Consider the following 57,671-nt stretch of genomic DNA (forward strand, 5'->3'; position numbering starts at 1 on the left):
TGATATAATAGGATATATGTGTGAGTACTCACTCATTTAAAATGAAGAGGTGAAAATAACAGGAGTTTTTGGCAGGAACATCAGCCGGAAAGCAGGAACATCTGCGCGAAAGCAGGAACATCAGCCGGAAAGCAAGAACATCAACCGGAGAGCAAGAACATCAGCGCGAAAGCAAGAACATCAGCCGGAGAGCGAGAACATCGTCCCGAAAGCAGGCACATCAGCCGAAAAGCGGGAACATCAGCGCGAAAGCAGGAACATCAACCGTAGAGCGAGAACATCAGCGCGAAAGCAGGACATCAACCGTAGAGCGAGAACATCAGCCGGAAAGCGAGAAACATCGCCCGGGAAGCGAAGCCAACACATCAATCGAGCCGCGGAAATATCAACGCAAAACGGGGCGCCTGCCGTTAGGGTTGTATCTAAAAACAGAAGAGGGAGGTAACGCACTATGTCATCTTTTATCAATTTAAAAGGCATCCAGCAAAGCTTTGATGATGAGACGGTCTTGGAAAATATCGATCTTACCATACCAGAGGGGCAGCTTTTTGGATTGCTTGGGCCATCGGGATCGGGGAAGACAACACTCGTTAAAATTATGATTGGACTTTTGAACCCAACAAGCGGGGCTGTTCTGATTGATGGTAAGCAGATGCCGTCATTAAAAGCAATGCAGCATATTGGTTATATGGCTCAATCAGATGCTTTGTACGATGAATTAACCGCAAAGCAAAACCTTGACTTTTTTGCGTGTATTTACGGGGTTCCAAAAAAGAAACGAAAGGAACAGATCAGTCAAGTTGCAAAGGTTGTCAATCTGACCGAGCATCTTGATAAAAGGCTGGAGCATTACTCGGGAGGGATGAAGCGACGGATGTCATTAGCCGTAGCACTTTTGCATGAACCAAAACTATTGATTCTGGATGAGCCTACTGTCGGGATTGATCCAGTCCTTCGTGCCTCCATCTGGCGGGATTTGAAGGAGCTGCAAAAGCAGGGCACAACGATTATTGTGACGACACATGTGATGGATGAAGCCGAAAAGTGTGACAGTCTGGCATTGCTTCGAGATGGTTATATCATCGCACATGGAAGTCCAGATGAATTAAAAGAAAAAAGTGAAACAGAAACATTAGAAGCGGCATTTTTGTATTTTGGAGAAGGCAAACAGGTGGAGGTGTAACACATGCGGATTCTTGCGATTGTCAAACGGATATTTCTACAGTTTAAAATGGATAAGCGCAGTCTGGCACTATTATTCATTGCCCCATTATTTGTCCTGACGCTGCTGTGGGTTGTGCTGGATATGAAGCAATACGAACCAACGATTGCCGTAACGGATATACCAGAAAAATTCCAGACGATTCTGGACGATGAGGATGTAACCGTCAAAGAAATGAATGATGTAGAGGCAAAAGAGGCATTACAGGAAAATACGATCGATGCGCATTTGACTTGGGATGGGAAACAGCCACAGTTAATAATGGAAGGAAGCGATCCGACAGCAACAAGGGTTGTCCAGCAAGTATTAAATCAGGCTGCCAAACAAATGAATCCGAATACGCTGGATATGGACGTTGATTTCCTGCATGGATCAACTGATTTAGAACTTTTCGATAATATTGGACCTGTTTTAATCGGTCTGTTCGTTTTCTTTTTTGTCTTCCTATTGAGTGGGGTCTCCTTTTTACGCGAGCGTACACAAGGAACGCTGGAGCGGCTTTTGGCAACGCCGTTAAAACGCTGGGAAATTGTCGCGGGCTATCTGGGTGGATTTGGTATCTTTATTATTCTGCAGTCAATTATCATCGTCCTCTATTCTGTTTATGCATTGGGTATGTATATGGATGGTTCCATTTTTGCCGTATTGTGCATCACTTTCTTACTGGCGATTGCCGCCGAAAGCTTGGGGACATTACTTTCGGCATATGCCAAGAATGAATTCCAAATGATCCAGTTCGTCCCAATTGCAATCGTTCCGCAAGTATTTTTTTCCGGGATTTTTCATACGGAGCAGGTCGAGTGGATTGATGCAATCGGTAAAGTTATGCCACTGACGTATGGCGGTAATGCACTTAAGGAAATTATGATCCGCGGTCAGGGGCTCACGTCCGTTATGGGAGACATTTGGGTATTAATCGGCTTTTCACTGGTGTTTATTTTGCTGAATGTAGTAGCATTAAGAAAACACCGCAAGTTATAATAAATGCTAGGAGAAGATAACATGTCAGATAATCCATCAGCATCCCGTTCTATGACGGAGGTGCTTCGGCAAACAGAAAAAATGACATCAAAGCAGATCAAGATTCTGGAAGCAGCCATTGAACTTATTGCGGAAAAAGGGTATTCCGCTACATCAACAAGTGAAATTGCCAAACGTGCTGGTGTAGCAGAGGGTACGATATTTCGCCATTACCGGACCAAAAAGGATCTGCTTTTATCCATTGTCAATCCGGTAATCATCAATTTTATGGCACCGGTTTTTGCCGAGAAATTTGTTGACCAAGTATTCCATGAATCCCATACAAGTTTCGAGGATTTCTTGTATCTGTTTATTAAAAATCGTTTTGAGTTTGTCCAGTCCAATGTTCCACTCATAAAAATAGTGATACAGGAATTAGCGTTTCATCCGGAAATCCAGGCTGCTTTTAAAAAAGCGTCGCTTGAAAAAGTATTTCCGGCCATTGACCAGACGCTAAATGTATACAAAGAAAAAAATCAGCTGAAAAACATACCGAATGACAGTATCATGCGGATGATCGCCCCAACGGTCATTGGGTTCCTGCTTACACGTTTCATTATACAACCGGATAAGGACTGGGATGATGATGCAGAAATCAGGCGGACCGTTGAGTATATTTTGCATGGTGTTGGGAAGTAGACTTTTTTACGGGGGTATAAACAAAACACATGTACAGGAGATTAATGCATGTAATGGCGATCGCCCCCTAAAGTCTAATCAGTTCTGGTTTTCCTAAATGATGGTTTCCCCTGTAATGAAAACTACTCCATTGAAATACTATCCTCCATTTGCGAACGTCCGACATTTTTCGATATAATCAAATTCAAGACATGACTAGATGATGGCATAATAGCAACACTCGAATACATACATTCAGGAGATTTTTATGTTTAATTATATCGATCTTTCCATTGCATTTTTAATCGCACTAATAGCAACCTTTCTTTTAACCTATCCAATTAAGAAGCTGGCGATAAGAATTGGCATTGTGGATTTGCCGAATGCGCGAAAAATCCACAAGTATGTTACACCTCGATTAGGTGGTTTGGCGATCTTTCTTGGCGCGCTTTTCGGAGCGCTTTATTTGCAGCCGCATCATCCACATTTACCTGAAATTTTACTTGGCGCGATCGTTATTATTATCACCGGTATGCTCGATGATAAATACCAGATTCGGCCGGTCGTAAAGCTGACAGGTCAGCTGATTGCCGCTTCCTTTTTAATTTCATCGGGATTAATCATTGAACGGATTACCATTCCGGTTTTTGGCCTAATTGACCTAGGCCTTTTTTATATGTAAAGAAAGTATAAAATTTGAGGCGCTATTATGCGTACAGCAGAGCAGGCCACGTCCGGCTCCAGCGCCCAGCGGCTAGTATGCTTCCTTCACCTCCGTACGATAAGTCAACATCGACTCCCTCTGGTCGTCGTGTTTCCTTTATCTCCTACGGCTCAGTCCAGCATATACGCCACTAAACGGGCGCTTGCGCCTTTGTTCGTGTGCTCGTGACCGTTTTGTGGGTTGTCGGGATTACCAACGCAATTAATCTGATTGACGGTCTCGATGGTCTCGCAACAGGAGTAACAACGATTGCCCTCACGAGTATGTTTATTATGGCAATCATCGATGTCCAGGTCATAGCGGCTTATTTGTGTATTGTGCTTATTGGTGCCAATCTCGGGTTTTTATACCACAATTTTTACCCAGCAAAAATATACATGGGGGATACGGGCTCCAATTTTCTTGGCTACATGATCGCAGTTGTCTCCATGCTCGGTTTGTTTAAAAATATTGCTTTATTTGGTTTCATTATCCCGATTATCATCCTCGCTGTACCGATATTTGACACGCTTTTTGCTATTGTCCGGCGGGCATTTAATGGGGAAAATATTATGATGCCTGACAATAAACATATTCATTATCAGCTCCTGAAAAAGGGCTTCAGCCACAGGCAGGCGGTGTTGATTATCTATGGCTTTAGTGCGTTATTTGGTGCAATTGCGATTTTGCTTTCCAATGCCACCATTACAACAGCACTGGTTGTTATCGTTCTTGTGCTCGTTTTGTTCCACATTCTCGCGGAACTTGGTGGGTTGGTAATGAACGGGAAGCGGCCTGTGATTGATTTGGTTGGGAAGGTGTTTAGGAGGAGGAGAAGGGATTGAATGTATCTCCTTATAAATTAGTGCCTATACGCTTGTGTATAGGCACTAATTTACTTATGAAATCGTTACTTCACTAGTAGCAGCATTTTCATCAATTAAAACAATTTTTAGGCCCAATGCTTTTGCTAACTTTTCAAGTGCATCCAGATGTGGGATGACAGCCTCGTTTTCAAGACGAGCGATTGCCGGTTGTTTAATTAAACCTTGTTTGTCCTCCTTCCTAAGTTTTTAAGTGACAATATATAGGATGTGACGCTATTTCAATGGGAGTGTGGAAGTGCAACCCCCAATTTAAGTAGAACAATTACGAAATTTATGGCAGTCAAGAGTTTATTAAGCTGAATAAACCAGCTATAACATACGTTCTATTATTAATTGAGGGGTCAAGAACAAGGGGACATGTAATAAGTGGAACGTAATGATACGCTTGATTTTATTAAATTCTTTGCAATCTTTTTCGTTGTAGCCATTCATTCAGGGACATTTAAAGGCGTTGAATTAGGAGCCGTACAAGGCGATGATGTTGACTTTGCAATTGATACATTTGCACGTTTCGCAGTTCCGTTTTTCTTTGTCGCTTCGGGATATTTGTTTATGCAAAAAATGAAGGACATACAGGAAAAAAACAAAAGGTCTGCTTCAAAAAAACAGCTTACTTATTTAAAAAAATATTTGATAAAATTAGTAAAGCTCTATTTTGCATGGGTTATATTTTACTTTATGTTCGCTCTGGCAATCAATGTTATCGAAACAGAAAAAACAAGAGAAGCAATGATCCCCATGTTAATTGACTTTATTGCAAGCTTTAAATTGGAGTCCATACTTTATTATGGCTTAGATTGGCCGCAGTATCATTTATGGTTCTTGCTAGCATTAATATGGGCCATTCTAATTCTATTTGTTTTTTCTAAAGCTAGATTACTCAAGGTGTTATTGATCGTAAGTTTGGGATTAAATATTTACGGCCTATTCGGCCAATCATACTCCTTTCTTTACGAGGCACCCCATAAAACGAGAGATGCATTGTTTTTTGCGTTATTTTATGTAACACTTGGTGCAATAATGGCAAGGTATTATCCAACTGTTAAATCAATAGCAGATAAAATTCCAACGAAAGAGTATGTGTTGGGGGTTGCCTGCTTATCCGCCCTTCAGGTTGTTGAGGGGTTCATAACATTGCAAATATATGATGGTAAATCGGAAAACTACTATATCACGACTATACCATTATTAATTGTATTGTTCTTATTTGTTATTAAACATAGCCGCATTGGCAAAAACTCACTTTTTTCTAAAATCGGAGCTAATGCAGTAGGAATCTATGTGTCACATGTGTTTATCATGGAGTCGATTCGTATTTTCATGCAGCGATTGGGATTGACGGCTTTTGAGGATACGGTTTTATGGAAATTGGTCTTTACACCAATGGTCTTTATTATGGCCTATTTCTTTTATAGCGGGCTGCAAAACGGTAAAAAAATTGTACAATCTGCAGGAAAAGAAAAGACTTCGACCACAATAAGAAATCGGGAACTGGAATATCAACAAAGGGGAGGGTAGCATCTGCCGCGCTGCAGGGATCTGCCTTCTTAAAATTTTTTCTTTTATGTACCACCATTGTCTAGTGCAAACCTGATTTCCTGCCTTCAACCGTCATATCCCGACAAAAAATTCCCCTCTATTAAACAAAATAATCATACGCGCCAATTTTTCTTATCCTTTCGCCATTATCCTGCAAACAATGCAAATTGCACTCCTGTCCACACTTTGATATAAAGGGATAATAGAAAAAATCTCACAAACGAGGAGTTCAATCATGGAAGAACGACAGAAATTAAAGAAGTCATTGAAACCGCATTGGGTCTGGGCGATTGCGTTAGGTTCATCAATTGGCTGGGGTGCGTTCGTACAGCCAACCGTCTGGATGAAGGACGGGGGTCCACTTGGGGTTGTAATCGGGTTTTTAATCGGGGCAGCGTTGATGATGCTGATCGCTGTCAGTTATGGATTTTTGATCAAAAGTTTTCCTGTATCAGGCGGAGAATTTGCCTATGCCTTCGTTAGTTTAGGCCGTACACACGCATTTATATGTGGCTGGTTTTTAACACTCGGATACATTTGTATCGTTGCCCTCAACGCATCTGCATTTGCATTAATGTTCAAATTTATTTTCCCGAAACTTATTAAAAATCTGCATCTGTATCAAGTTGCTGGGTGGGATGTATATGGAATGGAAGTGATCATCGCCTCATTAGTGTTGATCGTATTCGGCTATCTCAACATTCGTGGGACAGGCCTGACCGGTCGCATGCAGTTTATTTTTTGCGTGATTATGCTTGCCGGGGTACTGGCAATCACACTTCTAATCGGTGGAAACCCGGGGACGTCACTCGCTGATATCAAGCCATACTTTCCGTCAAACACATCAACGTTTGCAGCGATCATTTCCATTGTTGCAATTGCGCCATGGGCATATGTTGGTTTCGACAATGTGCCACAGGCGGCAGAAGAATTTAATTTTTCTTCTAAAAAAGCGTTTAGCTTGATCATCCTGGCGATTCTTTTTTCAGGGCTGCTATACAGTTTTATGATCATCGCTACGGCAATGGCGCGACCATGGGAGGCGCTTGTTGCTGAAAATAATCTCTGGGGTGCAGCGGTAGCAGTCACAGATGTTCTCGGCACGTTGGGCTTAGTAATCCTGGTTGTTGCGCTTAGCATGGGGATATTTACTGGCTTAAACGGATTTATTATTTCATCCAGCCGTTTGCTTTTCGCGATGTCCCGTGCCAAAATTTTGCCTGAAGCATTTTCCAAGGTTCATCCTAAATACAAGACACCGTACGTCGGTATCATTTTTACCGTCATTGTTGCCATGCTCGCACCTTGGTTTGGTCGTGAAGCACTATTATGGGTAGTTGACATGTCATCGATTGGTGTTTCGATTGCTTATTTCTATACGTGTTATACCGCGTTCAGTATATTCAAGTGGTCGATGGACAAAGAATATAACCCGGCAAAACATGTTATTGCGCCAGGGAAAAAATTTATCGCGCTTATCGGGATGCTGGCGAGCGTCACGTTCATTGCACTTTTGCTTATCCCGGGTTCACCTGCATTTCTTGGAATTGAATCAAGAATCGCCTTGATTGCCTGGATTGTGCTTGGGGTTGTATTCTATCTGGCAAAACGGACGGAATTTAACAAGATACCGAAAGAAGAGTTGAATTATTTGATTTTGGGGAACAAGAAGATTGAAGTTGAGAATGAATAGGATCTGAGGAAAAGCCTCTGTTTGCATGGACAAACGGAGGTTTTTTTGATCGGAAAAAGTGGAGCGCCCCCCGGTAATAAGGATGGTAATCAGGGAAAAAATGGGGCGACCTCCGGTAATAATGAAAAAACTTTGGGTAATACTCATGATTTTCCACGTGAAAGGGAAGATTTATTGGAAATTGCACGACCAGCCAGGGAAAAGTCCAGGCTTAGTCCAGAGGAATTAAGAAGGTTGATTTTGATATTGTGTACGGATCGATTTTTGACATTACATGAACTTTCCCAATTATTAAAGAGGGATTCTAATGGACTTAGAAAGAATCATATTAAAAAATTGGTAGAAATGAAAAAGCTAAGACTACGTTATCCAGACGTACCAAGTCATCGAAATCAGGCGTACAAAACAGTTCAGTGATCTTCAGCTACTATTGGTGGACAATTCCCACTAGACTAATGCTTTATCGGTATAACGGAAGACCTTGGTAGCTATGGTTAGTGGAAATTATCACAACAACAAGGAAAAACCATAATTCAAAATTGCGGAATTGAATAAGCCAGGAGAGCACTGCCCAGCCATAAACCGGTCAAATAAAACGGTGCGGCTTAGCATGGTGAGGGTTACCGTTTTTACACCATTCCTTGAAGACATTAGTGTAAACGGTAACCCGCTATTTGGTTATTATTCTGCAAAAAGCAAAATACGAGCCGGTGCTGCGTCCGTACCCTGGATTTTCAATGGGGAAGCAACCATGAAATACCTTCCCTCAGTCACCGCTTCCAAGCGAAGCCCTTCGATAATAATTACGTTATGACTAAAAAGTGTGCGATGGGTTGGATGTTCCGGCTGGCTTCGTTCAATCCCGAGCCCGTCTATCCCGACACCTTTAACTCCAAGTCCAGCCAGGTGGACAGCCGCATCCTCCGCAACAAAAATAAAGTTGAAATCAAATTCATCCTGTAGTGAGTTTTTCGTTTTAAACAGGACAAAATCATCCTTTTCAATCGTAAATGATTCGATATCCTTTTTGCTAATGTGATCCTCGACATTGGTTAGATCAAATAACTTTACATGTCCAACCAAATCATGAATATCAATGGTTTCCATCGTGTTGCCATTATTAATCATGTGCAATGGGGAGTCAACATGTGTGCCAGTGTGGAGATCCATAGCAATGCGGGATTCCGTTACATGTCCATTTGTTTCTGTCGTGATTTTTGGCTGTTTTGCTTCTTTATTTTTGTACACGGGCATTCCTTCGTAAATAGGTGCTGTTACATCATATAATTTCATCATCGTACGCTCCTTCTTTTCTTTTTTAATCCTCGACTATTGGCCACCAGTGGAATCCATCCTTTTCAAGCAGTTTGTCCGCTTCCAATGGTCCCATTGAACCTGCTGCATAGTTGGGAAAATCCGGTTGATCCGATTCCCATAATTTCAGAATCGGATCAACAAACGACCAGGACTGGGCAACTTCATTCCAATGTGTAAAATTGGTCATATCACCAATCATGCAGTCGTAAATCAGCTTTTCATATGCCTCAGGTGTATTGATCCCGTTAATCCCATTATTATTATAAGCAAGTTTTATCGGTTTTACATCAGTACCTGCACCTGCTTTTTTTGCGTTAAGATAAAGGGTGATTCCTTCGTTCGGCTGAATATTGATGACAAGTAAATTCGGATGTTTTTCCTGTTTGTTTTTATAGTATAAATTCATCGGGATATCTTTGAATTCGACAACAATTTTTATTGATTTCTTGGCCATGCGTTTGCCAGTTCGAATATAAAAGGGAACCCCGGCCCAGCGGTAATTGTCGATCATAATTTTTCCTGCGACAAATGTTTCAGTTTTGGATGCTGACAATTGAGGTGCTTCCTTACGATACCCGATGCCAGTTTCGCCATCCCCATATTGGCCGCGGACAAAATAGTCATCCACACCGTTTACTTCCATCTGTCGGAGAGCGCGAAGTACTTTGACCTTTTCGGAACGAATTTCTTCGGTTGTCAAGTTGATTGGTGGCTCCATGGCAAGTAATGCAACCATTTGCAGCATGTGGTTTTGCACCATGTCACGAACGGCACCTGAGTTGTCATAATAACGTGATCGGTCTTCAACGCCAAGTGATTCACTTGAGGTAATTTGCACGTTGGAAATGAACCGATTATTCCAAAGATGTTCAAAAATTCCATTGGCGAATCGGATCACCTCAATGTTTTGCACCATTTCTTTCCCTAAGTAATGATCAATCCGGTAAATTTGCTCTTCATCAAACACCGCACGTATTTCCTTATTCAATGCCTTGGCAGACGGCAAGTCGTTGCCGAATGGTTTTTCAATGACAAGGCGTGTCCACCCAGCAGCATCTTTTAAACCGCTTGCCTTTAAATTGTTGGCAATAATTCCGAAAAAATCAGGTGCCATCGCCAAATAGAATATTCGATTGCCCCCTGTTTTATAGTAGCCCTCCAGTTCATGCAACAAAGCCTCTAGCCCCAGATAAGAAGAAGGTTCTGATACATCAAGAGGATGATAGAAAAAATGGGATGTAAATGTATCCAGATCCGCATGGGAGGAAATATTGCTCCCAAGTGATTTTTTCACGTTTTCACGGAAGACATCATTTGTCCATTGTCTTCGCCCTGTACCAACAACGGCAAAATCTTCACCAATTTTGCCGTTTTGAACGAGACGATAGATTGACGGGAACAATTTGCGTTTCGCCAGATCACCTGTTGCTCCAAAAATAACGATAACCGCCTTTGGTCTCTGCTGTTTACTCATGTACTAACGCCTCACTTTACAAAAAATCCTATCTTTTTTATCCTAATCGTATTGAAATGGTAAATCAACTTTGAGGATTCAGTAAGGTTGAAGTTGTAATATCTGTCGAAAAATGTCTTCCTTTAAACCTGTTTCGGGGATATCCGGTAGCGGGATAGAGCGAATGATGGGGGCGGGAAAAGAAAAAAGCTGGCAAAAAATTTTACTTTGTCAGCTTTAGTGGGGATGACACGCCACTTACCTCTATTAATTATCAGAAAGCCCCTCATCGGCGCAATCACAGTCCCGAGTGGGAACATCATTATTCGGATTCGGCACGACAATCATCGTGGTCAGACCGATAATGGCTAATGTATAAACGAACAGCGCAATACCTATAATAATCTTTTTTGATTTGTCCATCACAATCCTCCCCCTGTATTTGGTACACTTTTATCCCAATTTTAACGTTATCACATCGGTCTTACAGGGGCAAGGGGAGGGGGCCGAACCGAGACTAATTCACTTGTATAGTAAATTGATTAGTTTTTCACTGGAAGTACCTGTTGAGTATTGGTTCCATTGGTCAGCAAAATCTCTAATGCGCTGGATATCATAATTGCCTTCCTTCATAACACGAATTAATCCTTCTGTGTCTGTCACAACCGGCCCCGGAACTAACTCATCATAATCGGTCCAAAAGCCCCTAGTCTGGCGATATTCAGCTAAATCGTAAGCAAAGAATATCATCGGGCGCCCCAGTAAGGAAAATTCAAACGGAATCGACGAGTAATCCGTTATCAAAATATCGGTAATCACAAGCAATTCATTAACATTGGTAACATCCGAGACATCATACACAATACCAGGATATCTATTATGATAATCGTGTGTAATTGCGGGATGCAGCCGCAAAAATAAAACATATTCGTCACAAAACACGTCACAAAATTTTTCCACATCAAACGGAATCGTGGAATCGGCTGTTTCATTGTCACGAAATGTTGGGGCATATAGAACAATTTTTTTCTTGCTTGTTACCGGAAATTTCTTCCGTAAAATCAATTCGACACTTTTCATTTCAACTGGACGAAAGAAAAAATCGGTCCGAGGCACACCACATCGTAAAATAGCCTTATCCGGGATGTCGAAGCTTTTCCCAAAAATAGTGGCCATTTTATCTGAACCAACCGTAACATGTGTAAATCGCCGATAAACCATCTTCATACGTTTTTGGGCATGTGTTGAGCGTGTTTTAAAAGAGGGATCTTCAAGTCCAAAGCGTTTAATTGCACCGGCTGCATGCCATAATTGGATACATCGTACGTTCGGTCTTAGATTCATTTTTGCCAATATGCCAAAATAATTGTCGACAAAGATAATCCGTGACGTAGCCAGGTGATAGACAGCCTGAATCCAGTGAGTCGGTTTTTTTAAGTCTAATACCTTGCCGGAAGAAACACGGGAAAAATGAATACTGCATTTTGGAGTTTTAATAATGACAAAGGGCTCATCCGTCTGTTTTTCCAGTTCATGCACGGTATATAAAATGTTATCCCCAAATGAGGCGATAAAGGCTGTTTTCCTTTTCATGGGGCATAGCCTAAAGACCTGATAAAAGCTTTGAAAAACAGCCAGGTATACGGTGATGATCCATTCTCTAAACATTGTTCCGATTGAAGTCATTTTTAATTTTGGTTGTCGAGATACCAACTGTACGCGGTAAATAAACAACTTGACAATAATCATTCAGAAAATCGAATTTACCTTTCCAGTCATCACCCATCACAAAAACATCAATATGGTACTTCAGAACGTCATCAACTTTTTGCTCCCACGTGTTTTCCGGAATAACTTTATCAACATAGCGAATCGCTTCCAGAATAGCCTTTCGCTGCTCGAAGCTATAGTAGGCCTTTTTATTTTTAAGCACGTTGAATTCGTCCGTAGAAATGGCAACGATTAAATAATCTCCGTATTCCTTGGCGCGCCGTAATAAGTTAATGTGCCCGGTGTGGAGTAAGTCGAACGTTCCGTAAGTGATTACTTTTTTCATGGGAAGACCTCCGATATTAAGTACAGTATCTTATTAGCATTATCTTATATTATGAAGATTATCATGTCTATATTTACCTGATAAAAAAAGATGCTGATTTGTATTACGTCTTGTGGTTAATTTTACTTACTGTATTCATATATGGGGTTGTTTATTCCTATTTCCCATTGTAAAACTACCGCTTAATTATAAAGGCAACCAGATGATTCGAAATTCTAGTGACTAGCCATGAAGTCGCTGATCGAAAGCAAAAAGACCGCCGATCGAAATCGAAAAAGCGCTGATCGAAAGCGAAAATCCACCGATCGAAAACATACTACTAGACTATATAAGTAATATTTACCAAAAGGGGCAATTTACAGTGCCCATCGATTAATTATTGAGGAGAAAGAGGTTTGAGAAAATTTTAGGGGGGCATATGGTGTGGGTTATGTGCGCATGCGCGCCATTTAGATCCAGCCGGAGACTTTGGCCGAACCAAACGGCAGCGACAGGTTATTGCGGCTATTATCGATAAAGGTACGAGTGTCGCGTCTGTTCCCAAATTAAATAACATGATAGATGTACTTGGAAATAATATGGAAACAAACATGGATTTTGATGATATGAAGAATTTGCTACTGAATTATAAAGGCGTTCGGAACAATACTGTTAGTTATATGATGAAAGGGAATGGAACGAAAATTGGCGGTGTTTATTATTTGATTGTGCCAGATGAGGAAGTTGCGAAGGTGCATGAGACGATTGCGGATTTGTTTTGATGGGATGACCGTCAAATAAATCATACCTATTAAATGCAGGCGAGATTTATTTGACGTTTACTCAATCCAAGCATTGTAGGATTCGATGTAAAACAAAGTCTGGGCATATGCCAGTGTCGGTTTTCGATCCTCCACGCACCCATACAGGATGCGACAGTCTATGACGATCGCACTAATGAAACGCTTTTCGAGCGATCCTCCCATACAGGATGCGACTAATACATAAGTAATACACATCGATAAACCAAACTTTTCGAGCGATCCTCCCATACAGGATGCGACTACGAAAAAGATGTAAAATCGACAAAAACACTAGTATTTCACGTACTTTTCACAGGGCAAGTATGTAAAATACATAACTACCCCTCTATTTTATTCAAATTTTGGTAAATATACAAAGAAAATGTGGTGCGAATCCCTCTGAATTTTTATGTACACTATAGGTTCGCACCCGGGACTTTTAATGTATTACTTAAAATGCAGTGAACGGTCTTTACACGGAGAGATGGTTATTGTAGGCGTTCTTGCCAAGCAAGCCCATAGCTGCCTTTTTTGTCTAAATCCATAACCACCGAGGCTCCGTATCAAGACCCCATACGCAAATAAGCAAATTCAATACGATGGTAATAAAGACCTGATTTATTGGGCGAATTTGGTTTATGGACTAAATGAAAGAGTGGATCTAAAACATGGCAAAGGTTGATCCCATGGATGGCAATATTCAAGCGGGACGAAATTAAAATATAATTGGGAGGGAAATTTCAGCTCCTTGTAAGTCAATTTGTAGAAGGCGAGGTGGCTCATCATAATAACTAAAAATACAATCCACTATTTATTATTAAATGTAAATAATTGGGGATTATGGATAGGATCTATCCTTCATATCTCCTTTGACTTTTTTTATAAAATACCAAAAAATTATACAGAATATTCATCGCCACCATTTGATGGTGATTAAAAGCTATTTGACAAAGTAAAAAAAGTCTTATGCAATACTACTGATAATCAGTACAAGAAATATTTGAAAACTTGCAGGATTATTATACTATTGTGTCGAAGTAAGGGTTTCAATAGGATATTTTATTTTAAATATTGGGGGTATGAAATTGAAATTACATTCACTACGAATTCAAGGGTTTAGAAGACACATTGATACTAAAATAGTGTTTTCTAATGCTACCTTTTTAATTGGTGAAAATAACATCGGAAAGAGCTCTGTCCTAAAAGCACTTGAATATTTACTTACTGATACTAAAAAAATACCAGCTGATGAATTTTTCAGTACCTATTCAGAGGATACAGGCGATCACACTTACTTAACAGATGAAATTATTTTAACAGCTGAATTTAGAAATTTGCCTTCTAACGCTAAAGATTGGCGTGGATTCAAGGGAAGATTATTAAAGTATGATATTACTGATACGCCAGATGAAACAGGTTATATGGTGGTCTACAAAAAAATATTTAAACCAAATAAAGATTATGTTGTTGAAATGAGGGAGTACGAAAAAAGTTTAAAGGAAGAATTTAAAGATTGTAAAACACTCCAGGACTTTATAGACAGTGGATTAAGTGCTAATATTATTAATGAGCTTTTTCCAACTGAAGATGTAAATAAAACACTGACAAAAAGCTCAAAGGTGTATAAATCAGTAATTACTATTGATGATTTATATAATATTGATGAGTCTATAGAAAAATGGGTTGAGAATCCTGGGGGGATACCAGGAAACGTACTAGTTAAATTGCCAAAGTTTTTATTAATTCCTGCCCAAGATAAAATTGATGAAATCTCAGGAAGTAGTGGTGCCCTTAAGAAAACATTAAATAGTTTATTTGAAGATGTTAGGGATGCATCCGACCATTTTAGCAAAGTCCAGCATTATTTAAGCCTACTTCAACAGGAGCTAAATCCTGAAGATGGAGATACTGAGTTTGGAAAAATGATGATAGAATTAAATAGGATATTGAGTGATGTGTTTCCGAGTACAAAACTATTAGCTGCAACAAATTTATCTGATGCTGAAGTGATTAAACCGAAATTTGATATAGAAATGAGCAGTAACACTAAGACCCCTATTCAAAATCAAGGTACAGGGGTAATTCGTTCTGCAGTTTTTGCTATGTTGAGATATAGAAGTCTTAGGGAGAATACAGATTCACGCCCATTGTTGATAGGTTTTGAGGAACCCGAAATATATTTACATCCAAATGCGGCAAATCAGATGAGAGATACAATTTATGAATTGGCTTCTTCAGGAAATAATCAAATTGTTTGTACCACGCATTCAACGTTTATGATTGATTTAGGTCGTAAACCTTCTCAAATCTTAAATAGTTTGAGTGAGAAAGAAATTATGTTCGAAAAAGAAAATGATCGATATTCTGTTTCAAAAGTAGTTTCAAATCCTTTTAATATCTCGCAAGCCTTCAAAAAATTACAGGGGGATGAAAGGTCTTATATGAAAATGCTTGTAAAGATGGATGATAATATGTCAAAAGTCTTTTTTGCTAAAAATGTATTAATAGTTGAAGGTGATACAGAAGAAATTGTTTTTAAAGAAACTATTACAAGGATGCCCCCAGAAATTAAAAAATACATGCAACATAATTGGGAAATTGTAAAAGCGAGAGGCAAAGCAACAATAATATCTTTGGTTAAGTATTTACATTCTCTAGGTATTCAACCATATGTTATTCATGATGCAGATGAGGAAAAAGACGGTGCAAGAAAATTTAATGACCATATTGTATCTGCATTAGGAGACAATGGTAGACAATTTATGGTTAGGAATTGCATTGAAGATGTATTAGGATATACTGCTTCATCGAGCGATAAACCATTCAAGGCTTATGAATTTATAAGTCGTGAGTGGGGTGAAGATTGGAATAGTATACCTACAAATTGGACTGAAATAGTGCAGCAGATATTTAGCCTTTCAATTGTGAACGGGAAGGTCGAGATTGAAGATAGGAGAGTTAATGAAGAAGTTGAGGTAAAGTCTTAAGTTTACCTTACTTTTGGCACGGTACGTCACTGCTGAAGTAGCTCTTTGATAAAGTGGGACAGACCCCACTGCGATAATGCATTAAAGTGATGAAGTATATTTAATTAGTAATATGTGAGGAAAGCCGTGTGATCCATTGCATTTTAAGTGGACCAATGGCTTTTTTGATGGGGATAAAATAATTATAAAAATGGATTTTGATCCTTTTTTTAAGCGGAAAATAACATTTTGATAATTTATGGTGCTTGAGAATTAAAATTTCCCATTTTTGCACGTTACAAAATCCATTTTTGATGGATTAAATAGTGAACTTATGTTTTTGACTAATTGTCTTCTATCACTAGCGTTGCATTAATTATAACTAATAATAAAAAATGTTGGTAATGTTCAATTTTTAACTGTCTAGACAACAAAAAATCCTTTATAATGAATAGGTCAGGTGGTTTCCTGTCCAAATCCAATATAAAGGACCATATCATGGACAAGAATACACTAAAATCAGCATTTGGTAAATGGATTGCACCTATAAATTCTAAAAAGCTTTTTGACCAAGTTAAAAATCTAAAACAAGATAGCTATACCAAAAAACTTACGACTGAAGCCTATATTAAACTGATGCTTTATGCACAAGTACATGAAACGGAAGGGCTTCAAGCACTAAGTGATGCTTTATTGGATGCGGACTTTCAGAGAGCTGTTGGTTTTGAATCGATTAGCGCATCTCAGCTCTCACGCAAGAATAGAGAAATAGATCCATCCATATTAGCAACCCTATTTTTAGATCTTGTTTACCAGATACGCGGATATCACAATAAAGCCTACAAGCATATGCCGTTAAAAATCATTGATTCGAGTACATTGCCTCTTAATTTAACCAATTATAAGTGGGCGAAATTCCGCAAAACAAAGGCTGGTGTCAAGTTACATTTGCGCCTTGTTTTCATGGATAAAGAAACGGTTTATCCTGAAAAGGCTGTCATTACAGTAGCGAAAGAACATGATCGTAATCAACTTGAAGTCCTTGTTGATGACAAGGAAGCCATGTATGTCTTTGATCGCGGCTATATGGACTACGAACGTTTTGATCGGATGACGGATGATGGATACTTCTTCGTATCCAGACTAAAGAAAAATGCCGTCATTCGTGAAGTATGTTCATTCTCGGTTCCAGCTGAATCAATGGTTTTAACCGATAGAATGGTTTACATAGGCTCCACACAAAAACGTTGTGAAAACGTTTTTCGTCTTCTCGAAGTGATGGATACGAAAGGAAATATCCTTCGATTGATTACCAATCGATTTGACTTGGAACCACAAGAAATTAGTGATATTTATCGATCACGCTGGGCAATTGAACTGTTTTTCAAATGGTTAAAGCAGCACGTGGAAATCAAACATTTTTACGGAATGAGTGAAACAGCTTTACAAAATCAAATCTATATAGCACTCATCACCTATTGTTTACATGTGCTTATCCAACTGGAAACGAAAAGCAAGAAATCGTTGCTTCGAATTACCCGTTGGTTAAAGGCTGCACTATGGAAGCCAGCTTACATTTGGCTTCACAGATTTGAAAACAAAACAGTTCCGTAATAAGTAACAGTGTTGTAGGTCGTATCAATTCGTATTAATTGTATAATTTTACCAAATGGACGGTGCCACCTTTGATTGGACTTTGACTTTTTGGCAAAAATTACGGGAATAGTAGTTACTGAACATTTTGACTATATTTATGCAATGCTAGTGGTCTTCTATAGATTATCTTTTACATATCATGTTAAAAGAAAGGTGTCATAGCAATGAAAACAGTAGTATCTATTTTGTGTATTTGGCAAGTGAAAAATGGGATATCTTTTTTGTAGCTATATAAGTTGACTTAAAGTTTCCATATTCATCCATTCGGGTATAGAAATACAAATACCTGAACGGAAGGGTGATAGCCGTGAATACTCAAAGTAAGATTGAGGAACTCAAAAAGCCGAGGATCCCCGTCATTTCGAACGTTATCAAGCAGTCTATCTTTATTTAAGTGGTTATACCATGAAAGAAATTGGTAAAATAATTAATCGCCACCATGAAATTGTCGGCATATATATTAAATCATACAAAGAAGGTTCCCTTGAAGGTCTAGCTCTTGGACATTCAACGGGTAAACCTTCCAAATTATCGGAAGAACAAAAGGCTGAGCTTTTAGAAACCGTGTCAACCAAAGTTCCAGCAGATGTTGGCTTTAAAGCCCGATTTAACTGGACTCTCGCCCTTATTACCGAATTCGTAAAAAGAGAATGGAACATCGATTATAGTTTACGCGGGATGTCACGTGTTTTGCATTCACTTGGGCTTAGCTATACCCGTCCTACTTATACGTTGGAAAAGGCAGATCCTGAAAAACAAAAAGAATTTATCGAAGTGACCTTTCCAGCTCTAAAAAAAACTTTTAAATGAAGAAATAGACCACATCCTTTTCGAGGACGAGTCGATGATACGTGATTATCAGGCCATTCAACGAACTTGGTTCCTAAAGGGACAACAACGAATTATCCCGACGTATGGACAGCATCGCGGTGTAAAACTCATCGGTACATTGAATTATGAAACGGGAGAAGTTTTCTGCACCGAAGAAGAAAAATATGACGCTGTCGCTTTTCTCAACTTTTTAAAAGACATTCTCAAACATTACCCTTCCGGAAAAATTGTTATGATTTTAGACAATGCACGTATTCATCATGCCAAACTTCTTCGTCCATTTCTGGAAGAAAATAAAGATCGTCTGGAACTCGTTTATTTACCTCCCTACAGTCCACAACTTAACCTAGTTGAAGGTTTATGGAAGTGGTTAAAGAGTCAGTAATTAATAATGTCTTTTTTCCTAACGTTCAAAAAATCACTCTGAAAGTCAGAGAATTTATAAGCGGTGTGAATCAACGTCCAAGCGAGGTTATCGATCGGTTATGCGTGCGATTATAATTTAGAATCTTTTGTTCAACTTATATACTTGCCAACTTCAACTTTATCTACCCTGCGATGAATTACACTGATTCTTTCAAACGATGGCTTTCTACTTTGAACAGAGCTAAGTGTGAATGGTCACTCAACCTGTCCACGACAGCTTCCGTCAATATTGGGTCTCCAAATACATGGTTCCATTGACCAAACTGAAGGTTCGTGGTGATGATTAAGCTACTCTTTTCATAACACAACGAAATGGCTTAAAAAAGCTTATTCCCCTGTTTGTGTAACAGAATATACCCTAGTTCGTCCAAAATAAGAAGATCTAGCTTTTCGTGTTTATGGCAATATAAAAATCTGGATTTCAGCATCTCTTTTGGAAATGATAAAACATTTACCGGACGGCTGGCGAGGTATAACAACTAAGTTTTATTGGAGAAAAATATATGTCTTATTTAAACTTGTACGGAGACTAGCTTTGGAATATACGTTCTGTTATGATAATAATATGCTATACTTTTTAAGTTGAAGATATTAAAATAAAGTTGTAAAATGATTTCAAGAAGCATGAGTTGGGGGGGCAAAAGTTTGAAAAAGTCCGTATTTCTTTTTGTCGGATGGTTAATTGTCATTTGTTTGATTATAATGGTTTGGTTCAATTCTGTGTCCTTTTTTGTTAATGGTACAATAATTTTAGGTTGGTTTCTTTTCATGCTTCAACTAACGTGGAATCAATCTGAATTTTTTTACATGTATATAAAAAAGATTTGGTTCATGATTAAAAATCCCGATTGTGTTTGGAATATGCACGTTGAATTTAATGGCGGTTTTGATGAAAATACTTTCACAAAAATAGATGAAGTGTTTAATGACCAAATCGGTGATATGAAACAAATAAAATTGAGCAATCAAAGGAAATTATATCGCTTAGGTACCTTGAATTTTGAGATCAATATAGATGAAAGTAACAATAAAATTATTCTATCGCTAAACGATTTAGAAGTGTCGTTTAGAAGGTCACGAAAAATAATTGACCAAGAGCTAGGATGTTTATTAGAAACATTATCTAAAACGCTTAAGGATGATCGAAGTGAATATTTTTTTAACATAAATTTTAAGGATTTTAATCCCTATTTTGGCTTTTTTATAAGAAGACTAAATGCAAAGGAAATTAACACGTTTAATGTTAAATTTAATGTTCAAAACGATAGAGTTACAATAAATAAAAAATCAATTCAGGTTTATACCACTAGCCTTCAGAAGCTTAATTCTTTTTCAAAAGAATATCTCACTTTATCCCCACGCTAACTATAGGTGGGGCTTAATAAATTGTTCATATACTTCATACACTATATCGATTTCATCTTCAATAGTGGGAAAAGTATCATATAAAATAATTGATCCTTTCTTGGAAATAGCAATATAATGTTCTTTACCACTTTTAAGGCTAATATATTTCATTTGAATTGATGAAACATTTCCTTCTGCTGCGGATTCCTTATATTCTTCACTTCTATGTACATTGTGACCAAAATATCCAGCCGTTTTTAAGTGGGCCCTTTTTAAATCAGCTATCCAAGCTCCCGCAACTTCTGTGATAAGTGGAATCATACTTTTAAAGTCGATCTTCACTGTTTCTAAATTATATTCTTTTGTTCTACTTAATTTCGATATAAAGTCTAATGCTGCGTCGGTTTTTGTTTGGATAAATAGCAGATTTTCATCCTCTTTATAATAGGAATAAAAAGAGAGTGGCTCAAGATAATAATTAAAATCCTTATTAAACACCCTCCCCCGGGTATTATGTATATAATCATTATGGCATATATATTGGTCAAATTTTAAATGGAAATTAGTATAATTTAAATCTATTGATACAACAGATTCACCCTCGTTTTCTAGTAATTCTTGCTGAATTGGGATTAAAAAATTATCTTTTTTAAACTTTTTAGAGTTACATATCAGAAAAGCTTTAGGCAAAATCTATCCCCCCAATATTTTTCTCAAAAAATCACTTGTGCATTTGATTTTTATTTGTTCTTAGTTTTTGTTCTTTCCTTCAAAGTAATTCTCTAACTCTTTGATTTCTCCTGGCCCCGATGTGTCCATTTTAGATCCTAAAATATCCATAGTATTTACTACCGTTAATTTTCTTTCAATTCTTTTAAATCCATTGTACCAAATTCATCCATATATAGACAAACAAAATTTGATCAAAAGTCCATCTAGCTCTACTAGTGTTACAAAACAACTCGCCAGACTTTGTTAAACACTACCAAATTCCCATATTGGGTATATGTAATATTTGGTTTAATTGTTTTATTCCATCTTCAGCAAAAGTCGTTTTTCCTTATAGGCAGGGACAAATTCAAAACAAGCGGAGTATGATTTTAAGAAGCCAAAAAGGGGAAAAAAGTACAATATTAAGGATTACTTCGAAAAGGAAATAGAACAGTATACGATTCAAACTGGAAAAGGTAGATGAACATCCAAGGGAAACAAGTTTAGATAAATTAGGTAAGTTAAAAACAGTTTTTAAAGTAAGTGGTACCGTTACAGTGGGGAATGCAGCATTAAAACGCGGATATAAACCCAAGGCGCAAATCATAGCTTAGGCAGAGGTTGTTCACCTCGATTAATGGTTATGGGAGCGGTTCAGCTACATTAAAGCCACCAAAACAAACGGATTTATCACTTAAGTTTCACACCTTGAAAATCCAATAAAAAACCCTTTTTTAAAATAGAAAAAGGATATAGAAAATCCGCATGAACACTGGGTTTTTGGTATAATTAAGGTACTAATCCAAATTAACCAAAAAGGACGTGTTATCATGCGGAAAAAAGTTAAAGAAATCGAAAATGTATTTCAATCTCATGGATTTTCGATTGACTCCATTATACAAAAGGTAATGGAGAAATTCAAATTTCGTTCGCTATGGTATGTGTCAAGTTTTTCTCGACGTTGCTTTCATACCAATATTTCAGGCGCTCCCATTTTGTACACCTTGTTCGGCTACCGCGCTGTCGCTTGCTGGCCTCATTTTTGACAGAACGGTCTTAAAAACCAAAGACCGTTCCATCAAAAACGAGGTTTATTGTAATATTTTAAATAAGTTACCTATGGCTGTTGAATGAGCCGCATATAAAGCGACAGAACCTTGTTTTACACCAATAGATGGTTGTGTTGGCTGACGTAATAATTGGGCCACTCTGACAGCTTTTTTTACATCCCGTTGTTTCCTGGTACTCCGTTCATTGCATTTCAGATAAGCGTTACGCAATGTATTATTCAACATGCCTTGTTTGATTTTCACCATTGCCTCCGCACCATCATTACTCCAATGCATTCCACGCTTTTTCATACGAAAAGACACATGCCGCTGGTTGGATTCCATAGCACCGAGTTTCCTGGCATCTCTAGGGCTGTCTGTTACAATATCCCGCCAGTCGTAAATGCGTTCCCAATTGTTGAGAATGTAACTGCGAAAGACGTTGATTTTCTCCATCTGCTTATCGTCTTCCAATGTGCTTTCGTATGTATCTAATTGAAGCTTGAATGCTTCTAAATCATGTTCCTTCAGTGCCTTTCTTCCTGCATCTTTATAGGCATTTCCTGCACTGCCAAATGCACGGTTAAATCCTTGTGAGATATGATAGTCATCCAGTTGGTTTAAAATCGGTTTATTCGATTGGGAAAAAGCAGCTTGAAACCTTTCAACTGTATAACCCGGGCCACCGTCACTGTTAGTAACAACCTGTGCGTCTTCCAGTGTATATCGGCTGGATGCCATCGCCTGCGTTTCATCCCAAAATGCATCTGTAGATTGCGTTGTCATAATTACTGTCGGTTCCTTAAGGGATACACGTTTCCCGTTTTTCTCCCATCCTTCATACATGATCGCATGGTGCACTTCCATACTCTGTTTTTTTTGGAGTCCGCGGACAAAAACACCATCTGCCTCGGCATAAAAGAAATCAACCTTTTTTCCTTCTGGCAGGGACGCTGCTTCATCCAACTCTTTCACCATCTCTTGATCCATCTCTGCCTGGGCTTTACCCACAGTCTTTACCATATTTCCTACTGTTTGGTGACTTAAACTTACAGGTGTCCATTCCTTGAGAGTACGGGCCACTTGCCGGTATGTACTTTCACTCGCCATTTCAGCTACTTTCAGTTCCACCAATGGACTGTATCGCTGCCTATCCCGCAGACCAATCCACTCATCCAATGGATAGACTGCTTTTCCCTTTTTATCCCACATCAACGTATGATCAAAGGTAACCGTCCCAAACATAAATTGTACACTTCTTGAATCTGTGGTTTCCACTTTCCAGTCATCTGCACGTCTTTGTGCCACAATGACTTGATTTAATTCACTGAACATACGCCCCACCAAAGAGGAAAAGAAGTTATACATTAAAATTTGAGCTCTCTCTTCAAACTCCACCAGATTCGCTATGTGTAAAATATTTCTCGAGGGTATTTGAGCTATATTCTAGCAAAAAAAGAAAAGGCACTCTATCATAAAATGTATGCTTTGACCAGGCAAATACATTTCAGAGAGAGGCCTTTCCATGGGGAATATTATATCAAATATCAATGAACTAATAAAGAATACCGGTAATTTAATTGAATTAGAGGAAAGCATTCGGTTGTTCATGTATGAAGTATTTGCTTCAGTATTGGGGGAAGTATTTACACGATTAAATCAGGTCATAAACGAAAATAACAGGCCATGGGTTGGACAGTGAAGCGAGAAGATTGGAAAACCGTCCAGTTTACCTTTGGGGCTGTACGTTTTCGTCACACGCTTATGGCTGATGAAAATGGAGATTCGCATTACCCTTTCGATGAATGGTTGGGGCTAAGAAAGAGCCAACGACATAGCCCATTGGTGGAAGTAAAAGTGGCAGAGTTGGCTAGTGAAAGTACCTATCGTGAAACGGCACGTGTATTAAAGGAATGGACGGCAGTTAATCTTAGTCATACAACGGTTGGAAGCATTGTAAGGCGCGTTGGAAAAGCACAAGCACAGGCGGATGAGGAAATGGTGACGGAATTGGATGAGGCGGCTTCCTTACCAGAGGGGAAAAAGGTGGAGTATCTTTATGCGGAGGCAGACGGTGTCTTTGTGCGTGGTACAGAGAAGAAAAAAAGCCTAGAAGTGCGTCATGCCGTTGTCCATGAAGGTTGGGAGAGGAATGGGAAACGAGTAGCTTTACGGGAACCAAAAGTAATTATGACAACACAATCAACGCCAGATTTTTGGAAGGAAGTGCAAGCTCTTACAGCTCACTGCTATTCACTTGAGGATACACAGGTTGTCACAAATAGCGATGGTGGTTTGGGATATACAGCCGAGAAGTTTCAAGAAGCCTTTTCCCAATCCAATTTACCAGTTTTGAATCAACTAGATCATTACCATGTTTCACAGGCGTTAAATCGCGCTTTAGGTGGCGGCCAGAGCGAGTATAAGGATGGCATCAAAAAGGCACTGAAAGATCATAACCTGGATGATTTTATGTTATGGCTAGATACGTATGGAGAGCACCTTAGACGATGCAAAAAGAATAGAAAAGGTAAAAGCATTTCGCACGTATATTACAAACAACTGGGAGCGAATTTTCGACTGGCGAGAAGTAGTAGAAAATCCACCGAAGGGCGCAAGAAGCCTGGGAGCGATGGAATCCAATCAAAGGCACATTTCTTTCCGCATGAAAAAGAGAGGCATGCATTGGAGTTCAGAAGGCGGAGAAGCCATGGTTAAAGTGAAACAAGGGATCCTAAACCAAACATTGCGGAACGTGTATGTAAAACACCAACACAGAAGTGCTAGAAAGCAACGAGAAGTGAAAAGGATTGTAAGAATGTCGGAGATTTTACGTAATCCAACCCGTCCATCAGTGGGGGTTAAACAGGGCGCTATAGGCTTATATACGGCTCATTCTACAGCCATGGGTCATTTAGTTAAAAGCTTTAAATAAATAATACCCTGATGTTGGGGTTACGTTCTTGGGTTGTAGAACGTTACCACAACATCAGGGCCAGCAAGCGACAGCGCGGTAGCCGAACAAAGTGTACAAAATGATGATGCCTGGAATATTGGTATGAAAGCAACGTCGAGAAAAACTTGACACATACCCAGATTCGTGGTATTCTTTATTAATTCATACAGCTTTGATATAATATGATCCATGAGAAGGCTTCTTTCTAAAATGTATTATGCCGTGCAAAGCATACATTTTAATGATAGAGCGCCTTCTCTTTTTTGGCTATCAAAAAGTACCGCAATTACTACCGAGTATAATTTTACACATACTCGCTATGTCACCAGGCCGGATTTAAAAAGCAAGGGTTTTCCATCATCGATATTTTGTCGTTAATGCTTTTTTAATGTTATAACCTCATTAATATCCTCAATCTCCAACGCATTAGCAATCTTCTCAATATGCTTCAACTGAATTCTTTGCCGCTTCCCATTAGCCAATTCACTAAGTGTAGCCCGGCGAATTCCGGTTAACAAATGCAACTGGTTTATGCTCAAATCGTATCGACTAAGTAACTCATTCAAGACAATCTCTACCTTAACCAATCTCTTTCCTCATTTCCATACTAAAGGTTGACTGTACTTATAAGCGTACTATATAATATAACCAATAGTTGTACGCATATAAGTACAGATTTAAAAATATGGGAGGGATCGGTAAATGGAAAAGCTGGAGGTAACCCAACATAACCTACTAAACGAACTACACACAAAATGGACCCTAACCGACATGAAAAGCAGGATCATTCAAACCATATGCAGCTTGATAGACGACCAAGTATATACAAAGAACGATGCTGTCTATTCTTTGCTGGAGGTAGTGGCGTTGATTGAATTAGAAGAGAAAAAGGTTAAGCCAGTTGAGGCTAAACAATGTTTAGGGAATGGAAAATAGAATGGTGAGTTTATGGAATTGTTGCAGCTGTTGCAATTTCTCCGAATTGGATCGTTTCTCAGCCTTGTTTGTATCCAAGCTACAACAATTTCAACTTAATTTTTTATTCTCTTTGTGGCAAAGGATTTATAATTGCTGCTGTGTGATGTTATTTCTCTGTACAGCCCCATTTCACGATATCTTATGCTCAAACAAACATGTAGCCGTTCGCTCCATCTGCTTCTCCCATACAAAATGCGAAACGTCAATTGGTAATAGCTGTCCATTTTTAAACGTAATAATGGATTTTACTTCTGGGTATTTGCGTGATTGGTATGCCCTTATTTCCAGGATATGATGATAGAAGATCCAGTTACATTGGAAATCTGTTTGGGGGGGTGGTTGGGAAGGTGGATATGCCTTTGTACGGATCAATTGGAATGGGGACCTTCCGTTTGAATCCGGCTTGATGCATGACGACAGCTTTTCTCCGCCGCTCATATGAAGCGTAATTGTCTAAGCAGGAAGCAGGCTATATGAATAAGCTGGATGGGAGTTTTGCGAACGAATACCTGTATCTCCCGTTAAAGCACAATTGTATCATAGCCCAATTGTGCTGCAGGCAGGAGTGCCATCGTATGCTCATTTATCTTGTAATGATTTAGAATTTCCTTTCACAACATATAGCACCTTTTTAAAAAGCCGTATTTGTTATGATGCAAGGTAAGGTACAAATCAAGGAATCTTCACTTCTATTTTTCAACTCTTTTTTAACATCTCAATCAACGGATCCACCTTGATGTCCAGAGCTTCACAGATCCTCACAGCTGTATAGAGCAGCATTTGCTTTTTTCTCCGCGCTCCAGCCGACCCGTATGTTTATCGTTCAATCCTGCATCACCTGCCAGCTCTCTTGGGACAAGTGTAAACGTTAAAATATAATTAACAGTTTTCCACAAATAAGGTTAAACAGAATTCAGCAAATACGGATTAACCCCCGAATTTTGGACAATAACACTCTTAAACTAGCTTTTCCTTAAAATTACGTTATTTTCTCCAGTTTATCTTCTTCTTTTGTCCGCCTGAGATTATAGCCAATGCTTCCATTCCATCAAGGGTAAAGGCTTTGCCCTCGCTACGCTTCGCCCTTGATTCCATTCCAGGATTGGCTGGTTTCAAGGCGTGGACAAAAGGAAGAAAAATGGAAGGGGGATTAAACCCGTATTTCCTTTATGTCTGCCTTCTTGCCTTTTTGTAACTTGTAGAACTCATTAGGTGCTAAGTCACGAATACTAGAATGAATGCGCCGATTGTTGTAAAAGTCCATGAAATTTGTAATTGCTTCATACGCCTCTCCATAGGTTTCAAATTCAAATCGGGACATACAATCGTCCTCCATGATGCGATGGAATGATTCAATATGGGCATTCATATTTGGCGTCTTAGGCGGTATACGCTCATGTTCCACATTTAGACCCTCACAATGATCTTCAAATGTATTTGAAATGAATTGTGGTCCGTTATCTGTACGTACGACAGGCTTTTCTTGCGCTTCAAATAACTGTCGTTTCAATAAGGCCCGATTTAATATCTGCACAGTATCAACTGCAGTACAATGCAGTCCTATATGATAATTGATGATAGATCTGTCACATACATCGATAATGGAAAAAACAAAGAGAAATCGGTCTTCACCGTGGACATAGCCGTATTTAATATCTGCCTCCCAGAGCTGATTAGATTCAGTAATAACGCGATTTCTTGCCAGTTTCCTAGGATGCGAGATTTTTTTCCTTCTTTGTGGTTTTAAAATATCTAGCTCCTTACAAAGGCGGTATACCTTCTTTTTATTGATTTTTAGTTTATATTGATCGCGGCGTAGGGCCAGGGTTAATTTGCGATAACCATAACCATTACACTCGCCAGATATAAGTTCTAACAAGAATTCTTTGATTTGTTCGTCGGATACTTTCTTTCCGTCCTCATTGATGGAGTAGCCTGGTGCTGGACGGCCCTCACTCACTTGCCTCTCTTCCACACGGTAATTCTTTTGGTAATAGTATGTGGAACGAGGAACATTTACGATTTTCAATACCAATTTGATGGCATATCCTTTTTGGATCCATTTATCGGCTACTTTAATTTTTTCAGCAAGTGAGGGTCCTGCTTTTTTACAAGATCCCGTAAAACGGCGATTTCGAGATCCTTTTCACCCAATATTTTTTTCAAATGGTCATTCTCATTGGCAAGCTGCTTGGAATCAAGATCTGGAATAGTTGTCACATCAACATCTCCGTACTTGCCGTCCTTGTACTCTCGCACCCACCGTGTCACCATGTTGGCATTTAAATCATAACGGCGTGCAACAACAGATGTTTTTCCTGTTTCCATTGCTTCTTTGATAACCTGTATTTTAAATTCTTTTGAATGTCTTGTGCGTTTCATGTTGTAAGCCTCCCTAACACATTAAGTAGTATAATACATTCCACTCTTAGTGTCCAAGTTCATTTAGGGGCTTATGAGAATAAGACTCAACAGTTTATCTTAAATAACACACTTTCTATATACTTTAAGTAGTCTATGGAAAGTGAGGAACAGGAAGTGGAAAAGTTGACACCGGTTCGAAACCCTTACGATCAGTGTTGCTTACAGCGCGATAACGGTTGGGCCATATACGGCACAAATGATTGCTGGTGTGATTGCAGACTGAAGTCTTGCGCTGTTTCAAAGTGCTGTTGGTTCCCAAGAAAAGACAGCTGTTCTTGCTAACAAAAACCCCCTAAGCGGGGGTTTTTAATATATATATATTTCTGCTATTCATTAATTATCTCAAGAGCTGACTTAAATTCTTTCCCTTCTGTCGTACTAACGGTTAAAGGTTCTTTGATCTCATCGAGTCCTATATAAATAAACGGGGACTTGTTAGGGTTGTTTTCATCCTCAACCACATTCAAAACAACTTCTGTGCTTTCGTTTTGATTAATTTCCTCAACTTCAATTTTCTTACCGATATATTCTTCGCCAAGTTTTAAATAAATTTCTTTGTTTCCTTCTGAGATTGTTGAAACACGATAATGAGTATAGGTGTCATCATTAACAACGGTGTGCCCTTCATCAATAATCCAATAATCATCATCCTTTAGATTCACAACGAATATGGTGGTGAAAAAGAGCACCGATAATACGAATAGACCGATTTTATCCCAAATAGAAACCTTTGTGAGTTTAGACGATTTAGTCAATAATGGCAATGCCATCGTTCCCAATACACTGATTAGAAAGATGCCCCCTGCTAGGAATACATAACCCATTCCTTCAAACCCTCTTACAAAGAAAAAACTATAAAAACCAATGATTAAAGCTGTAATAAATGTCAGCAGTGGGGCCAAATAATACTGCTCTTTAAATTTTGAAAGGATAAAGAAGAAGCCAAAAACCAAAAAACCTAAAAACAATCCACCCGCAAGTATTAAATACACCCAATCCCCTCCTTAAAACTAATGTAATAATGGAAGTTGCCAAATGGCTAGTAAAATCACTAAGTCTACTATTAATGAATAGATGATCCATTTTTTATTTAAGAACGTCCATGTGAAAACTAGCAGAAAAATGGCTGTTGGTAAATAAAACAAAAAGGCTCCAAACTGAAAAGTCTGTATGGCTAACGCGTCTCCAAAGTCGTGGAAACGTAAACTATCAAAAGATATAACGAAAAGCACCAATATCCTCATTAAGAACAACAGAAGCCGTATGCCTATATTTATATGGACTAATTTCTTGAGGGGCTTAATATCAATGTCCTCACTCTCGTTGTTTTCCGTGTTCTCAATAGTTGTATTAAAAAAATCTCTCTTATCGAGCATGTTGTCACATTCAGGACAACAGTGGATATGCTCGTTGATTATTTCTTGTGTCTCTGTATCTAAATCATCAAAAACTGGAATTAATTCCTTACATAGTTTATGAATTTTCTTTTCATACTCATTCATCTAAATCATTCCTCGCTTTTATCAACCTTTTCTTAACCCGAAACACGCGCGATTTGATTGTAGAAATACTCAGATTTAACATTTCACTTATTTCTTTATAATCATAACCATAATATTCTTTAGTAAGAATGATAGATTTATCCGTTTTAGACAGAGTAGCAAGTATAGAACCCAGCTGCGCATCTATGATTATTTGATCTTCAGGTGAATAATTATTGATTAACAAGTCTTCTATAATGTCCCCTTCTTTTAATAAGCTAGGTCTATTCTTTTTGTATCTGTCTATAAGGGTATTTCGTGCCGCTACTTTTAGCCATCCTTTAATGGAACGAACATCCTTGATAATACTGGGTTTGGTTATTATTTCGTGAAAAGCTCCTGAATAATATCATCTGCTTCTTCCTGGCTGTAGGTCATCTTTGTTAAATACCGTCTTAAATCGTGGTGGTAATGATCTTCATAAATACGTTCTACATACTGAAAGGGTCTCAATTTGGCCAACGTAAGAACTCCTTAATAACGTTCTCATTACAGAGGACGATTTTTTAAAAGGGAAAGTTGTACGTAAATTACTTTTTTAAAAAACCTCGGTATTTTAGAGTATACTATCAGGGTTATAAATTAAAAACCAGTATCAGAAGGCTTATATGTATGGAAGGTTTTCTTTTTATTGTGGCTGTTTTCGCATTAATTGTTGCTTTCTTGACCATACTCGTAGAAGGTTAATATAATAACGTTCAAGAGGCGTTCAGGGTGTGGAAAAATGTATATGAAGATTTTAGTGATTTAACTAAACCAGAGCAGTTAGCATTGTTTAATGCTATGAAAGAAGATTTATTTCCAGAAGAACCAGATAAAATCACAAAAATACTTAACACCATTCGTTAGGCTCGGTTTGCTTCTGGTATGGCTTTGTGTTCATTGTGGCAGTATGTCTGTAAAACGTAGTGGTAAATACCGTTCAAGGCAACGCTATCTTTGTAAGGATTGCAATAAGACTTTCAATGATATGACCAACACTCCGTTTTCAGGCTCACGTTACCCTGAAAAATGGGTAAAATACATCGAACTAATGGTAGAGGGCTATACCCTGCTCAAAATTGCTAAACGCCTTCAAATACGCATATCCACCGCATTTTATTGGAGACACAAAATCTTGAACGTATTAGGTAGTCTTGGATTTAGTCAACTACAAGGTATCGTTGAGAGTGACGAAACCTTCTTTCGTGAGTCTTTAAAAGGTAGTGAAGTCACCGATAGAAAGCCCAAGAAACGTGGAGAAAAAGACAAGAAAAGGGGCATTCTAACTCTAAAATTGCTGTCGTAGTAGCACAAGACCGCAACGGAAATCTAATCGTTCGAAAAGCAGGAACAGGACGTGTAAAAGCGGAAGAAATTGATACTGTGATAGGTGAGTATATTCACCCGTCTGCTTTGTTATGTACAAACACAGCAACGAACTACAAGAAGTTTACAAAACGTAAAGAATTGCTGCTGCACGAAACAGTTAATGAGCGTCAAAAGCAACGTGTAAAGAAGGGCATCTATCATATTCAACACGTTAAAAACTCTCATAGTCGCCTAAAAGGTTGGATGGAGCGATTTCAAGGTGTGGCTACTAAATACTTAGACAAACTACCTTTATTGGTTCCGTTGGCTTGAATTTGGGAAGGACTGGCATTTGACAAACGAGTGGAGCAAATGCTTATTTTAGCGTGTCAGAAATCAAATTACAAGACTGTACAAATGTTTAGAAGTGCATAAAAAAATAGCCACAAGGTTAGTGACTCTTCCTTAGTCTGTTCTTTTAAGGTATTCACAAGTTGTTTAGACTCTATCATAATATTTCTTGTTTCTAACCAACAATCATTAGACCAACCTTTGTACCAAGACCTGTTTCCCAAAAAATAAAAAAATTACCATTACGAGAAACCAAGAAATTCGCTAAGTCTTGTTCGGGCGTACAAATTGAACAATATATAAGATACCCCAAATGGCAAACGAAAGCCCCGTTGCGAGCCACATATAGGAATATACTCCACCTTCACTCATTCCAGCCCAAATAAGGCTATTGCGTTAAATGACAATAATAATAACAAAAAAATGATGTTGTAGATATGAAATGCCTTCTTATTCAATAGAACCACTCCTTTAACTGACATATTTCTTTATTCTATTTGATATGTCATAATCCTATTCTATCAGAAAATCAAATTATTAAAAATATATCTCAAAAACAACAATATTTGAGAAAACAGCCTTTATTGTATACCCTCTTTTTAAATCGTGATATATCAAATGGAGGGTGTAAATGACGAGCGTTCAACGGCTTTAACCGTCATGCCCAGATTTTCGGCAACTTGATGCACTGTTTTATTTTCATGAGCTAATTGACAGATGATTGCTGCTCTTAATTTCATCCGATATTGGATGCGTTGACCATTTTTTCCAATGATGCAATATATTCTGTTCGCGTCTTGAAAGATTGATAGACATGCCATTCACCCCACCAAATGGATATATTTCATATTAATTCCATTCTAACAAGATTCACGCTATGATATGAAATAATCAAACTGGAAAGGATTTCTGGTTTGCTCTACTGGGAGGAATCATCACATGACAAAAATAGGAAGCAATTCGACACGGAGTTCAAGCAAGTCGCTGTCAATTACTATTATACATCAGGTAAAAGCCTGGAAAAAGCGAATAGCAAACTAGGTATTTCGTATCATTGACAAAAGGGTGGAAGTTATTGATAGTGAAAATAAAGAATGAATGGTCGTTGTTAGCCTGTATGAATCGAAAAAGAGGGGGGATTACATGTCTACGGAAATAAAAATTGAACAAAACCCGATCAAGCAAGCTATTTCTGCACTGGAAGGAGCTGCGCAAAACTTTGAATCTGCTTTTCCAGAAAAGATCGAAGGAGAAAATCAACTGGATCTTTTGGGCCAGCTAAATCAATTAAATCATGCCTATTCATCCCTGATTAATTCTTATCAGTTATTGCTGCTTCACCATTTAAGAACAACGGAAGGTTCTGTGGAGTCGCTAATCGAAACGGATCTGATTCTAGCTGACTACATGACGTTTAATAAATAGCTGAGGAGGGGGGTGTAATGAAGACTTTAGATTCTGCAAGTTTGCATGAAGGAATCAATGCGACACTAAAGGAAATCAGCCATGTTCAAGCCAAAATAACCGAAATGCAAAAAGGCGTCAGGGGTATTATTGATTTAGAAAACTATTTAAGAGGTAGGACAGGCGAGTCGATCCGTTCCTTTTATGAAGGCATTCATGCTCCCTTTTTGATCTTTTTGTACCAGTCGTTAACCCATTACAGGCAAACATTAGAAAAGCTGCAGCAGGCTGTTCAATCCTATGAACCAAATGAACAGGGGTTGGTCAGAGAGGAATTTCTGGAGGTCGATGTTCAAAATGGATTGGATAAAGCAGAACGGGTAGCGGCTGATTTAGTTGATGAAGCCAATGGGATAATGGCCAGTGTTTCGGATCTTGTCTCTTTACCCAAGCTTGACATGGAGGAATTTAGCTCCATGGTCCAAAAAGGAAAAAAGAAAGTGAAGAATAATATCGAGCAGCTGTATAATCTGGACTACGAACAGACGAAGTCCTTAACGAAAGTGGGGGAAGATCTGACGCTGTTGAATCAATACATAAACGAGATGTCACGTACGTTTGCTTCTGATTATTCCATTACCACGTTTAATGCATTGACGGCATTAAAGTTGCCTTCCCTTCCCACGATTTTAAAAGAAGTGTATGGGGAGCCGGTTATAGAGGAAAAGGAAGAAACCAGTTTATGGACAAAAATAGTGGATGGCGCCGTTGAGCTCGGGAAAGGGATAGTCAACACTAGTAAAGGTGCGGCGATTGGAGTCTATGATGTAGGAAAGGACACGTTAGTTGGGATAGGAAATACCATCATTCACCCGGTTGAAACGGTGGATTCAACGGCGACTATGGTGATTCACCCTGTTGAAACAGGCAAATATATCGGGAATGCCATAGCCGAATCCTTTGAACGTGATATGATCAATGGTGATGCTGAGAGTCGTTCGCATTGGGTTACGTATGCGTTAGGTACTGTTGCTACAGCTGTGTTTGGTACAAAAGGTGCGGGGACTGTTACGAAGACTGGGGTGGCGACGACTAAGACGGGGGCAAAAAAGGCTGCGGCAGCCGTGGAAAATATCGATTTGTCGCGGTTTTTACCTTATGCACCACAGTATCAGCTGGCTGGGGGATCTAGGGTTCCTTATAATGTGGTGGATGGGAATTATTTGAAGGATCAGTTGATTTTGCAAGCAGAGGTTTTGCAGGGAAACGAGAGGAATATAAGAGGGATTAAGCGGACAGATAATGGTAAATTTGGTAAATATTCTACTAATATTGATGACAAAGTAAAAGTAATTGAAAAAGAGGATTTACCTTATTGGATAAGTGAGTCATTTACTGACAGTGTGTATAGAACTGTCGTAACAAAAGAAAACATTACTTTTTATAGATCTTTTGGTGGTGGAGCAAGAGCTAATGGGGCATTTGTAACTACTAGTTCAGCTGGTAATAGAATAAACGCAAAAATAAATACTGCGTTGGTTCCTGATTGGGGAAATACTAGACAGTATGAAGCTGTAATAGAAGTTCCAAAGGGTGAGGTTTTAAACATAGGTAGGGTTGAAAAGCAATATACCAAAACAGGAACATTACTAGACGGAGATGGCGATCAAATACTATTACCACAGGAATGGCCATCAGAATGGATAAAAGAAATTAGAGAAGTTCCGAGTAGGTAGGAGGATGTAATAATGGATAAGAAAGAGCAGTTAACCAAGCAAATAAAAGTGGTAATAGATAAACTTGAAAATAATTATTGTAAGGAAATAAATAGCGGTGTGTTACAACTTATATATAAAAGATATAAGCGTGCACTGGAAATTTTAAATAATAATAATGACATCAAAGAGATTAATATTATTGGTGGTCTAAGGGCTTATATGGATTACTATAGTGATTATCAAAATCCACTTTTGGAAGAATTACATAAAGCAGAGAGGCTAAATAAAGAGTTATTAAATTGATGCTGTCTCTACGCTGCCCACTTAAACAGTTAGATATATGGTTTTGGGGTCAAATCCCGACTACGTTAATGCGTTAGAGTGATAAAGTATATTTATGATGTGAAGAAAGCCGTGTGATCTATTGCCACTTTCAATGGATCAATGGCTTTTTTGATTAGGATAAAATAATTTTAAAAATGAATTTTCTTATTCTTTATTGTCAAAACGAAAAATGCTCGTATTCATACTTTGGCATTTGGATTAAGTCAGAAACACAAAATTGAAGGGAATGTTTGGTGGGACGTGAGGAAATATGCCTGGCCTCACTTAGTTTGTTTATGACTTTGGAACGGTGAATCGTGCCTATTTCCGCTTAGTCGTAAACTCTCCCAGCAGTCTTCTCAAACTCCTCGCGTTCTCTAGCCTCGGCAGCCAGGTCAAGTTTTTGCTCGGGCTGTTTCACTTTCCCCTTTTGTGCTTGCTTGTGTTTTCGCTCGATAAACCAGTCTGGAACGATTGCTTGCCTGTTGTATTCTCATGGCGGGGGCCACGTTTGTGACTGTTCCGAATACCTTGCAGTCAGCTTCTGCCTGTTCAAGGGTTGTAATTCCTTTTTTGTTCCATGCATAGATCCGTGTTGTTTTATTTTGCTCCAGTTGCCTGTTTCATGGCATGCAAAAAAGAGGTTCACCGATATCCCTGATCCAGTAGACGTTAGGTTAGAATGTCCGGATACGTTAGCATCACAGAGCACCTCCTTGTACTTGCGGTGAAGAGGATGATAAATGTCTTTGATAGGAACCTGCATGATCGTATTCCGATAGTTGCGGCTTCTTCCCGTTGTTTGGCCGACGCACAGCCAATTGGCTACCATTTTTTGTTGTTCCATATCTTGATGATACTTATAAGATAAGTTAAGTATTCACGAAAATCTTAAAAGAAGGTGAATTTTTTGGAAGGACATTTTGGGGTACGCGAACAGTTATCTTAAAACGCGGAACCTTCATTCTTATCTTATACTCCCTACTTTCATAAATCTGATTGGATCCAGTGGGCTAGCACTCCAATTTTATAAAGATAATAATTCGCCTTTTTGCGAAGGTGATTGGTGTCTTTTTTTATTGTAAATTCAGGGGGGTAAAATACTGCTTGTTTGCTTTTAACATCCGTATGTTAAAAGTGAACTATGTAAAATGTCGGGATAAATAAAAATACACTGTCCAAGCCTATATTATTTCCGCTTTCATCCAAATACGCAAACTAAATAATAATAAAATCTTATAAAAATGATTAAAAAACAAAAAATATATTGACATATTCGAACAAATTGAACATAATATAACATACAAAGTGTTAAAAGCTAACAAATATAAAGAAGTAAGAGAGTGATGTAGTTGCTACCTATAGAAAGAAGAAAGTGGATAGAACAAGAACTTATTGTAAACAAAAAAATAGATATTGAAGAAGTCTCCAAGAAATTAAATGTTTCTGCGATGACGATTCGCAGGGACTTGAAGGAATTAGAAAGTAATGGGAAGGCTATTCGTACACATGGTGGTGCGATTTCAGTTGATTCCATAACGGAAGAGGTTCCATATTCCTCTAAGAAGGTTAAAAATAACGCTGAAAAGAGAGCGGTTGCAAACAAGGCGTTGTCACTTATTGGAGAGAATTCAACAATTATTTTAGATTCAGGTACCACGACGTTTGAACTTGCAAAATTGTTGAGAGACAGAAGTGACTTAACTGTCGTTACAAACGATATTAAAATTGCCAACGAATTATTAGAAAGCCCTAATAAGGTAATTGTCACTGGGGGAGAGCTTCAGCAAGGAGTCGGAGCCCTTTACGGGTCAGGTACCCAAAAAATGCTTAGCATTATTCATGCGGACCTTTTCTTTTTAGGGGCACATGCAATTGATTTAGAACGTGGTGTTACTGCTCCTACTTTTGAAAAATCATTAATCAAACAATTGATGTTAAATGCAGCAGAAAAAACTTGGATTTTAGCAGATTATAGTAAGTTTAATCGAAAAGCATTTTCCAATGTTTGTGATTTGTCAGAAGTAGAGGGAATCATCACAAATGCTAATGTTGATTCTTCCATTGTTGAAGAATACGACAATCGCACCCAAATTTTACTTGGAGGGGGAGATTGATCTTGAAAGTTGGGGTTATTGCTGATGATTTAACGGGTGCCAACGGTACAGGTGTTAAATTATCTAAGTTAGGTTTCAAGTCTATCACTAGTTTTGAGCGTATACCAAGCCATACCCCCGAGTCCGGTATAGCTATCTGTTTGGATACGGACAGTCGCTATGTTTCCCCAAACATTGCTGAAGATAGAGTTCAACATTCGATAACTCAATTACAAGCTTGGGGAGCAGAAATAATATGTAAGCGGATTGATAGTACATTTCGGGGGAATATTGGTGTGGAGCTGGATGCAGTATTAGAGAGTATGGACGATTCCGTTGCCATCATAGTACCATCCTATCCTAGCTCTAGAAGGGTTGTAGTTGGCGGTTATATGTTGGTGAATGGCGTGTTATTACACGAAACAGATGTAGCGAAAGACCCAATACATCCGATAACTGATTCCTATCTACCAGCGATTTTAGGTAGGCAGACAGATAATCATGTTGGTTATATAGAATTAAAGAAAGTAAGTTTGGGAACTTCAGTCATAGCGGAGCAACTAAATAAAGTTATCAGTGAAGGTAATAGATTTATCATTTGTGATGCTGTTACGGATGAACAAATCGAGGCGATTGCAAATGCAATGGTAACCTTAAAAGATAAGCGCTTCATTCCGGTGGATCCTGGGCCACTGACAGAGTATTTTGTTAGAAAATTAAATCAATCTAACCCTAAGGATGAACCCAAAATACTGGTTTCCGTTGGGAGTGTAACATCTGTTATACAGAACCAGCTTCAGTATTTTATAAAGGAGACGCAAGTAACTCCTGTTTATGTTCGCCCAGATAGATTAGTAACCTTCAGCTCTAGTTGGGATGAAGAGATTCATAGAGTGGTTGAGGTAGCAAAAGCTGTTATGGAGAACCACGCTACTATTTTGGTTACAACGAATCATCCGAATCAATCAATTGTTAATTTTAAACAAATTGCTTCTACGGAAGGTGTATCTGAGGTTAGGTTAGCAAAACGAATTACTAATGGATTAGCTGAGATTAGCAAACAACTTATTCTTGCTAATGAATCTATTAAAGGGTGCTTTTTTAGTGGTGGAGATATAACCGCTTCCTTCTGTGGAACAGCAAAAGTAGAAGGGATAAATTTAATCGATGAAGTAATGCCACTAGCGGCCTTTGGTGAAATCATGGGTGGAAAGTTCGATGGTCTAGCCATTGTAACAAAAGGTGGTCTTGTTGGAGGGAACACCGCTATTTTTGATAGCGTGGAATATATAAAACAGCATATTAACAACAAAGGGAGGACTTTTCATGAGTCATAAAATTATTGCAATTCCAATGGGAGATCCCGCTGGTATTGGACCTGAAATTACAGTTAAGGCCCTAGCGAAACAAGAAATATATGATGTATCTTCTCCAATCGTAATTGGAAATGCAGGTGTTTTAAAAAAAGCTTTAAAGATTACCAATACAGACTTAGCGATTAACGAAATTACTGATGTAGAAGATGCGAAATTTGAATATGGAACAATTGATGTTATCTCCTTAAATAATATCAATGCGGATACATTGAAATTGGGAGAAGTAAATGCTGATTGTGGAAAGGCTGCGTTTGAATATATCAAACTATCTGTTGAGCTTGCGCTTGAAGGAAAAGTGTCAGCACTAGCAACTACTCCGATTAATAAAGAATCTTTAAAGGCTGGTAAGGTTCCTTATATCGGTCATACAGAAATGCTAGAGGAACTAACTAATTCAAAGGATCCACTAACCATGTTTGAGGTTAGAGATATGAGAATTTTCTTCTTAACAAGACACGTTTCATTAAAGGATGCAATTGGTCAAATGACGAAAGAGCGTGTTCATGATTATCTAATCCGCTGTGATGAATCATTACAACGATTAGGAGTGAAGGACCGCGTAATCGCTGTTGCAGGATTAAATCCACATGCAGGTGAAAGTGGTCTTTTTGGAAGAGAAGAAATGGACGAGTTGACACCTGGTATAAAAGCGGCTGTAAAGGCTGGGATAAATGCAGTGGGTCCTGTTCCAGCTGACTCTGTATTCCATCATGCATTAAATGGGAAATATGCTGCTGTACTCTCTCTATACCATGATCAAGGTCATATCGCTGCAAAAATGACTGATTTTGAAAGAACCATCTCCATTACAAATGGTCTTCCATTCTTACGAACATCTGTTGATCATGGAACTGCTTTTGATATTGCAGGAATAGGTATTGCAAGTAGTGTAAGTATGGAAGAATGCATTAAGCTTGCAGCAAAATACAGCGAATCTTTCTATTTAGTAGAAAGTAAATAAATATATATGCTTCAAGGAGGTAATGATGATGAGAAATAAAAGCCTTGTCATAGGTATCACTTTAGGGGATGCAACAGGGATTGGGCCAGAATTAATAGTAAAATCATTTCAGGATACTGATATTCGTAATTTAGCAACATGGTTTATCGCTGGTGATAAGCGTGTATTTTTACAAGGTAAATCAATTGCGGGTGTAGAACTAGAAGTAATTGAAATTGATAATGTTGATCAAGTGGAAAATAACAAAGGTTCTATATACTTTATCGATCTTGCAAATTTAGATCCAAATAAGTATGAGCTTGGTAAGCTTTCTCCTGTTTCAGGTAAAGCGACGGGAGAAACGCTAAAATATCTATTGGATCTATCAAAGGATAAAAAGATAGATGGTGTAATGTATGGACCATTAAACAAGGAAGCATTACACCGAGGTGGGCATCATTTCCAAGATGAATTACACTTCTTTGCTGATTTACTTGATTGCAAGGAAGGATTTAGCGAAATAAATTATATGAGTGGTCTCTGGGTAACTAGAGCAACCTCTCATATTCCACTTAGAAATGTAAGCGAAAACATTACCAAGAAAAAAATTGTGGAACGAATTAGATTTGCCCATAAAACATTGATAAATGCAGGGATTGAAAATCCAAAAATAGTTGTATCTGCTTTAAACCCACATGCGGGTGATGGAGGATTACTTGGTAATGAAGAAATCGATTTTATCATTCCCGCAATTAATGACATGAAGGAAGAGGGGATAAATGTTCAGGGACCATACCCAGCTGATACATTGTTCTTGCGTTTGGAAAAAGACCCATTTGAATGTTTACTGGCCATGTATCATGATCAAGCTCAAACAGGTATGAAATTATTAGGATTTAATCGTGGAGTGACAATGAGTGGTGGTTTACCAATTACATTAACAACACCTGCTCATGGCACTGCATTTGATATAGCTGGAAAAGGTATTGCGGACGAAGGGGCAACAAAAGAAGCAATTAAGATGGTAGTGCGAATGAATTCAACTTCGAATCAAACGAAAGCAAAGCAACAAACTTAACTAAGGGGGAAATTGATGTGTTAAAGAAAAAGTCATTATTAATTAGTATGATAGCTTTATTACTTATTATTATGAGTGCTTGTTCCAACAGTGCTGGAGGTTCAGATGAAGCATCTGGAGAAAACTATCCAGACAGTGATATTGAGGTTTATGTTGGGCATGGACCTGGTGGTGGTACAGATACTTTCGTACGTACCATTACAAACTTAATGGCTGAAGATTTAGATGCAAACTTTAACATTATTAACCAGGAAGGTGGATCTGGTGTTATCGCAATGGAAAATGCGATGAAAGAAGAAGCTGATGGCTACACATTAGTTGGGGACTCAGCTTATGCGGTAACAACAGCAGCAGGAACAAATCAATTCGGTTTAGATAAAGTAAAACCAATTGCACGTATTCAAAGTGATGTCTATGCATTACAAGTTAAAAAAGGTACTTTTGAAAGTATTGATGAATTAGTTGCTTATGCTGAAGAAAACCCTGGTGAAGTTCGTATTGCAGCAGTAGGCACAATGGGTATTGATGAAATTACAGCTCGTAGATTTATTAAAGAAGCTGGTGTAGAAATGAACTATATCCCAGCTGAAGGTGCAGGTAACATGCACTCCGACCTACTAGGCGGTCATGTCGATGTTATTCTAGAGGAAGTTGGACCTACTATTTCTTATATTGAAGAGGGAGAATTTGTACCGCTAGTATTCTTTGCGGAAGAACGGTTAGAAGATTTCCCTGATGTTCCTACAACAGTAGAAAAAGGTTGGGACTTAACAGATGGTGTTGAACGTTATCTAATGATTCATGCTGATGCCCCACAAAAAATTGTTGATTTACTAGAAGAATCAGCTAAGAAAGCAATGGAAACAGAAGAATATCAAGAGTACGCTAAAAATTCTTATCTAGACCTTCGTGATGGTTGGATGGGGTCTGAAGATTTCACGAAAAAACTAGAAAAAGATATTGAAAAGTATAAAGAGATCATTGCTGAAATCGAATAGTAATATGAATTAGGTGGGAGGAGGAAAACTCCTTCTCCTTTAATAGGGAGGAAATACAGAATGAAATCAAATATAATTTTGGGCGTTATTACAATTCTGTTTTCTGTGTTTTTCTTAATATTTACCATGCAACTTCCAGAAGCTAGAGCTTCATCTGTCGTTGGCCCTGCAGGGTGGCCTAGTGTTATCTTAACCTTCATGCTTATTATGGGGATCTTACAAATTGTAAAAACGGTTCGTGAACATAAAAAAGCAATAGGTGAACCAACGAAGATTTCAACTGAGGAAGAGAAATTACCAGAAGTACAATGCAAAGATAATGAGAAGATTATTGGTAGCCACTGGTACGTATTAATTGCTATCGCTGTATATGTTTTGCTTTTACCAATTATAGGATTTCTGGTTGTTACGCCTATCCTATTCTTCTTCTTGGCATGGTTATTTGGAATGCGTAAAAAACGCCATCTTATTAGTACAACTGTAGCAAGCTATGTCATTTTTGTTTTGTTATTCATCTATGCTTTGGGCATTCCGTTTCCTAGAGGAATTGGTATTTTCCAGACACTTAGTTTCTGGATTTATTAAGCAAAACGTACAGAAAGGAGTTTAAGTCATGATTGATGGATTATTAATGGGATTTGAAAACCTGTTTCAACCAATTCCTTTACTAATATTGTTAGCAGCAACGTTAATGGGTTTCTTTGGCGGGGCGTTGCCTGGAATTAGTGGAACAATGCTTGTTATTATTCTTCTCCCAATTTCCTATGGACTTGATGCAATTCCCGCATTTATCCTGTTAACGACAATTTATGCATCTTCCGTATTTTCAGGTTTAATTAGTGCTGTACTCTTCCGTACTCCTGGTACACCAGAAGCGGTTGCGACAGTACTAGATGGCTATCCAATGGCACAAAAGGGGAAACCTGGACAAGCATTAGGTATAGGGATTTTGAGCTCTGTTAGTGGAGGAACCTTTGGTGTTTTGTGTCTTATCTTTCTAACACCTCTACTTGCATCGTTCGCATTAAAGTTTTCATCTCCTGAATACTTTGCTTTAGCAGTACTAGGGTTAACAGTTGTTGTTTCGTTAAGTGGTAGTGATTTAATCAAAGGGTTTATCGGGGTTGGTCTAGGATTATTCATTGCTACGATTGGAATGGATCCATTAACAGGAACACAAAGATTTACATTTGATTCATTAGAATTAGTGAGTGGAATTGATCTTATTCCTGTATTGATTGGTCTATTTGCGGTATCGGAAGTATTGAGAAAAAGTAAAGAAGACCATACCATTAAACAGCAAATGCAAAAGTTCAAAACGAAAATATTTGATAGTAAAATCTTTAACCAGATAAAAGGTACGATTGCTCGTTCTTCTGTATTAGGTACGTTAATTGGTATACTACCTGGTGTTGGTGCAACAACCGCTGCGATGGTCAGTTATAGTGAAGCAACACGTTGGTCAAAAAATAAAGAGGAATTTGGAACGGGTATTCCAGAAGGTATTGCAGCACCAGAATCGGCAAACAATGCTGCCGCAATGGGGGCAATGGTGCCGTTACTATCCCTAGGGATTCCAGGTAGTGCAACAACTGCAATTATTTTGGGGGCATTTGTACTTCATGGCCTTCAGCCTGGACCGATGCTTATTAAGAACTCACCAGATTTAGTTTATACTATTTTTATTTCATTACTTTTTGTAAATCTATTAATTCTAGTTCTTTCTAAGCCGTTTATTCGAGTTTTTTCTAAAATAATGAAGGTTCCATATTATACATTGGGTCCAGCAATCGTTATTTTCTGTATCATTGGAACTTATGCTGTTCGAAATTCTGTGTTTGATATTTGGGTTATGCTTCTATTCGGTCTAGTAGGCTATTATTTGGATAAAATGAAGTTTCCTTTAGCAGCTGTTATTCTTGGGTTAGTATTAGGTCCAATTGCAGAAACAGAATTTAGAAGAGGGTTACAAATGTCAAATGGAGACTTAAGTATTTTTGTTACACGCCCTATCAGTGCGGTATTACTAGGCTTGGCTGTAGTTGCTATTGCACTTCCTTTATGGAGTAGCTATCGAAAGAAAAAGAAAGCGGCTGCTTAAAAAGATATTTTTTGATAAAGCAAACTTATTAGCTCTAACGACTGATAAGTTTGTTTTTATTTTACAGGTAAGGCAATTAGGATATAGAGTTCAATGCTATATTGGTTCTTATTTTTTCCTATTTTTTTGGACTTTATCTGTGCCCCCCAAGACACAGGTGGGGGTTATTTGACGTTTACATTGTTAGGATAAAATTTTATTTCTCCGAAAAAACACTAAATCCCACCTGAACTTCCAGTGAGATTTTAAAATGTCGTTATATGTTAAGAAATATTCTTTTGAGCTTCATATTGTGCTAAAGCTTCCTGAGCTTCTGTTGCATTCATTTTATAAATTCCTATTCCGGCAAATGCTAGAATAATAGCTATAATTGGCGTAGAATAAGTTAATACACTCCATAGGGCATATCCATTTGCTCCAAATACCGGGATACCAAGTGTGCTAATATAAAATGCTCCAGAGGTCCCCCATGGTACAAGTGATGCCATCATCGTACCTACGTCCTCTATAGACCTGGAAAGAGCCTTCGTGCCCATACCAGCTTTTAAAAACGGCTTTTTAAACATCTCCGGGATCATGATAGCTACCGTATAAGAAGTCCCAGAAAATACTAGGATAAAAAGTTCCGTAAATAGTGTTGTTATCATAAGTGGGCCTCTCTTTTTCACTCTATTTGTAAGAGGCCGAAGAGCTGTTTCCAAAAAGCCAGCTTTACTTATGATAGCTGTATAGGAATAACCGCAGTAAATAATGATTACAACACCAACCATGGACATGACACCGCCGCGGTTAAGTAACGTAATAAGGGCATCAGACCAATTAGCCGACTCCATCCCTGGAACCATACTAACATTAAAGCCACTAAAAGCTGCTGTTATACCACTTTCCAAAGTAAACCCTTGATAAAACACACCAATTATTAGGGACAGTAAAGAACCTAATAACATTACTGGTACAGGAGGTTTTCTAAAAATAGCACCCAATAATATAACTAGAAAAGGTAGTATTAAAAGAATGTTCCAATCGAATATTTGATCAAGTCCTGCAAGCATTTCCGTAGAAGATGCAGCAGAAGTATTTTCGGTAATCTCTAAGTTTAGTCCAATTATATAAAAAAACAGAAATGTGATAATGGAAGCCGGTATCGTAGTCCATAACATGGATTTAATATGATCATACAGATTAACGCCTGAAGTTGCCGCGGCCAAGTTAGTTGTTTCTGAAAGAGGTGACAATTTATCCCCAAATATAGCACCACAAATAACAGCTGCTGCAGTAATATGCAATGGCACCCCTATACCGGCAGCTATACTCATCATTGCAACCCCTACAGTTCCAACAGAGCCCCATGAAGTACCTGTCACAATGGAAAATATGATATTCAGAAGAAATGCAGAGATTAATAGGTGTTCAGGATTGACAATTTTAATTCCATAATATATTAACATCGGAATGGAACCGCTAAAAATAAATGTGGCGATGACAATACCAATTACCCAGATAATTAATATTGCAGGTGTTGCACTGATAATTCGCTCACTAATCGTTTTCTCCATTTCCGTCCAGGTTAATCCTATCCTCCATGCTAAAATCCCAGCACAAGCTGCAGCGGCCACCATCATTAGTTCAACCCGAAGGCCAAACAATAAGTATCCTATAAATACGAAGAAAAACATAAAAAACAGTGATAAAACGGATTCAAAAAAAGTTGCCTCTCTTTTTTTATTCATATTTACCTCCTAGAAAATTTTTTTATAACCTAACCTTTGTAGTTCAGTTTTTATTTATTTTTTTCTAGTTGTCAAAAATAGACTTTGGCTCTTCCAAAGAATTTAGTGTTGACTCTAAATGGGTTCGTACTGCCTTTTCAGCTTGGAGCGGATTTCTATTACTTAAAGTTTCAACTATTTTTTTATGTTCAGGTATATTTTTTGCAGTATCTACAGATCGATTATAAAAAGGGTCGTTAAGTACAATATAACAATCACTCCAATTTAATAAGGAATTAATTTGCTTGATCAAGCTTTTATTTTGAGTGACAATTGCCGGTGTTTGATGAATGGAGTTATTAATGGTGATAAAACTTTCAAAGTCTCTAGTTTCATAGGCTTCTTTTTCCTTTTCTATCAATTCATCTAATTGGGAAATGTATTGATCACTAATCATACTTGCTGCCTTTTTAGCTGCATAGCATTCCAACACTATCCTTACTTCAAAAACATCTCTTATTTCCTTAATAGTAGGCTCATATACAAATGCTCCTCTACGTGGAATAATTTCTACTAACCTTTCTTCTTCCAACTTCTTAAAAGCTGCTCTAACCGGCGTCCTGCTCATATTCAGATTTCTGCTTATCCACTCTTCTGATAATTTCTGTCCTGGTAGAAGTCTTTTTAGCATAATCGCTCTTTTAATTTGTTGATAAGCATTTATTTCTGCATTCTTACTATCCAAAAGCATTTCTATCACTACATTTCTATATAATTATTTAAAGGTTACAATAGCTTATTTAGCATTTTATATACAGACGGACGCTGTATTTATATTTTGTATACAATTAATAAATACTATATCAGCATTATAATAAGATCTACTTAGTATGTCAACGGATATTTTTGTAAATTAAATATATTTCCATGTGTTTGACTTTTCCAACTGTATACAATAAAATTAAACAAAAATTGTATACATAAGGAGATGTAATAGTGCAAAATGCTAACTCTTATTGGCAAGCTACAGCCAATAACACAAAAAAAAGACCTTCATTGTTTGGTGAGCAGAAAACCGAAGTTACAATAATAGGAGGAGGGTTCAGTGGATTAGCAACGTCCTATTTTCTAAATTGTTTGGGTATAAAAACGATATTAATAGAACAACATTCCATCGGCTGGGGGGCCAGTGGTAGAAATGCAGGTATGTTAACTACGGGTTTTAAAAAATCGACTGCAGTCCTTTCTAAAAAACTGGGAACTGATCGAGCCAAAGAGTTACTGAAAATGTCTGTTGATTGCATTCGTTTAGTGGATGAAGTCGCAAAAAAAGAAAAGATAGATTGCTCACTTAATTATAATGGCGGTCTAAAACTTGCATATAAATCAAAGCATTTCGATGCATTAAGGAGAGAGCATGAGTTTATGCTGGAAAAGTTTAATTACCAAACAGAGATTATTCCCCCTTCTGATATTGAAAAGGAAATTAACTCACCCATATATGCACATGGGGGTTTAATGGATCCTCACAGTTATGCTTTTCATCCATTAAATTATGCAATAGGTCTGGGAGACGCCGTTGAGCGACTTGGTGGGATTATTTATGAGAATTCGCAAGTTACTTCTGTAAATAAATTTAAAGATGGTTACATTGTAAAAACAGAGAATGGTGAAATAGTATCGAATGGAGTAGTGGTGGCCACTAATGGGTATACAACAACCAACACAAATAAAAAATTAACGAAGTCTATTATGCCGATTAAGAGCCATGTAATAACTACAGAACCACTACCCAAGGAATTATCCAAGCGATTAATTCCACATAATCGTGTATCAATTGACACGAAGAATTTCCTATATTACTTTAGAATGACGGAAGATTACAGATTGCTTTTTGGAGGTAGAGTAAGCTTCGTAAAGAAAGATAACTCTCAAAACAATCCTGAACTATATGAAGTACTCAGGAGAAACATGGTTAACGTTTTTCCAGAATTAAAAGATACTAAAGTAGACTACCAATGGGGTGGCACGACTGCATTTACATTTGATTTTATGCCGCATCTTGGAAAAACGGAAGAAGGATTATTTTATATGACAGGGTTTTGTGGCCATGGTGCGGCTATGTCCACGCTGCTTGGCAAAATCATTGCTTCAAGTATTGCAGAAAAAAATCAATTGGATAATGTTCTAGGAGACTTACCGTTAACAAAGATTCCATTTCATAATCAACGTGGAAAAATTTTAAGTTTGGCAGAAAACTACCTTAAAGTAATAGACAAAATTTCATAAGGGAGAATACAAATCGGTCAAAAATTTTCCGTAAGGATTTCCATATAAGAGGATATTTTAACGTAAATAATCCATCTTCAGGAAAGTGATTCAAGAAGTAGTTGTAAATACAGATGACGAAGTGATGTACCGTGGTTATTTCGATAGACTTTATGTTCGTAAAGATCATCGGGAAAAGGGGAAGCTTCAGCTTTAATTGAAAGAATGGAGTTGGAGTCTAAAGCGTTAAAGCTACAAGAAATTGAAATTGGTTGTCAATGCTGTCATTCACTGCAGGGCTTCCTGCCATTAATTTTGTTGGTGTAGAGAAGCACCTTACTCCAGCAAAAAACAGGCATTTTTTGTACATTAGAACGGATTTATTCACGCTATCTCAGACAAAATCTGGTGTAATGTGAAAATTCCAACCCATTTATTTACAATTAAACTATTGTGGCTTGGCTTTGAGCCTCTGTGGGCATGAGTTATAGTGAAAGGTGAAATGGGAAAACCTTCATTTACAAGGCGTGTAGCCTATCATGCCCACTTCTCCAGTAAAGCCGTTCATGAAATTTTGTAAGTACTTACCAATTTTTAATACCGTGCTAATGTGAAAGCGAAATAATGTGGATATTTACACCATTGGTTGGATTTTTAAGAAGCTTTATAGAGAAATCTCTATAGGGCTTTTCGTACTAGTTGCTAGCACATACATCTATAGGGTGCAAGTTCCGATGCACCGCACGGCCGGTAATCATTAGCTGGCAAATAGTTTGTTTACTGTAAGGTGGCGTGCGGAGAAATGGGATAAAAAAGCAGGAATTTTTATTTGTCGGTTTTTTGAAGGGTGATTAACATGGTCAGTATTATACCAGATCAAAGGTCTACAGACAAAGCTAGGTGATATTTCAAAGGGAAGGGGGCTTCTTATTAAAATAACGAATGGTTTCAGCTATCGAAAACGCGCATTTTACCATCTGCAGCAACTGATGTAAACGACCCGAACGCATCAAATCAATCATGTAATGTCAGGGCCCATTAGTCACATGACCGGCCCATTGCAATGCAGGAGTTCCAACGTTGAATTTCTCGCATAGATCTCGGGTAGTCCGATTGACGGTTTTAGGTTTTTATAGATATACTGGACCGGGAGGCCTACCATGAAGGTGTTTACCTTCATGGAGCTGTAGAAAATTATATAGCAGACGGGTCCGGATTAGATCGTATTTCGGCATGTCTACAGGAAGCGAGTGAAGCGGTCATCGTCCCTCAATCCTTGGCCCCGGAAAAAGTCCCCCGGTGTACTATTTTATTTCTTTTTCAATGTATGTTCGAGTTGTTTCTTTCAAGTGATATAGAAAAATAAAACTACGAATGACCAGGGCTAAATAGATTAGTTCTCTAGCACCTAATTAGTCATCAAAAATATGAGCTCTAGCTACGGGTGTTAGCCAGAAACACCATAAGTATTCAAAACAGCTCTAAACAAAATATTCACCCCATTTATTAGTGCATCTTTATCAAATGTCATTTCCGGGTGATGTAAACCGGGTTTCAAATCACATCCCAATCCTAACATCGTTGCCTTAAGATCTGATTTCTTAATTGTATAAAAGTGGAAATCATCCCCTCCAGGTGTCACCAAAGGTTCATCCACTTTGTCTTTTCCCAGCGTGTCTTCTATTGCTTTTTTCATAATGTTTATTGCTTCATTATTTGTTTTAGCTGCAGCAATTCCATGCGAATCTACTTTAATATCTATATGATACAAATCTTCTATCGACTTAAAAATACTATGAACTTCTTTTTCTAATTCGTCCATTAATTCATTATTCTGGGCTCTCATATCTAATGAAAAAGTAGCATTTCCCGGAATAATGTTGGCACTTTTCCCTCCGGCATGAAAGTTTGTCATCTTAACGGAATAAGGAATACGAGGGTCCAAATGGATTTTACTAAGCATATTTACAATTTCCGCGCCGATTTCAATTGCGTTATGATTTAGGTGTGGCCTTGCCCCATGTGCATCTTCACCTTCGATTTCTGCGTTTAATGTTTTGGTAGCTCCATGGACAATTACAGGTGTTGCCTGTCCAAGTTTGGTTTCCTGATAAGGTCTTAAGTGAACTCCAAATAAATAATCAACATCATCAACCACGTCTTTTTCAATCATTTTTAATGCACCTGCACCCTTCTCTTCAGCGGGTTGGAAAATAAATTTAATAGCTACTTTATCTTTAAGTTCGGGGTTTTGTTCAAGAGTCCATAGAACACCTAATACCATAGACATGTGAGCGTCATGGCCACATGAATGATTTGCCTGGAATTTGCCATTAACCTCTTGCCACAATGCGTCAATATCAGCACGTATTGCTATGACCGGATGATTGCAGTTAAAGTTACCATATTCTCCAATAACTCCTGTGCAATCATCAAAAGTCTTCACTTTACAGCCATTTTCTTCTAGAATTTTTTTTATATATTTTGTTGTTTCGATTTCCTCCCAACTGATTTCAGCATGTTCGTGCAGGTAATGAAAAGTATTTTTTACCCTTTTTTCAATTGTATTTGTCACTAATATTCGCCATCCTTTATAAAATATTTGTATGTTTCATGGATTTTTTCTCTTTCCTCAACGCGTTGAATGACTTCATATAAAATAGCATTGACAATAGATAATGTGACTGGACCTTTGCTAAATATATCCTTGTTTTTCATATCAATAGGTATAACAATGTCTGCAAACTCGGTTACAGGTGCCACACGAGAGTCTGTTATAGTGACAACCTTTATCTTCTTATTTTTAGCTTCCTTCGCAAGACGTAAAGTATCAAGTGCATATCTATAAAATGAGAAGACGATGATAGATGATTTTTTCGGTAGTAAATCCAATATGCCTGCATCAGTTTCTGGTCGATATAAGGAGGCATTCCCCAATATGTAATTCAGGTTAAAATAAAGCCAATGTGCAAATGTAAAAGAATGATAATATCCTGCGATAACTAATTTCTTGCTATCAATGATTGTCTCTACAAAAGCATTGACATTTTCTAATTCAATATTATTAATATTGCTTTTTAAGCTGTTAATATCTGCTATCATGCTTTTAACATAATTATTATTTTGGGGATTCTTTAAATCTAATTCTCTTAATGAATTTTGATTTAAATCCAATAGGTGTTTTCTTACTTCTTTTTGGAGTGGCGTGTACCCGCTATAACCAATATTGTTACAGAATCGTATAACCATTGTCTCGCTAACCCCAATGATTTTCCCTACTTTTTTCGCAGGATGAATAGCAAATAGCATTGGTTCAGATATCAAATGGTCTGCTACTTTTTTCAAGCCTTTCGTTAGTTTTGGGAAGCTTTCTTTAGTCCTTTTTAAATAATCCTGAGCCATTGTCTCACCTTTTTTGAAGTATTTACAATATTTAACCTTGAAATAAATTATATACTTTATTATAATTAAACGCAACTTGCTAATATTTAGATTTTTTAAAGGGGGAGAAGGCATGAATGGGAATCAAGGATCGCGAAAAGAGAAAAAGAGGAAACTAGGCTTACCTGACGCATATGTTATTTTATTTGCTATTTTAATTCTTGCTGCAGCCGCTACTTATTTTATTCCTGCAGGTAGTTTTGAAAGAGAAACAACCGATGAAATCACAACCGTAGTGCCTGACAGCTATCATAGTATAGATCAACAGCCTTCGAGTTTTATTGAAATTTTTCGGGCGATACAGCAAGGTATGATTGATTCAGCGGGATTAATTTTTCTTGTGTTGATTATTGGTGGGGCATTTGCTGTTATTGAGCATACGGGTGCCATTGACGCTCTCATTATGAAAACTATTAACAAGACGAAAAACAAGGAATACTTATTGATTATTATTGTATGTACCCTATTCTCCATATTTGGTGCATTGGGCATTATTGTTAATGCTGTTATCGCCTTTATTCCAATCGGGATTATTTTGGCTCGCTCCATGAAACTTGATGCTGTAGTAGGTGTGTCAATTATTTATTTAGGAGCATATGCAGGATTTAATACAGCTTTTCTCGATCCTTTGACAACAGGAATGGCTCAACAAATAGCTCAGGTGCCATTGTTTTCTGGAATTGGTTTTCGAATACTTATTTATATAACAGTACTTGCTGCGACAATTTTATATATTTGGTGGTATGCGAATAAAGTTAAGAAAAATCCGGAAAAAAGTGTACTAGGTAACAATAGGTTCCCGAAGTACGATGAAAAAAGTACTGAAAATGCCCCCAGTGAGTTAACTGGCATTCATAAACTTGTCATTACCTGGTTAGCAGTTGGAATCGGTATTTATATATTTGGTGTTTTCCAATTTGGATGGTCATTGAATGAAATGGCTGCCATGTTTATTGTTATCGCAATTGGAACAGCCATCATCGCTAAAATAACACCAAACAAATTAGTTGAGGTGTTTTTCGAGGGTTGTAAAGGACTTGTATATGGGGCATTAATTATTGGGATGGCAAGATCAATCGTTGTTATCTTAGAGAATGGACAAATTCTAGATACAATTGTTCAAGGCATGGCAACCGTAATGGAACCATTTTCGAGTGTTTTAGGTGCAATCGTAATGTTAATAGCAAATGGGGTCTTTAATTTGATTGTATCTTCAGGGAGTGGACAGGCAGTTATTGTTATGCCAATTATGACACCACTTGCAGACATTATGGATATCACTCGCCAAGTAGCAGTTCAAGCTTATAAAATGGGTGATGGATTTACAAATGTAATTACCCCGATATCTGGAATTTTAATGGCAAACCTAGCGATAGCAGGTATACCTTGGACGAAATGGATTAAATATATTTTTCCATTGGTATTGATTTGGTTTGCAATTGGAGCAGTTTACTTAACAATTGCAGTTTTAATAGGTTGGGGACCAATTTAAAGAGAGGGGTTATGTCAAATGATAGTTAATGAGATCATATTGTATAAAGTTCAAATGAGAATGAAAAATCCTTTTACAACGAGTTTTGGAACGGAACAAGAACGATTGTTCTTATTAGTAGAGGCCAAAAATGAAGAAGGTATCTCTGGCTGGGGAGAATGTGTAACTTCAGAGCGCCCTTTATATAGTGAAGAATTTACACAATCCAGTTGGCATATGTTAGAAGAATTCCTCATTCCTATGGTTCTTAAAAAGGAAATCCAACATCCAGATGAATTACAAGAAAAATTTAATATGTATAAACGCAATAATATGGCTAAGTCAGCACTAGAGGCCGCAATCTGGGACTTATACGCTAAGTCGAAAGGAGAACCCCTTTCTAAAGCATTGGGTGGAGTAAAGTCAACGGTTGAAGTCGGGATCAGCCTTGGGATTGAAGATGATGTGGAGGACCTTCTGAAATCGATTCAACAAAAAACGGATGAAGGTTACAGGCGAATCAAGGTGAAAATAAAGCCAGGTAAGGACATAAATGTACTGCAGCAGATACGTAATAATTTTCCTGACATCCCATTAATGGCAGACGCAAACTCTGCCTATACATTAAAAGATATCGATACATTAAAAGCAATGGATCAATTTAATTTAATGATGATTGAACAGCCTCTGACAGCGGGGGACTTAATTGATCATGCTAAATTGCAAAAACAAATCAAAACGCCAATTTGCCTTGACGAAAGTATTCACTCTTATGAAGATGCCAGACAAGCAATTGAATTAGGAAGCTGTAAAATCATTAATATGAAGATTGGTAGAGTAGGAGGTCTAACCCAGGCAAAAAGAATTCATGACCTATGTAAGAAAGAAGATATACCGCTCTGGTGTGGTGGAATGCTTGAATCAGGGGTCGGGCGCGCGCACAACATAGCCATTACATCTTTGACCAACTTTAAGCTTCCAGGAGATACAGCATCTTCTTCACGTTATTGGGAAAGAGATATCATTGAGCCAGAAGTAGTAGCTGAAAATGGTGTGTTGCAAGTTCCGGAAAAGCCTGGGATTGGCTTTGATGTAAATATCGAGGAAGTTGAAAACAATACTGTGGATAGGAAGGTATTTCGTTAGTTGTACTTTCCATCTTTACGTAATTATTTTTTTATGTCAGACCTGTCTCAAGGGAAAGTATGTATTTCACAGAACTTGATATAGGAATGGTCTGATCGGATTGGAAATAAACAAATACAAATAATACCGAATGAGTATAAGGAATTTGTAAAGGGATACGGTGAAACCTTTTTTGAAGAAGATGTAAGTTTTAAGCCGTTAGAGCCATCACCTACAATAACGAAAGATGGTAAACAATATTTCGATGGTTTTTATGGACTAATGGGTGAAAACAACATTATTCAACAAATAGACGATTATGAATATCGAATTCCAGGCAGCTTAATTCCTATTGGTGAATGCCCGGGAGGAAACTTAATTTGTATAGGTGTAAATGAGTAAGCGTCAAATAATCCCCATCTGATAATAGGTGGGGGTTATTTGACGCTTACTTACTTTATCTTTACTCTACAACTATTAGCAAATCTTTTGTTTGTTTCAATTGAATCATTGTCACTTCATATTAGCTATCAGTAAGTTTATAGGAAGAGCCTCGTCCAGCTCCAGCACCCGGCAGCAAGTGTGTAACACCTGTCCCCTCAATTTAAGTGTTCCGAACAACTCTCCCTGACTAATACTTGTATTTATTTACATTTCCAAGGCTGACCTTATAAAAAACACAGAAAAATCGCTACCTAATATTTGGTGGCGGTCCTTCTTTCCTTCAATCCTTTACTAGCTTAAGAAATTCATTTAATTTCATTCGAGCTTCTGGACTTAGTGTTTTAACAGTGTCAATCAGTTGAATCAGATCCTCGGGTAGATCATGCAAATCACTTGAGAAAAATGATGATAGATCTGTACCGAGAGATGTTAATATTCTCTCCAGCATATCAACATCAGGGATAGCTCGGCCATTCTCAAAACGACTAATGTAGGATTGTGAAATGTTGACCTTTTTGGCTAATTCTTCTGTTGTTAAATTTTTTGCTTTTCTTAGTGCTTTTAATTTATTCCCAATTCTATTGTTATCTACCATAATTAACTCCCTTTAAATGGTTGCTATATATAGTTTAGCTTGATTCCGTCAAAAGTGGAGGAATATTTCATTTTTAGAACTAATAATTATAAAATGTATTGACTTTTAGAACTATACATCATAAAATGCAGATTAATAGGATTTTTAAAACAACTAATCAGTTAGAGAGGAGGACAGACGTTAACCTGGTCAGTAGATTTAATAAAAAAAGGAGTGGTTACTATCAAAATCCTAAATAGAGTTAAGAATAGTCAATTGACTTCAGAAATGAAAAATCGGTTTTATAACGTTGAACCTGCAACAATCGGTCATCATTTACACTACGGGTTTATGGATCCGAGAATAAGATCCATGTTACATGATGTGAAAATTGTAGGAACAGCATTTACGGTAAAAACAAATTCCAATGATTCTACGATGGTACATAAGGCGGTTAGCCTTGCTGAAGAGGATGACATCATTGTTATTGATCGTACCGGTGATAATAAACATGCTTGCGTGGGGGAAATGGTGGCGTATGCGGCAAATTCCAGAAAAGTAGCAGGTGTCATTATTGATGGTACTTGCACGGATATTCAGGCATTACGTGAAATAGGACTCCCCATATTTGCAACAGGATTATCGCCAATAACCACTAAATTATATGGGATAAGTGGCGAAGTAAATACAATGGTTCAATGCGGTGGTGTTTCTGTTCAACCAGGTGATTTAATTCTAGCTGATGATAATGGCGTGTTAGTAATTCCAAAGGATACCGATTATCAATATATATTGGAGAAAGTAGAGGGAAATGAGGAGAGAGAAGCGGAAAGCAAAAAGATGATAGATAGTGGAAAAACTTTAAGCAGTATCACGAAGGCTGATCAATTAATAGAGCAATTTTTATCACAGCGGTAGGGGGATAATGAATGAAAAGGATGACCTGTTTTACCATCATATTAGTTATAGCTCTATTTGTAAGCGGTTGCGGTAAGGATTCAACTGCTAATAGTTCATCTAAGCCCATTGAATTAAAATTAGGGACCAAAATGTCTGCTGAATCACTTGAAGGGAAGGCCTTTGAACACTTTGCCGATCTAGTAAAAGAAAAAAGCAACGGCGAAATAGTGGTCAAAGTTTATCCAGCTGAGCAATTAGGAAAAGGGAAAACGCAAATCGATAATATGTTATTAGGCACACAGGACATGTATGCAGAAGGGATAACATACTTTGATGATTATGACTCAAGGGTACAGGTAAGCAGTATTCCCTTTCTCTTTAGAGACTTTGAGCACTTTCAAAAGTACAACACTGGAGAAATGGGGGAAGATATTCAAAAAAAATTAATTTCACAAGGGATAAGAATTCTTAATACTGACCGAAACTTTACACGTGGTCCATACCGTGTTTTGTTGTCAACGAAACCTATTAAATCAGTGGATGATTTGAAAGGTTTAAAAATAAGATCGTTTGAATCGGAATTCTATTCTGACGCATATGAATCGGTGGGCGCCAACCCCACGGTAGTTGCTTGGACGGAAACCTATTTAGCAATTAAACAAAATTTAGTCGATGCAGTCACTTCGCCGATATCACTGGTTTGGTCTATGAAATTTACCGAAGTTGCCCCATATATGACATTAATTGATGAGTATCCTCAAGATATCGTCATTGCAATGGGAGAAGATCAATTTTCAGAGCTATCAAAAGAGCAACAAGACATTTTAATTGAAGCCGCTAATCAGGCCGGAGCGGATGCTGCTGAAAAATTGGAATCCGAAGTAGAAGAGCAAATCGGTTTAATGAAAGAAGAACATAATATGGAGATTTTTGAAATTGATAAAGATGAATGGGTAGATGCCTTTTCAGACTTCCATCAAGAACTAGATGATACAGGAGTATTTCCAGAAGGGTATATCGATAAGATTCAAGCGATTGAATAAAGAAGGTGATAAGCAGTATGAAAAAAGTTCTTGATACAATAGCAACTATTTATTCATTCATCGCCTTAGTTTGCTTACTGGCGTTGATAGGAATTTTAACCGTAGAAATTGTCTCCAGGTATTTTTTCAGCAGCTCGATTATATGGTCCCAGGAGTTCTTTTCTATTGTAATTTGCTGGATTACGTTTCTTGGGTTTGGCAAGCTGGTTGTTGATCGGGAAGACATTATGATTACGTTTTTTGTTAAAAAGTTGGATCTATTTAAAAGGAAGATTGCGGGGGTTGTTACAAGTTTTTTAATGTTAATTACTTCAAGCATATTGTTATTTTTTTCGATCCAATTAACTATTAAACAATGGGATAAGACGACAGTCATCATGAATGCTTCGACAGCCTGGTTTTATCTGCCGTTTGTATTATTACTTGGATTGATTGTTCTAACTTCCATTTATCATATAACCTTGTCATTCAAACCTGGTATTGATTTGTTGGCAACGGAAGAGGGGGAATAAAGGTTGATATTAGGCATTGCTATGTTCCTCGTATTCCTGCTGTTATTGGCGATTGGATTTCCGGTATCTTTTGCAATGATGTTATCAACGCTAGTTGCATTGTTTATGGGTGGGTACGTATTAGATGTTCTCCCATTACAATTAATGGAGGGGATCAAAGGTTATACCCTACTTGCGATTCCGTTATTTATATTAGCGGGTAATTTAATGAACACAGCTGGGATAACCCAACGGATTTTTGATTTTTCCAATTCATTGATTGGTCATATACGAGGTGGGTTAGCCCAAGTGAATATTTTTGCCAGTGTCATCTTTTCCGGTATTTCTGGAACT

At 37.9% G+C, this 57,671-nt stretch carries 52 protein-coding genes and 6 pseudogenes (1 of these 58 cut by a window edge); 35 read left to right on the plus strand and 23 right to left on the minus strand.

The window, feature by feature from the left end; genetic code table 11:
* Positions 1-68: 68 nt before the first annotated feature.
* From CZ382_RS16210 to CZ382_RS16235, 6 genes and pseudogenes are all read left to right on the plus strand, one after another.
* Positions 69-473, plus strand: a complete 405-nt coding sequence (locus CZ382_RS16210; protein ID WP_088052261.1) for a hypothetical protein — start codon at positions 69-71, stop codon at positions 471-473.
* Positions 452-1,183: an ABC transporter ATP-binding protein gene (locus CZ382_RS16215; protein ID WP_088052262.1), complete on the plus strand. Its 732-nt coding sequence runs from the start codon at positions 452-454 to the stop codon at positions 1,181-1,183. The genes CZ382_RS16210 and CZ382_RS16215 overlap by 22 nt, the downstream gene beginning before the upstream one ends.
* 3 nt (positions 1,184-1,186) lie before the next feature.
* The gene (locus CZ382_RS16220) at positions 1,187-2,203 is read left to right on the plus strand and encodes an ABC transporter permease (RefSeq protein ID WP_088052263.1); all 1,017 of its coding nucleotides are present in this window, start codon (positions 1,187-1,189) and stop codon (positions 2,201-2,203) included.
* A gap of 21 nt (positions 2,204-2,224) precedes the next feature.
* Positions 2,225-2,881 (plus strand): TetR/AcrR family transcriptional regulator, encoded by a 657-nt coding sequence (locus CZ382_RS16225; protein WP_235000452.1) that lies wholly within the window; start codon positions 2,225-2,227, stop codon positions 2,879-2,881.
* 247 nt (positions 2,882-3,128) lie between these two features.
* Positions 3,129-3,542: an MraY family glycosyltransferase gene (locus tag CZ382_RS16230; RefSeq protein ID WP_123057224.1), complete on the plus strand. Its 414-nt coding sequence runs from the start codon at positions 3,129-3,131 to the stop codon at positions 3,540-3,542.
* A 197-nt stretch (positions 3,543-3,739) separates the two neighbouring features.
* Positions 3,740-4,408 (plus strand): annotated as a pseudogene (locus CZ382_RS16235) (MraY family glycosyltransferase); the annotation flags it as partial.
* A gap of 54 nt (positions 4,409-4,462) precedes the next feature.
* Here the strand turns inward: CZ382_RS16235 and CZ382_RS24835 are convergent.
* Entirely contained in the window at positions 4,463-4,606 is a 144-nt protein-coding gene (locus CZ382_RS24835) for a helix-turn-helix domain-containing protein (protein ID WP_123057240.1), read from the minus strand.
* Between the two features lie 210 nt (positions 4,607-4,816).
* Here CZ382_RS24835 and CZ382_RS16240 point away from each other — a divergent pair, with 210 nt between their 5' ends.
* From CZ382_RS16240 to CZ382_RS16250, 3 genes are all read left to right on the plus strand, one after another.
* Positions 4,817-5,968, plus strand: coding sequence for an acyltransferase (locus tag CZ382_RS16240; RefSeq protein ID WP_088052265.1), 1,152 nt, complete (start codon positions 4,817-4,819; stop codon positions 5,966-5,968).
* 256 nt (positions 5,969-6,224) lie between these two features.
* A complete protein-coding gene (locus tag CZ382_RS16245; protein ID WP_088052266.1) occupies positions 6,225-7,682 on the plus strand; it encodes an APC family permease in 1,458 nt (485 codons plus the stop codon).
* Between the two features lie 45 nt (positions 7,683-7,727).
* Entirely contained in the window at positions 7,728-8,099 is a 372-nt protein-coding gene (locus CZ382_RS16250) for a hypothetical protein (protein WP_140392743.1), read from the plus strand.
* A 264-nt stretch (positions 8,100-8,363) separates the two neighbouring features.
* Here the strand turns inward: CZ382_RS16250 and CZ382_RS16255 are convergent, their stop codons facing one another.
* From CZ382_RS16255 to tagD, 5 genes are all read right to left on the minus strand, one after another.
* The gene (locus tag CZ382_RS16255; protein WP_088052268.1) at positions 8,364-8,975 is read right to left on the minus strand and encodes a cyclase family protein; all 612 of its coding nucleotides are present in this window, start codon (positions 8,973-8,975) and stop codon (positions 8,364-8,366) included.
* A gap of 25 nt (positions 8,976-9,000) precedes the next feature.
* Positions 9,001-10,473: a glucose-6-phosphate dehydrogenase gene (gene zwf / locus CZ382_RS16260; RefSeq protein WP_088052269.1), complete on the minus strand. Its 1,473-nt coding sequence runs from the start codon at positions 10,471-10,473 to the stop codon at positions 9,001-9,003.
* Positions 10,474-10,719: 246 nt separating this feature from the next.
* Positions 10,720-10,875: a hypothetical protein gene (locus CZ382_RS23805; RefSeq protein ID WP_159457814.1), complete on the minus strand. Its 156-nt coding sequence runs from the start codon at positions 10,873-10,875 to the stop codon at positions 10,720-10,722.
* Between the two features lie 99 nt (positions 10,876-10,974).
* On the minus strand, positions 10,975-12,201 hold the full coding sequence (locus CZ382_RS16265; protein ID WP_140392744.1) for a CDP-glycerol glycerophosphotransferase family protein: 1,227 nt from the start codon (positions 12,199-12,201) through the stop codon (positions 10,975-10,977).
* Complete coding sequence (gene tagD / locus CZ382_RS16270; RefSeq protein WP_088052271.1) at positions 12,113-12,508, minus strand: glycerol-3-phosphate cytidylyltransferase; 396 nt, start codon at positions 12,506-12,508, stop codon at positions 12,113-12,115. Before tagD ends, CZ382_RS16265 begins: the two co-directional genes overlap by 89 nt.
* Before the next feature lie 605 nt (positions 12,509-13,113).
* Here tagD and CZ382_RS23975 point away from each other — a divergent pair.
* The 4 genes and pseudogenes from CZ382_RS23975 to CZ382_RS16290 all read left to right on the plus strand — a co-directional run.
* Entirely contained in the window at positions 13,114-13,269 is a 156-nt protein-coding gene (locus CZ382_RS23975) for a hypothetical protein (protein WP_188725483.1), read from the plus strand.
* 1,106 nt (positions 13,270-14,375) lie between these two features.
* A complete protein-coding gene (locus CZ382_RS16280) occupies positions 14,376-16,277 on the plus strand; it encodes an AAA family ATPase (RefSeq protein ID WP_235000453.1) in 1,902 nt (633 codons plus the stop codon).
* Positions 16,278-16,754: 477 nt separating this feature from the next.
* Positions 16,755-17,870, plus strand: a complete 1,116-nt coding sequence (locus CZ382_RS16285) for an IS4 family transposase (RefSeq protein WP_088049901.1) — start codon at positions 16,755-16,757, stop codon at positions 17,868-17,870.
* 378 nt (positions 17,871-18,248) lie between these two features.
* A pseudogene (locus tag CZ382_RS16290) lies at positions 18,249-19,244 on the plus strand (IS630 family transposase); the annotation flags it as partial.
* A gap of 62 nt (positions 19,245-19,306) precedes the next feature.
* Here CZ382_RS16290 and CZ382_RS16295 read toward each other — a convergent pair.
* Positions 19,307-19,561: pseudogene (locus tag CZ382_RS16295) on the minus strand (ATP-binding protein); the annotation flags it as partial.
* Positions 19,562-19,814: 253 nt separating this feature from the next.
* Here CZ382_RS16295 and CZ382_RS16300 point away from each other — a divergent pair.
* Positions 19,815-20,534, plus strand: a complete 720-nt coding sequence (locus tag CZ382_RS16300; RefSeq protein ID WP_088052274.1) for a hypothetical protein — start codon at positions 19,815-19,817, stop codon at positions 20,532-20,534.
* On the opposite strand, the gene CZ382_RS16305 is transcribed toward CZ382_RS16300, so the two are convergent.
* Complete coding sequence (locus CZ382_RS16305; protein WP_088052275.1) at positions 20,535-21,206, minus strand: hypothetical protein; 672 nt, start codon at positions 21,204-21,206, stop codon at positions 20,535-20,537.
* 1,112 nt (positions 21,207-22,318) lie between these two features.
* The gene (locus CZ382_RS16315; RefSeq protein ID WP_088052277.1) at positions 22,319-23,719 is read right to left on the minus strand and encodes an ISLre2 family transposase; all 1,401 of its coding nucleotides are present in this window, start codon (positions 23,717-23,719) and stop codon (positions 22,319-22,321) included.
* An 82-nt stretch (positions 23,720-23,801) separates the two neighbouring features.
* Between CZ382_RS16315 and CZ382_RS16320 the strand changes: the two are divergent.
* Positions 23,802-25,211 (plus strand): annotated as a pseudogene (locus CZ382_RS16320) (ISLre2 family transposase).
* Between the two features lie 395 nt (positions 25,212-25,606).
* Here the strand turns inward: CZ382_RS16320 and CZ382_RS16325 are convergent.
* Positions 25,607-25,819: a helix-turn-helix domain-containing protein gene (locus CZ382_RS16325; RefSeq protein ID WP_088052278.1), complete on the minus strand. Its 213-nt coding sequence runs from the start codon at positions 25,817-25,819 to the stop codon at positions 25,607-25,609.
* Between the two features lie 115 nt (positions 25,820-25,934).
* Here CZ382_RS16325 and CZ382_RS16330 point away from each other — a divergent pair, with 115 nt between their 5' ends.
* Entirely contained in the window at positions 25,935-26,168 is a 234-nt protein-coding gene (locus tag CZ382_RS16330; protein WP_088052279.1) for a hypothetical protein, read from the plus strand.
* Positions 26,169-26,339: 171 nt separating this feature from the next.
* Here CZ382_RS16330 and CZ382_RS24840 read toward each other — a convergent pair whose 3' ends face one another.
* The 7 genes and pseudogenes from CZ382_RS24840 to CZ382_RS24310 all read right to left on the minus strand — a co-directional run bounded on the left by CZ382_RS24840 (position 26,340) and on the right by CZ382_RS24310 (position 30,637).
* Positions 26,340-26,582, minus strand: coding sequence for a competence protein ComK (locus tag CZ382_RS24840; protein WP_159457816.1), 243 nt, complete (start codon positions 26,580-26,582; stop codon positions 26,340-26,342).
* Positions 26,521-26,661 (minus strand): annotated as a pseudogene (locus CZ382_RS24845) (competence protein ComK); the annotation flags it as partial. The pseudogene CZ382_RS24845 and the gene CZ382_RS24840, both read right to left, overlap by 62 nt.
* 699 nt (positions 26,662-27,360) lie before the next feature.
* A protein-coding gene (locus tag CZ382_RS16340; RefSeq protein ID WP_088049320.1) for an IS3 family transposase occupies positions 27,361-28,592 on the minus strand; the annotation gives its coding sequence in 2 pieces (ribosomal slippage) (positions 27,361-28,322 and positions 28,322-28,592; 1,233 coding nt in all).
* A gap of 368 nt (positions 28,593-28,960) precedes the next feature.
* Positions 28,961-29,626: a hypothetical protein gene (locus tag CZ382_RS16345; RefSeq protein WP_088052281.1), complete on the minus strand. Its 666-nt coding sequence runs from the start codon at positions 29,624-29,626 to the stop codon at positions 28,961-28,963.
* A gap of 18 nt (positions 29,627-29,644) precedes the next feature.
* On the minus strand, positions 29,645-30,136 hold the full coding sequence (locus CZ382_RS16350) for a hypothetical protein (RefSeq protein ID WP_088052282.1): 492 nt from the start codon (positions 30,134-30,136) through the stop codon (positions 29,645-29,647).
* Positions 30,129-30,500, minus strand: coding sequence for an RNA polymerase sigma factor (locus tag CZ382_RS24305; RefSeq protein WP_308778335.1), 372 nt, complete (start codon positions 30,498-30,500; stop codon positions 30,129-30,131). The genes CZ382_RS16350 and CZ382_RS24305 overlap by 8 nt, the downstream gene beginning before the upstream one ends.
* On the minus strand, positions 30,497-30,637 hold the full coding sequence (locus CZ382_RS24310; protein ID WP_235000454.1) for a sigma factor: 141 nt from the start codon (positions 30,635-30,637) through the stop codon (positions 30,497-30,499). Before CZ382_RS24310 ends, CZ382_RS24305 begins: the two co-directional genes overlap by 4 nt.
* A 252-nt stretch (positions 30,638-30,889) precedes the next feature.
* Here CZ382_RS24310 and CZ382_RS16360 point away from each other — a divergent pair.
* Positions 30,890-31,900, plus strand: a pseudogene (locus CZ382_RS16360) (IS1595 family transposase).
* A 530-nt stretch (positions 31,901-32,430) separates the two neighbouring features.
* Here CZ382_RS16360 and CZ382_RS16365 read toward each other — a convergent pair.
* On the minus strand, positions 32,431-32,637 hold the full coding sequence (locus CZ382_RS16365) for a hypothetical protein (RefSeq protein WP_088052283.1): 207 nt from the start codon (positions 32,635-32,637) through the stop codon (positions 32,431-32,433).
* Between the two features lie 322 nt (positions 32,638-32,959).
* On the opposite strand from CZ382_RS16365, the gene CZ382_RS16370 reads away from it, so the two are divergent.
* From CZ382_RS16370 to CZ382_RS16415, 10 genes are all read left to right on the plus strand, one after another.
* Positions 32,960-33,241, plus strand: coding sequence for a DUF5344 family protein (locus tag CZ382_RS16370; RefSeq protein ID WP_088052284.1), 282 nt, complete (start codon positions 32,960-32,962; stop codon positions 33,239-33,241).
* A 17-nt stretch (positions 33,242-33,258) separates the two neighbouring features.
* Complete coding sequence (locus CZ382_RS16375) at positions 33,259-34,956, plus strand: T7SS effector LXG polymorphic toxin (RefSeq protein WP_088052285.1); 1,698 nt, start codon at positions 33,259-33,261, stop codon at positions 34,954-34,956.
* 12 nt (positions 34,957-34,968) lie between these two features.
* Positions 34,969-35,241: a hypothetical protein gene (locus CZ382_RS16380; protein ID WP_088052286.1), complete on the plus strand. Its 273-nt coding sequence runs from the start codon at positions 34,969-34,971 to the stop codon at positions 35,239-35,241.
* 1,373 nt (positions 35,242-36,614) lie between these two features.
* On the plus strand, positions 36,615-37,379 hold the full coding sequence (locus tag CZ382_RS16385; protein ID WP_088052287.1) for a DeoR/GlpR family DNA-binding transcription regulator: 765 nt from the start codon (positions 36,615-36,617) through the stop codon (positions 37,377-37,379).
* A gap of 2 nt (positions 37,380-37,381) precedes the next feature.
* Positions 37,382-38,695, plus strand: coding sequence for a four-carbon acid sugar kinase family protein (locus tag CZ382_RS16390; protein WP_140392745.1), 1,314 nt, complete (start codon positions 37,382-37,384; stop codon positions 38,693-38,695).
* Positions 38,685-39,695, plus strand: coding sequence for a 4-hydroxythreonine-4-phosphate dehydrogenase PdxA (gene pdxA, locus CZ382_RS16395; protein WP_088052289.1), 1,011 nt, complete (start codon positions 38,685-38,687; stop codon positions 39,693-39,695). The genes CZ382_RS16390 and pdxA overlap by 11 nt, the downstream gene beginning before the upstream one ends.
* Before the next feature lie 25 nt (positions 39,696-39,720).
* On the plus strand, positions 39,721-40,752 hold the full coding sequence (locus CZ382_RS16400) for a PdxA family dehydrogenase (protein ID WP_214613758.1): 1,032 nt from the start codon (positions 39,721-39,723) through the stop codon (positions 40,750-40,752).
* Between the two features lie 17 nt (positions 40,753-40,769).
* Positions 40,770-41,750, plus strand: a complete 981-nt coding sequence (locus tag CZ382_RS16405) for a Bug family tripartite tricarboxylate transporter substrate binding protein (RefSeq protein WP_088052291.1) — start codon at positions 40,770-40,772, stop codon at positions 41,748-41,750.
* A gap of 60 nt (positions 41,751-41,810) precedes the next feature.
* On the plus strand, positions 41,811-42,335 hold the full coding sequence (locus CZ382_RS16410) for a tripartite tricarboxylate transporter TctB family protein (protein ID WP_088052292.1): 525 nt from the start codon (positions 41,811-41,813) through the stop codon (positions 42,333-42,335).
* A gap of 28 nt (positions 42,336-42,363) precedes the next feature.
* Complete coding sequence (locus CZ382_RS16415) at positions 42,364-43,851, plus strand: tripartite tricarboxylate transporter permease (RefSeq protein ID WP_088052293.1); 1,488 nt, start codon at positions 42,364-42,366, stop codon at positions 43,849-43,851.
* Between the two features lie 263 nt (positions 43,852-44,114).
* On the opposite strand, the gene nhaC is transcribed toward CZ382_RS16415, so the two are convergent.
* Together nhaC and CZ382_RS16425 are read right to left on the minus strand one after the other, a co-directional pair.
* Positions 44,115-45,581 carry a Na+/H+ antiporter NhaC gene (gene nhaC / locus CZ382_RS16420; protein WP_088052294.1) on the minus strand — a complete coding sequence of 489 codons (1,467 nt, stop codon included), beginning with the start codon at positions 45,579-45,581 and terminating at the stop codon, positions 44,115-44,117.
* 64 nt (positions 45,582-45,645) lie between these two features.
* A complete protein-coding gene (locus CZ382_RS16425) occupies positions 45,646-46,311 on the minus strand; it encodes a GntR family transcriptional regulator (RefSeq protein WP_235000455.1) in 666 nt (221 codons plus the stop codon).
* A 245-nt stretch (positions 46,312-46,556) separates the two neighbouring features.
* Between CZ382_RS16425 and CZ382_RS16430 the strand changes: the two genes are divergently transcribed.
* On the plus strand, positions 46,557-47,849 hold the full coding sequence (locus CZ382_RS16430; RefSeq protein ID WP_159457818.1) for an NAD(P)/FAD-dependent oxidoreductase: 1,293 nt from the start codon (positions 46,557-46,559) through the stop codon (positions 47,847-47,849).
* Positions 47,850-49,275: 1,426 nt separating this feature from the next.
* Here CZ382_RS16430 and CZ382_RS16435 read toward each other — a convergent pair.
* Entirely contained in the window at positions 49,276-50,403 is a 1,128-nt protein-coding gene (locus CZ382_RS16435) for a M20 peptidase aminoacylase family protein (RefSeq protein WP_088052296.1), read from the minus strand.
* Positions 50,403-51,230: a MurR/RpiR family transcriptional regulator gene (locus tag CZ382_RS16440; protein ID WP_088052297.1), complete on the minus strand. Its 828-nt coding sequence runs from the start codon at positions 51,228-51,230 to the stop codon at positions 50,403-50,405. Before CZ382_RS16440 ends, CZ382_RS16435 begins: the two co-directional genes overlap by 1 nt.
* 112 nt (positions 51,231-51,342) lie before the next feature.
* Here CZ382_RS16440 and CZ382_RS16445 point away from each other — a divergent pair, with 112 nt between their 5' ends.
* From CZ382_RS16445 to CZ382_RS24850, 3 genes are all read left to right on the plus strand, one after another.
* Positions 51,343-52,761 carry a YfcC family protein gene (locus CZ382_RS16445; RefSeq protein ID WP_088052298.1) on the plus strand — a complete coding sequence of 473 codons (1,419 nt, stop codon included), beginning with the start codon at positions 51,343-51,345 and terminating at the stop codon, positions 52,759-52,761.
* A gap of 18 nt (positions 52,762-52,779) precedes the next feature.
* Positions 52,780-53,886, plus strand: a complete 1,107-nt coding sequence (gene menC / locus CZ382_RS16450) for an o-succinylbenzoate synthase (protein WP_088052299.1) — start codon at positions 52,780-52,782, stop codon at positions 53,884-53,886.
* Positions 53,887-54,009: 123 nt separating this feature from the next.
* Complete coding sequence (locus CZ382_RS24850) at positions 54,010-54,267, plus strand: SMI1/KNR4 family protein (RefSeq protein WP_407701326.1); 258 nt, start codon at positions 54,010-54,012, stop codon at positions 54,265-54,267.
* Between the two features lie 322 nt (positions 54,268-54,589).
* Here CZ382_RS24850 and CZ382_RS16460 read toward each other — a convergent pair whose 3' ends face one another.
* Positions 54,590-54,904, minus strand: a complete 315-nt coding sequence (locus tag CZ382_RS16460) for a helix-turn-helix domain-containing protein (protein WP_088052301.1) — start codon at positions 54,902-54,904, stop codon at positions 54,590-54,592.
* A gap of 255 nt (positions 54,905-55,159) precedes the next feature.
* Here CZ382_RS16460 and CZ382_RS16465 point away from each other — a divergent pair, with 255 nt between their 5' ends.
* The 4 genes in view from CZ382_RS16465 to CZ382_RS16480 are tightly spaced (at most 17 nt apart) and all read left to right on the plus strand, a layout consistent with a single transcriptional unit that may run on beyond the window.
* A complete protein-coding gene (locus CZ382_RS16465) occupies positions 55,160-55,801 on the plus strand; it encodes an RraA family protein (RefSeq protein WP_088052302.1) in 642 nt (213 codons plus the stop codon).
* Positions 55,802-55,812: 11 nt separating this feature from the next.
* Positions 55,813-56,826: a TRAP transporter substrate-binding protein gene (locus CZ382_RS16470; protein WP_088052303.1), complete on the plus strand. Its 1,014-nt coding sequence runs from the start codon at positions 55,813-55,815 to the stop codon at positions 56,824-56,826.
* Between the two features lie 17 nt (positions 56,827-56,843).
* Positions 56,844-57,338: a TRAP transporter small permease gene (locus CZ382_RS16475; protein WP_088052304.1), complete on the plus strand. Its 495-nt coding sequence runs from the start codon at positions 56,844-56,846 to the stop codon at positions 57,336-57,338.
* A gap of 3 nt (positions 57,339-57,341) precedes the next feature.
* Positions 57,342-57,671: the 5' end (the start) of a TRAP transporter large permease gene (locus CZ382_RS16480; RefSeq protein ID WP_088052305.1), read on the plus strand. 951 nt of this gene lie beyond the right edge of the window; the window shows 330 of its 1,281 coding nt (coding positions 1-330); its start codon is at positions 57,342-57,344; the stop codon falls past the right edge of the window.

Origin of the sequence: Virgibacillus dakarensis, assembly GCF_900155625.1 — a bacterium.
Taxonomy (GTDB): Bacteria; Bacillota; Bacilli; order Bacillales; family Amphibacillaceae; genus Lentibacillus_C; species Lentibacillus_C populi.

Coding starts and splice junctions, on each gene's coding strand:
- menC (WP_088052299.1), top strand. CDS start 52,780: ATGATAGTTAATGAGATCATATTGTATAAAGTTCAAATGAGAATGAAA.
- nhaC (WP_088052294.1), bottom strand. CDS start 45,581: ATGAATAAAAAAAGAGAGGCAACTTTTTTTGAATCCGTTTTATCACTG.
- CZ382_RS16220 (WP_088052263.1), top strand. CDS start 1,187: ATGCGGATTCTTGCGATTGTCAAACGGATATTTCTACAGTTTAAAATG.
- CZ382_RS16255 (WP_088052268.1), bottom strand. CDS start 8,975: ATGAAATTATATGATGTAACAGCACCTATTTACGAAGGAATGCCCGTG.
- CZ382_RS16400 (WP_214613758.1), top strand. CDS start 39,721: ATGATGAGAAATAAAAGCCTTGTCATAGGTATCACTTTAGGGGATGCA.
- CZ382_RS16245 (WP_088052266.1), top strand. CDS start 6,225: ATGGAAGAACGACAGAAATTAAAGAAGTCATTGAAACCGCATTGGGTC.
- CZ382_RS16440 (WP_088052297.1), bottom strand. CDS start 51,230: ATGGCTCAGGATTATTTAAAAAGGACTAAAGAAAGCTTCCCAAAACTA.
- CZ382_RS16445 (WP_088052298.1), top strand. CDS start 51,343: ATGAATGGGAATCAAGGATCGCGAAAAGAGAAAAAGAGGAAACTAGGC.
- pdxA (WP_088052289.1), top strand. CDS start 38,685: ATGAGTCATAAAATTATTGCAATTCCAATGGGAGATCCCGCTGGTATT.
- CZ382_RS16225 (WP_235000452.1), top strand. CDS start 2,225: ATGTCAGATAATCCATCAGCATCCCGTTCTATGACGGAGGTGCTTCGG.
- CZ382_RS16265 (WP_140392744.1), bottom strand. CDS start 12,201: ATGATTATTGTCAAGTTGTTTATTTACCGCGTACAGTTGGTATCTCGA.
- CZ382_RS16460 (WP_088052301.1), bottom strand. CDS start 54,904: ATGGTAGATAACAATAGAATTGGGAATAAATTAAAAGCACTAAGAAAA.
- CZ382_RS16425 (WP_235000455.1), bottom strand. CDS start 46,311: ATGCTTTTGGATAGTAAGAATGCAGAAATAAATGCTTATCAACAAATT.
- CZ382_RS16285 (WP_088049901.1), top strand. CDS start 16,755: ATGGACAAGAATACACTAAAATCAGCATTTGGTAAATGGATTGCACCT.
- zwf (WP_088052269.1), bottom strand. CDS start 10,473: ATGAGTAAACAGCAGAGACCAAAGGCGGTTATCGTTATTTTTGGAGCA.
- CZ382_RS16365 (WP_088052283.1), bottom strand. CDS start 32,637: ATGGCATGTCTATCAATCTTTCAAGACGCGAACAGAATATATTGCATC.
- CZ382_RS16470 (WP_088052303.1), top strand. CDS start 55,813: ATGAAAAGGATGACCTGTTTTACCATCATATTAGTTATAGCTCTATTT.
- CZ382_RS16370 (WP_088052284.1), top strand. CDS start 32,960: ATGTCTACGGAAATAAAAATTGAACAAAACCCGATCAAGCAAGCTATT.
- CZ382_RS16375 (WP_088052285.1), top strand. CDS start 33,259: ATGAAGACTTTAGATTCTGCAAGTTTGCATGAAGGAATCAATGCGACA.
- CZ382_RS23975 (WP_188725483.1), top strand. CDS start 13,114: ATGAAGAATTTGCTACTGAATTATAAAGGCGTTCGGAACAATACTGTT.
- CZ382_RS16380 (WP_088052286.1), top strand. CDS start 34,969: ATGGATAAGAAAGAGCAGTTAACCAAGCAAATAAAAGTGGTAATAGAT.
- CZ382_RS16350 (WP_088052282.1), bottom strand. CDS start 30,136: ATGAATGAGTATGAAAAGAAAATTCATAAACTATGTAAGGAATTAATT.
- CZ382_RS16415 (WP_088052293.1), top strand. CDS start 42,364: ATGATTGATGGATTATTAATGGGATTTGAAAACCTGTTTCAACCAATT.
- CZ382_RS16410 (WP_088052292.1), top strand. CDS start 41,811: ATGAAATCAAATATAATTTTGGGCGTTATTACAATTCTGTTTTCTGTG.
- CZ382_RS23805 (WP_159457814.1), bottom strand. CDS start 10,875: ATGGACAAATCAAAAAAGATTATTATAGGTATTGCGCTGTTCGTTTAT.
- CZ382_RS16215 (WP_088052262.1), top strand. CDS start 452: ATGTCATCTTTTATCAATTTAAAAGGCATCCAGCAAAGCTTTGATGAT.
- CZ382_RS16330 (WP_088052279.1), top strand. CDS start 25,935: ATGGAAAAGCTGGAGGTAACCCAACATAACCTACTAAACGAACTACAC.
- CZ382_RS16230 (WP_123057224.1), top strand. CDS start 3,129: ATGTTTAATTATATCGATCTTTCCATTGCATTTTTAATCGCACTAATA.
- CZ382_RS16475 (WP_088052304.1), top strand. CDS start 56,844: ATGAAAAAAGTTCTTGATACAATAGCAACTATTTATTCATTCATCGCC.
- tagD (WP_088052271.1), bottom strand. CDS start 12,508: ATGAAAAAAGTAATCACTTACGGAACGTTCGACTTACTCCACACCGGG.